Genomic DNA, 56,665 nt, shown 5'->3' on the forward strand with positions numbered 1-56,665 from the left:
CGCCGTGCTGGAGGCGATCAACGCCGGGCAATGCGACGTGGGTATCGTCAACACTTACTACTACGGTCGCCTGCACAAGCAGAAGCCGGACCTGGCGGTGAAGCTGTTCTGGCCGAACCAGGGCGACCGTGGCGTGCATGTGAACCTGTCGGGCATTGGCTTGACCAAACACGCGCCACACCCGGCGGCGGCCAAGGCCCTGGTGGAATGGATGACCACGCCCGAGGCGCAGAAGATTTTCGCCGACGTGAACCAGGAGTTCCCGGCCAACCCGGCGGTACCGCCGTCGGCCGAAGTGGCGACCTGGGGCAAGTTCGTGGCCGATACTTTGCCGGTGGAAGTGGCGGGCAAGCGTCAGGCCGAGGCGATCCGCTTGATGGATCGTGCCGGTTGGAACTGAGTTTTTAAATCGTTAAAGCTTTTTGTAGGAGCGAGCTTGCTCGCGAAAAACTCACAGGCACCGCGTTCATTCAGGAAGCGCGCGTTATCGTTGACGTTTTTCGCGAGCAAGCTCGCTCCTACAGACGGCCACCTCCCACACTGTTTTGTGTCTGCTGTCAGACAGTCCATTCCCAGGGAATTTGCTCTTGGCCCACCCCGCCCAACGCCGCTGGTACCTGCCGGTCTTCACCGTCGCCGCCCTAGTGCTGTTGCCGCTGAGCGTGCTGTCGCTGTCCTGGCAAAGCATCGATCAACAAATCTGGTCCCACCTGTGGGACACGCAGATGCCTCGCTTGCTGGGCAACACCTTGACCCTGGTACTCGGCGTCGGCGTTGGCGTGACCTTGCTGGGGGTGAGCCTGGCCTGGCTGACCAGCCTTTGCGAGTTCCCGGGGCGGCGCTGGCTGGATTGGGCGTTGATGCTGCCCTTTGCGATTCCGGCCTATGTGCTGGCCTTCGTGTTTGTAGGACTGCTGGACTTTGCAGGCCCGGTGCAGACCCTGCTGCGCGACTGGTTCGGTACAGGGTTGCGCTTGCCCCGCGTGCGCTCCACCAGCGGCGTGATCATCGTCCTGGTGCTGGTGTTCTACCCCTATGTCTATCTGCTGGCGCGTTCGGCATTCCTGGCCCAGGGCAAGGGCTTGATGGAAGCGGCACGGGTGCTGGGCCAGTCGCCGTGGCAGGCGTTCTGGCGCGTGGCGCTGCCCATGGCGCGGCCGGCGATTGGTGCCGGTGTCGCCTTGGCCCTGATGGAAACCCTGGCGGATTTTGGTGCGGTCTCGGTGTTCAATTTCGACACGTTCACCACCGCCATCTATAAAACCTGGTATGGCTTTTTCAGCCTGTCCAGCGCCGCCCAACTGGCCAGCCTGTTGTTGCTGGTGGTGATGCTGGTGCTGTATGGCGAGCGGCGCGCGCGGGGAGCGAGCCGACCCGGCAACGAGCGCCCGCGCAGCAAGGCGCTGTATCACCTGCGCGGGGTCAAGGCGGCCGCGGCCAGCGGTTGGTGTGGCCTGGTGTTCGCCTGCGCGTTTGTGATCCCGATGCTGCAACTGGTGGCCTGGTTCTGGCAGCGCGGCCGCTTCGATCTGGATGAGCGCTACACCGGCCTGATCGTGCATACGCTGTACCTGGGTGGGATCGCGGCGCTGGTGACTGTCAGCGTGGCGCTGATACTGGCGTTCGCCAACCGCCTGGCGCCGACGCGGGCGATCCGCTCCGGCATCAGCCTGGCGAATGTCGGTTATGCCTTGCCCGGGTCGGTGTTGGCGGTGTCGATCATGTTGGCCTTCAGCTATCTGGACCGCGAACTGGTGGTGCCGCTGTCGGGCTGGCTGGGCGGCGCGGGCAAGCCGTTGCTGCTGGGCAGCCTGTCGGCGCTGGTGCTGGCGTATCTGGTGCGATTCCTGGCGGTCGCCTACGGGCCTCTGGAAAACAGCCTGGCGCGTATTCGCCCATCGTTGCCCGAGGCCGCACGTAGCCTGGGCGTGAGTGGGCCCCAACTGTTTTGCAAGGTGTATCTGCCGCTGCTGCTGCCCGGCACCCTGAGCGCGGCGCTGCTGGTGTTTGTCGATGTGCTCAAGGAAATGCCCGCCACCTTGCTGATGCGCCCGTTTGGCTGGGACACCCTGGCGGTGCGCATCTTTGAAATGACCAGTGAAGGGGAATGGGCACGGGCCTCGCTGCCGGCGTTGACCCTGGTGCTGGTCGGATTGCTGCCGGTCATCGGGTTGATCCGACGCTCCGCACGACAAATCGGCTAGGTGCCAGTCCTACAGCTTGCGGCTACAATGCGCGGCATTCGGTGTGCTCCGTCTTTCGGATCGACCTGCTGTCTGTGGCTGCGGGCCTTGTCGTTCAAGGTGTTCGGCGCAAGTGGCAGCTCTGCGCACCTTCGCCAAGCCCGGAAGGAGAAACCCATGGGACAGCGTACGCCTCTGTATGACCTGCATCTCGCCCTCGGCGCGAAAATGGTCGATTTTGGCGGTTGGGATATGCCTTTGCATTACGGCTCGCAAGTCGAGGAGCACCATCAGGTGCGGCGCGACTGCGGGGTGTTCGATGTATCTCATATGACCGTGATCGATGTCAGCGGCCCCCAGGCCAAGGAATGGCTCCAGCACCTGCTGGCCAATGATGTCGATCGATTGCACGGCTGCGGCCGTGCGTTGTACAGCGCCATGCTCAACGAGCAGGGCGGGGTGGTGGACGACATGATCGTCTACCGTACCGAAGCCGGTTACCGACTGGTGGTCAACGCCGCCACCCGTGATCAGGACATGGCCTGGATGCAGGCGCAACTGGGCAGCTATCAGGTGCAGTTGCAGGAGCGTTCCGAGCTGGCCATGCTCGCCATTCAAGGTCCCCACGCGCGGCAGAAGATCGCCGAACTGGTGACCCAGTCCCGTGGCACCCTGATCCATCAGCTCAAACCTTTCGAAGGCCAGGCCGACGGCGACTGGTTTATCGCCCGCACCGGTTACACCGGCGAAGACGGTCTGGAAATTGTCCTGCCTGCGGACCAGGCGCCGGGTTTTTTCAACGACCTGGTGGGCGCCGGCATTTCCCCCATCGGCCTCGGCGCGCGCGATACCTTGCGCCTGGAGGCCGGCATGAACCTGTATGGCCAGGATATCCACCAGCAGGTGTCGCCCCTGGCTGCCAATATGGCCTGGAGCATCGCCTGGGAACCGGCAGGGCGCAATTTTATCGGCCGCGCCGCGCTGGAAGCGGAAAAAGCGGCCGGTGTGCAGTTCAAATTGGTCGGGCTGGTCCTGGAAGAACGTGGGGTTCTGCGTGCTCACCAGGTGGTTCGTATCGCCAATGTTGGCGAAGGGGAGATCACCAGTGGTAGTTTCTCTCCTACGCTTAGCAAATCCATTGCCCTGGCGCGTGTACCGACGGCGACCGCCGACCGGGCCGAAGTGGAAATCCGCGGCAAGTGGTACCCGGTTCGAGTGGTCAAGCCGACCTTCGTCCGCCATGGCAAAACCTTGATCTAACTATTTTCCGGCGGGCCACTGGCCGCTGACATTTCTTCTTGAGGACACAGACTATGAGCAATATCCCTGCCGACCTGCGTTTTGCCGAAAGTCATGAGTGGGCCCGTCTGGAAGCCGACGGCAGCGTGACCGTCGGGATCTCCGACCATGCCCAGGAAGCGTTGGGCGATGTGGTGTTTGTTGAGCTGGCTGAGGTTGGCGCCACATTTGAAGCACAGGGCCAGGCGGGTGTGGTTGAGTCGGTGAAGGCGGCTTCGGACATCTATGCCCCGGTTGCAGGCGAGGTGATTGCGGTCAACGAAGAGTTGAGCGGCAGTCCTGAGCTGTTGAACTCCGACCCTTACGGCGCCTGGATCTTCAAGCTCAAGCCAAGCAACGCGGCTGACCTGGACAAGCTGCTCGATGCTGCACGCTACGCAGCCGCCATCGGCGAGTAAACGCAGAACCCAATGTGGGAGGGGGCTTGCCCCCGATTGCGCCGGGTCAGCCATTGATGAGTCGGCTGACACTCCGCCATCGGGGGCAAGCCCCCTCCCACATTTATTTGCACCGGCCTTAAGTGATCAGTCCGCCTTTAATACCGCTTTGACCGCCGCCACGGCGCGCTCCACATCCGCCTCCGTCATCGCCGTGAACATCGGCAACGACACGATCAATCGCCCAACACGCTCCGCCACCGGGAACATCCCGTCCTTGAAGCCCTGTGCCCGATACAGGCTCAGCAGGTGGATGGGCGGGTAGTGATAGCCAATGCCGACGCCAAGGGCTTGCATCTGCTCCATAAACGTAGCGCGGGCGGGCAGACCATCCTGACGCTCCGGCAATACCAGTTGGAACAGGTGCCAGTTGCTGTTTTCGAAGTCCGCCGGCGGCAGTTGCGCGCCGTACTGCTGTTCGAAATCACTGCCGAAGCATTCGAAGTAGTGGCGTGCCAGGTTCTGGCGATGGGCGGTGATCTTCTCGATGTGGGCAAATTGCCCGAGGCCGATGGCGGCGGCGATATCGGTCATGTTGAACTTGCCGCCCAGCACGTCCACATCCAGGCCGTCGAAACCGCTGCGGGTCACACCTTGCAGGCGGTATTTCTCGGCCAGGCGGGCTTCTTCGGCGTTGTTCAGCACCAGGCAGCCGCCTTCGGATGAGGTGATGTTCTTGTTCGCCTGGAAGCTGAACGACACGAAGTCGCCGGTAGCGCCGATGCGTTCCCCGTCCCAGCTGGACCCCAGCGCCTGGGCGGCATCCTCGACGATGCGCAGCTTGTACTTGTTGGCCAGCGCATAGAGCATCGGCATATCCAGGGGCAAGCCGGCCAGGTAGACCGGGATGATCGCCTTGGTGCGTGGAGTGATCGCCGCTTCAACCTGAGCCAGATCGATGTTGCGGGTTACCGGGTCGATATCGGCAAAGACCGGGGTGGCGCCCACCTCGAGGATGACGTTGGCCGTGGCGACCCAGGAGATTGGCGTCGTGATGACTTCATCCCCAGGCCCGATGCCGGCGATGCGCAAGGCAATTTCCATGGTGCAGGTGCCGGAGTTGAAGGTGCGCACCGGGCGGCCGCCAAAGTATTCCGACAACTGCGCTTCGAATGCCTGCACCTTCGGCCCACTGGTGATCCAGCCGGAACGCAGGACATCGCCGACCGCCGAGATCGTGGCTTCGTCAATGGTAGGTTTGGAGAACGGCAGGAAGGGCTGTTGGCTCATGACGAAGAAGGCATCCGGTAGGCGATGAGTGATGGACGTGTGAGTCCTGCATGGTTGCACGGCTCGACTGAATATAGCCTGTCGCCCGTGAACGATTCGTCATGTTGCAGGCAAAAAAATGCCGCTTGAAAAAGCGGCATTTTTTACGCTGTAGTCGTTACTCGGTAACAGCGTTCTTCGCGAGGATGGCGTTGGCCAGTTCCATGTCCGTAGCCTGCAGGCCAGGGTTGTCGGCGCGCACTTTCTGCATGGCCGCTTCCAGGTACGGGCCGCGGATGCCGCCGTCGCTGGCGACGAAGCTGCCGGCGTCGTCCTGGGCCGCGACGACCATTTTGTGGTCCTTGAAGGTCAGGTAGGTCGAGCCGGTGGTGGCGCCCGACGAGATGACATTACGCCAGAAGCTGTCGGCCATGGCTGAGCCGACAGGGAGGGAGAGCACAGCGAGGGTTGCGACAGCATATTTAAGACGCATGATGGGTGACTCCGGTGGGTTATCTGTACGTTTTGATTGTAGTTAACCTTATCCAGTTCCATCACTGACTAAACAGTTTCAACCTTTAAAACCACGCCATCCTGCCCAATCACGCGGACTTGAGCGCCTACAGGGGCATCGGTACCGGTGACCATCCATACGCCATCGCCGACCTTGACCTTGCCCCTGCCGTCCACTATCGCCTGATGCACCACGAACGTGCGCCCGACCAGCTCTGAGCCGCGCTCGTTCAAGCCGGGCTGGTCGCTGGCCTTGGCGCTGCTGCGTTGGCGTCGCCACCAGTACACGGCCGTCAATATCGACAACAGGGCGAACAGCAGCAGTTGCCACTCAAGTCCAAGGGGCGGGACGATAAACTTGATCACGCCCACGGCCGCTGCGGCGATACCCATCCACAACAGGTAGCCTCCGGCACCGAACACCTCGAGAATCAACAACACGGTGCCCAGCGCCAACCAGTCCCAGAACGAAAGATGCTGCAGGAAATCCCACATGGTGGCGACCTCAGCCTTTCTTGTTGTCGAAGGTGGCTTTGACGATCTCGCCGATACCGCCCACGGCACCAATCACCTGGCTGGCTTCCAGCGGCATCAGGATGACTTTGCTGTTGTTGGCCGATGCCAGCTTGCCCAGGGCATCGATGTATTTCTGCGCGACGAAGTAGTTCACCGCCTGCACGTTGCCGGAGGCGATCGCTTCCGAGACCACCTGGGTCGCGCGGGCTTCAGCCTCGGCCTGACGTTCACGGGCTTCGGATTCGAGGAAGGCGGCCTGGCGGCTACCCTCTGCCTCGAGGATCTGCGCCTGTTTCTTGCCCTCGGCGGTAAGGATCGCCGAGGCTCGCAGGCCTTCGGCTTCGAGGATCTGCGCACGCTTGATCCGCTCGGCTTTCATTTGCCCGGACATGGCCGCCATGAGGTCGGCGGGCGGGCTGATGTCCTTGATTTCGATACGGGTGATCTTGATGCCCCACGGCGCCGTGGCTTCGTCGACGGTGCGCAGCAGCTTTTCGTTGATACCGTCGCGCTGGCTGAGCATGGCATCCAGCTCCATGGAGCCGAGCACCGTACGGATATTGGTTTGCAGCAGGTTGCGAATGGCATGTTCGAGGTTGTTCACCTCATACGCGGCCTGGGCAGTGTTGACCACCTGGAAGAAGCACACGGCGTCAATCTGCACGGTGGCGTTGTCGGCGGTAATCACTTCCTGGGGCGGGATATCCAGCACGCTTTCCATCACGTTGATCTTGCGGCCGATGCGGTCCATGACCGGGATGATGATGTTCAGGCCGGGCTTGAGGGTGTTGGTATAGCGGCCGAAACGTTCGACGGTCCACTGGTAGCCCTGGGGCACCACCTTGAAACCCATGAACAGGATGGCAATGGCCAATCCCACGAAAAGAAGCAGTACGGTTCCGATCTGCATTGCGATTCCCTATCTGATGATGTCAGTGACACGACGTTCGGTCGATTGTAACGGTGTCGTCACGGATAAGGACGGTTTCATTGCCCAATGCTCAAAGGATTTGTTTCTGAATCCCCAGGGGTAACCCTGAGGACCTCCGCCAGCGTCGTCAGCCCCGCCTTCACCTTTTGCATGCCGGCCATCCGCAGGCTGTGCATGCCTTGCCCGAGTGCGGCATGGCGCAAGGCCTGAACGTCGGCGCCGGGGGTGATCAGCGCCTTGAGGGTTTCATCAAGGACCATGATCTCGTAAAGCCCGGCCCTGCCCCGATAGCCACTGTCGCGGCACTCTCCACACCCGACCGCTGCGTAGACGTCGGCCACGGCGCGTTTGCAATGGGGGCACAGCACGCGCACCAGGCGCTGTGCCATGACGCCTATCAGTGTCGCCTTGATCAAATAATGAGCGATGCCCAACTCCTGCAAGCGGCTGATGGCGCTCGGCGCATCGTTGGTGTGCAGCGTTGACAGCACCAGATGCCCGGTCAGCGCTGCCTGGATCGCCATCTCGGCGGTCTCCTGGTCGCGAATCTCGCCGATCATGATGATGTCCGGGTCCTGGCGCAGCAACGCGCGGATACCGCTGGCGAAGGTCAGGTCGATGTTGTGCTGCACCTGCATCTGGTTGAATGCCGGCTCGACCATTTCGATGGGGTCCTCCACCGTGCACAGGTTGACCTCCCGGGTCGCCAGTTGCCTGAGGGTGCTGTAGAGCGTGCTGGTCTTGCCCGAGCCGGTGGGGCCGGTGACCAGAATGATGCCGTTGGCCTGTCGGGTCATGACCTGCCAGCGCTGCTGATCGTCGGCGGACAGCCCCAGTTGATCGAAATCCTTGAGTAGCACCTGGGGATCAAAAATGCGCATGACCAGCTTTTCGCCGAAGGCGGTGGGCAAGGTCGACAGGCGCAGTTCCACTTCAACGCCCGCCGTTTTCATGTTGATGCGCCCATCCTGGGGCTTGCGCTTCTGCGCCACATTCATACGCCCAAGGCTTTTCAGCCGGCTGACGACAGCGGTGGTGACCTGGGGCGGAAATTGGTAGACGTCATGCAACAGCCCGTCAATGCGAAAGCGCACACGCCCCTGTTCGCGGCAGGGCTCGATATGGATATCGCTGGCCCGTTGATCAAAGGCGTACTGCAACAGCCAGTCGACGATATTGACGATATGCGCGTCATCGGCATGCGGTTCGCTATCGCCGGCGCCCAGGCTGAGCCGTTCGACAGTACCGGGGGGCGCCATTTGCTGGTCGGCGCCGCTGACCGATTTGGCCAGACGGTAAAATTCATTGATACAGCGCTGGAGGGTTTGAGGGTTGGCCACCACGCGCTTGATCGAGCGTTTGAGTACCTGGGAAAGCCCGGCCTCCCAGCCGCTGACATGGGGCTGGGCGCTGGCAACCGTCACGCTGCGCGCATCCATGGCCACTGCAAGGATGGCGTGGCGCTGGGCGAAGGCGTGGGACATCAGCGGCACCACCGTCGCCACGTCGATCTTCAACGGGTCGATGCGTAGATAAGGCTGATCGACGTGTCGGGCCAGCCACTGCGTCAGTGTTTCCAGGCACGTTCCTTGTGCGGCGATCGTTTCCAGTGGGTGCCGGCCGCTGGCAGGCGCGGACGATAGCTGTCGCGCCGTCTCTGGCGTAATCAGTTGCTGCTCGATCAATGCAGGCAGCAACTGTTGCAGTTCCAGAGGGCGATCTTGCAGGACGGCGGACATGAGGGGTTCCTGGTTGGCGTCGGGGTGTAATCCCAGGCTAGCCAGCTTCTGAACATTCTCCCTGGGCGTGTATTGCAGGCTTTTGCCGAGAGGCTGCCACCACGGCGTGAGGCCGTGTGCTACCTGCCGGCCACAGCTCTACGGAACACACGCTGATCAGGTTTCGAAACTTTTCACCGATCACCTGGGCGCGATGCCAGCTCAGGCCGTCCATCACGATGTCGATATGCAGCAGGTCGTCTTGCCTGTTCACGATCACCTGGCTGGGCGTGAGAAATTGCAGCGCGAAGTAATTCAGCACCCGGCACAGCACGTCCGGTTCCGCCTCTGCGGTAATCCGATAATGGGCCTCGCACTGAAGGCTATCGACAGCCCACGCATCGGCGCGGGTGACAGGGTGGACGGTTTCGACGGCGTGCATGCTGACTCTCCAGATTCGACTGAAGAAATTTTTACATTCGCCTGGGGAGATTTCTTATCTAAGATGCGCATGAATCGCACAAAATTGAATCAGCTAATTCAAGATAAGCGCCATAGAAGGTATTTTTATGCACAGTGAGTTGGACGTGTATGACCGCCGTATCCTGGCCCTGCTGCAAGAGGACGCCTCGCTCTCCAGCGCGCAGATTGCCGAACAGGTCGGCCTGTCCCAGTCGCCCTGCTGGCGGCGCATCCAGCGGTTGAAGGAAGAAGGCGTGATTCGCGGCCAGGTGACGCTGCTGGACCGCAAGAAAATCGGCCTCAACACGCAGATCTTCGCCGAGGTCAAACTCAACGCCCACGGTCGGTCCAACTTCACCGAGTTTACCGAGGCAATTCGTGGCTTTCCGGAAGTGCTGGAGTGTTACGTGCTGATGGGGGCGGTGGATTTTTTATTGCGCATTGTTGCGTCGGACATCGAGGCGTACGAGCGGTTTTTCTTTGACAAGTTGTCGATGGTGCCGGGGATTCAGGAGGTCAATTCGATTGTGGCGTTGTCGGAGATCAAGTCCACCACCAGCCTGCCAGTATTGCGCTGACAGAGGCGGCCTCATCGGGGGCAAGCCCCCTCCCACATTGGAATGCATTTCCCTGTGGGAGGGGGCTTGCCCCCGATGGCGATATTACAAACGCAGCAAGGTCTTCCAGGCCCGGTTCTGATACACCGCAATCGCCTGGTGCATCCGCGCATCCAGCGACTCATCGGTAATCGGCTGGTTGGCCAGGTGCGCCAGCTTGTTCAGCTCGCCGTACAAGCGGTCCAGTTCCGGGATGTCCACCACGTGGCGCGCATGGTGCAGCCAGGCCTGGATGCGTTCGATGCGCGGCAATTGCTCGGCCAGGTCTTCGGGCTGCTGCTGGTAACGCGGCAGTTGCAGGGCAACGGCGTCATCGGCCAGCAGGCGCGGTAGCCAGTTGGTGATCTGCGCGGCGCCCTGACGGTTGCCACGCACGTTGCGCGCTTCGGTCCAGGTGCGGGCCAGCAGCCAGCGCGAGGTGTTCAGGGAGAACAGGCCCCAGCGCACATCCTGCAATTCTTCAACGAACTGCTCCGGTGCGGCTTTGCGAATGTCTTCGTCGTCGTCACCGGCCTGGACCAGCGGGCGCCAGTCTTCCAGCAACGCATCCAGGGCACTGCGCAGCTCACTGGTGGATTGACGCGGCGCGGCCTGGCCGAGGCTGCCGATCAGGGCGCGCAATTCGCCCAGGTTCTCGACCCAATCCTGCAGCAGACGCCAGTGGCCATTGAAGCGATATTGCTCGGCCAGGCGCTGGCTGCTGCCCAGCAGGTGCCACATGATTGCGGCGAAGGCATCGTCCAACGGCATTTCGGCGTGAATCTGCGGTGCCGGCAGGCTCAGTGAATAGCTGCTGGCGTCGTACAGGCGATAGCCACGTTCGGCCTTGCTGATGTCACACGGCATCAGCGCCAGGGTCGCTGCCAATTCGGCGGCCAGCTCCAGCAACGCTGCGGGCTCGCCTTCGCGCAGTTCCAGTTCCAGCTCGCAGATTTCTTCCTTCTGCTTGCCGACGACCACATGGCCCAGGTCCAGGGCGGCTTCGATCACCACCTTGGCCTTGCCGCGGCCCCAGGCGATTTCGGCGCGTTCACGCACGAAGTCGGTGGTAAAGATCGGCTTGAGGGTCTTTTTGTCCAGCTCGGCCAGTTGCTCGGGCCAGCACTCGCCGTCGAGCTTCTTCACGTCGAGCTTGGCTTTGGGCAGGTCCCAGTTGTATTCGTTGCGTTCCGACAAGCCGGCAACACTCTGGCCGCGGGTCTTGAGGGTCTGGATGATGTCGTCACCGTCCTTGCGCAGGCGCAGGGCCACCTTGGCCTGGGCCAGGTCGCGTTCGGGGGTGTCGAAGTACTGATTCATCAACTCACGGCGTTCCCAGCCACTTTTGTTGCGTTTTTTCAGTAGCGGGTGCTCACGCAGCGCGGCGAGTGTCTCGCGGCTGACGCGGAGCTTGATTTCGGTTTCTTTCTGCATGGCCGGAAAATCCAGGATCGGGAGCGCAGCCGGGGAAAAGTGTGGCTGCCAAGGTCGTGCAGTGTACAGGACTGAGCCCGGCAACGTGCCGCAACGGTTTATTGTGTCGTGCAGATGGCTCTATAGTGGGGCTCATCCGGGAAGTTGGAGAGCGCGCATGCCGTTACCGTCCATGAAAGAGCAGTTCGCCGCGTTGATTGCCGCGCCGTCGGTCAGTTGCACTCAAGCGTCGCTGGACCAGACCAACCGCCCGGTGATCGATCTGCTCGCCACCTGGCTGGGCGACCTGGGCTTTGCCATCGACATCCAGCACGTCAGCCCCGGCAAATTCAACCTGCTGGCCAGCTTTGGCAGCGGTCCTGGCGGCCTGGTGCTGGCCGGTCACAGCGACACGGTGCCCTACGACGCGGCATTGTGGAAAACCGATCCGCTCAAGCTGACGGAAGTCGACGGCCGCTGGGTAGGACTGGGCAGTTGCGACATGAAGGGCTTCTTTGCCCTGGTCATCGAAGCCGTGTTGCCGTTGCTCGATCAACCGTTCAAGCAACCGCTGCTGATCCTCGCCACGTGCGATGAGGAAAGCTCCATGTCCGGCGCTCGGGCATTGGCCGAAGCCGGACGCCCGCTGGGCCGCGCAGCGGTGATCGGCGAGCCGACCGGGCTCAAGCCGGTCCGCCTGCACAAAGGCGTGATGATGGAGCGCATCGACATTCTTGGCCAAAGCGGCCATTCATCGGACCCGAGCCTGGGCCACAGCGCCCTGGAAGCCATGCACGACGCCATCGGCGAACTGCGCGGCCTGCGCCTGGCCTGGCAACGCGAATACCGCAACCCGCAGTTCAGCGTGCCGCAGCCGACCATGAACTTTGGCTGTATCCATGGCGGCGACAACCCCAACCGCATCTGCGGCCAATGCTCCCTGGAATTCGACCTGCGGCCGTTGCCGGGCATGGACCCGCAGGTCCTGCGCGCCGCCATCCGGCAGAAGCTGCAACCCCTGGCCGAGCGTCATCAGGTCAAGATCGACTACGCGCCGCTGTTCCCCGAAGTGCCGCCGTTCGAACAGCCGGAAGACGCCGAACTGGTGCGGGTCGCAGAGCGTTTGACCGGTCATCGCGCCGAAGCGGTGGCGTTCGGCACCGAAGCGCCTTATCTTCAGCGCCTTGGTTGCGAAACCCTGGTGCTAGGCCCTGGCGATATCGCCTGTGCGCACCAGCCGGGCGAATACCTCGAAATGTCACGCTTGACGCCTACAGTGCGTCTATTGCGGGAACTGATCGAACATTACTGCCTGAAACCCGCATAAATTAACCCCTGCCTGTTCGTACATAGAAGGAGAGTGAGCGTGTCGCCAAGCCTGTTCCGACGATAACCATCAGCCCGCTGTGCGCTTTCACGATTGATCCCTTTTTGGCTGCTTTTTATTACAGGCCCAGGTGTTATGCCCGACTACGTTAATTGGCTTCGTCACGCTTCGCCCTACATCAACGCTCACCGCGACTGCACCTTTGTGGTCATGCTGCCCGGCGATGGTGTGGAACACCCGAATTTTGGCAATATCGTCCACGACCTGGTGTTGTTGCACAGCCTGGGTGTGCGACTGGTGCTGGTCCACGGCTCGCGTCCGCAAATCGAAGCCCGCCTTGAAGCGCGCGGCCTGGTTCCGGCTTATCACGACGGCTTGCGCATTACCGATGCGGCAACCCTGGAGTGCGTGATCGACGCGGTGGGGCACCTGCGTATCGCCATCGAAGCGCGTCTGTCCATGGACATGGCCTCATCGCCCATGCAGGGCTCGCGCCTGCGGGTGGCCAGCGGCAACCTGGTGACGGCGCGGCCAATCGGTGTGCTCGAAGGCGTGGACTATCACCACACCGGCGAAGTGCGCCGGGTCGACCGCAAAGGCATCGGCCGCCTGCTGGACGAGCGTTCCATCGTGCTGCTGTCGCCGCTGGGTTATTCGCCCACCGGTGAAATCTTCAACCTGGCCTGCGAAGACGTTGCCACCCGCGCCGCCATCGACCTGGGTGCCGACAAATTGCTGCTGTTCGGCGCCGATCTTGGTCTTATCGATGAAAATGGCCGCCTGGTGCGCGAGCTGCGACCGCAGCAAGTGCCGGCCCATCTGCAACGCCTGGGCAGCAACTACCAGGCCGAGCTGCTCGATGCCGCCGCCGAGGCTTGCCGTGGCGGAGTAGGGCGCAGCCATATTGTCAGCTATGTCGAAGACGGCGCTTTGCTCACCGAACTGTTCACCCGCGATGGCGGCGGTACGCTGGTCGCCCAGGAGCAATTCGAACTGGTGCGCGAAGCGGCGATCGAGGACGTCGGCGGTTTGCTCGACCTGATCAGCCCGCTGGAAGAGCAGGGCATCCTGGTGCGTCGCTCGCGCGAAGTGCTGGAGCGCGAGATCGAGCAGTTCAGCGTGGTCGAGCGCGAAGGGATGATCATCGCTTGCGCGGCGTTGTATCAGATTGCGGATTCGGATGCGGGTGAATTGGCGTGCCTGGCGGTGAATCCGGAATACCGCCATGGCGCGCGCGGCGATGTGTTGCTTGAGCGCATCCAGACCCGTGCCCGGGCCCAGGGCCTGAAGACCTTGTTCGTCCTCACCACCCGCACGGCCCACTGGTTCCGTGAACGCGGCTTTGTGCCGAGCAGCGTGGACCGCCTGCCGTCGGCGCGGGCATCGCTGTACAACTATCAGCGCAACTCGAAGATCTTCGAGAAGGCTTTGTAAACCAATACCTATCCAAATGTGGGAGGTGGCTTGCCCCTCCCACATTGGACCGCCTTTATCCCCAATGCCTGATGCCCCTTCAGAAGCGTTGACGTGTGCCGATAGCGTATTGGTAGAGGTCGTCAGCCGTTGACATCAAAAGAAACTAATACCGATACAAAAACTGTAACAAATTGACGGAATGATGTGCCTTTGGCCATGATGGCGTCGCCTTTTTGATCATCAGTGACGTATGCAATGGAACGTCAAGACTAATCGATCTAAAAAAGCATTAAAAAATACCCTTTAGGAATTAGCTTGTGGACGGGGTCGTCTATCCTGACCAGCCTGTTTCACGAATGCGCTTATTCCTGGATCGTATGAAAAAGAATGAAATAATTCTTTTTGGGTGTATGAAAAACTCATTACCCTGCAGGGACCAAATCAACTGCTATTAGACGAAGGTAGTAGACACACAAGGTTACGATTGACTTGGTGGTCACTATCCGGCGCTAATCGCGCATCTGTTGGATCAAGGGCGTCAGACCCGAGACCAAAGAAATACAAAAATTAGAAATGAGAGGAGCGGTACATGAAGAAGTCCACCTTGGCTGTGGCTGTAGCGTTGGGCGCAATCGCCCAGCAAGCAGGCGCTGCCGGTTTCATCGAAGACAGCAAGGCCACACTGGGTCTGCGTAACTTCTATATCAACACCGATAACCGCGAAGGCACGGCTAACCCGAGCAAGAACGAAGAATGGGGCCAAGGCTTCGATCTGCGTTTCATCTCCGGTTATACCCAAGGCACCGTTGGCTTCGGTCTTGACGCTATCGGCCTGTTGGGTGTTCGCCTGGATTCCGGCGGCGGCACCAACGGCGCGACCGCTACGTCCTACGGCGGCACCATCTTCCCGAGCAAGTCCAATGGCGAAGCCGTTGATAACTACTCGAGCCTGGGCCTGACTGCCAAAGCCAAGATTTCCCAGACTGAATTGAAGCTGGGTACCTTGCAGCCCAAGCTGCCGGTTATCGTGACCAACGATGGTCGTCTGCTGCCGCAGACCTTCCAGGGTGGCCAGATCACCTCCAGCGACATCAAGGACCTGACCCTGGTCGCCGGCCAGATCGAAAAAGCCAAGGGCCGTAACTCCAGCAACAACGAAAGCCTGTCCATCTCCGGCGCCAACAGCCGTGGCGTGAACTGGCGTTCGAGCAACAAGTTCTACTACGCCGGTGGCGACTACAAGATCACCAAGGATCTGACCGCCCAGTACTACTACGGCAACCTGGAAGATTTCTACAAGCAGCACTTCCTGGGCCTGACCCACAACTGGGCCATCGGTCCGGGCGTGTTGAAGTCTGACCTGCGTTATTTCAACAGCTCCGACGACGGTAACAACGGCAACCAGTCCGCCTACTTCTCCACAGGCAACTACGGTGGCGTCAACTCCGGTCGCGGCAAAGTCGACAACAACCTGTACAGCGGCCTGTTCCTGTACTCCGTTGCCGGTCACACCTTCGGTGGTGGTTACCAGGTCAGCAACGGCAGCAGCGACTTCCCTTGGCTGAACCAGGGTGACGGCTCGTCGGCCTACATCACGACCGACATGCAAATCCAGAAGTTCGCCCGTGCCGGCGAGCGCACCTGGCAAGCTCGCTACTCCTATGACTTCGCCAAAGTCGGCGTACCTGGCCTGACCGCCGGTGTGGTTTACCTCAAAGGTGACCATATCGACACCGTTGCCAGCAACCGTGCCGAGTTCACCGGCCAGTCCGAGTGGGAACGTGACATCACTGTTGCCTACGTCGTACCGGAAGGTCCGCTGAAAAACGTCGGCGTGGCATGGAAGAATGCTATGTGGCGCAGCGATATCGCCAACGCGCGTAACCAGGACGAAAACCGCTTGATCGTCAGCTACTCGATCCCGCTGTTGTAAGACTGTAAAACCTTGCCCGGCGCAATGCCGGGCAAGGTGTCTTGCTTTTCAAGTCGGGCTCAACCCCCGCAAGCCCTTCCTGAACCCTCTTTGTACAGCGTCTCAAGGCCTTCTCGAACCTTGAAGAAGATGGTGCTCTTCAGTGCTGATCACGTCCAATGAACAGATTTTTAATATTCCTTTATCGTCTAGATAAATCGATATTTATTCTTTTTAAAATTTCCCCTATGCATGCACAGTGGGCTCCATAAGCACTCATCAGGAGCCACACCATGAGCCTAAGACTGGGCGATATCGCCCCCGACTTCGAACAGGATTCCAGCGCCGGCAAGATTCGTTTCCACGAATGGCTGGGCGATAGCTGGGGTGTGCTGTTTTCCCACCCGGCGGACTTCACGCCGGTGTGCACCACGGAATTGGGCTTCACCGCCAAGCTCAAGGATGAATTCGCCCAGCGCGGCGTCAAGGCCATCGCGCTGTCGGTCGACCCGGTGGACTCGCACCACAAGTGGATCGAAGACATCAACGAAACCCAGGGCACCGTCGTCAATTTCCCGATCCTGGCCGATGCCGACCGCAAGGTGTCCGACCTCTACGACCTGATCCACCCCAACGCCAGCGACACCCTCACCGTGCGCTCCCTGTTCGTGATCGACCCGAACAAGAAGATCCGCCTGACCATCACCTACCCGGCCAGCACCGGCCGTAACTTCCATGAAATCCTGCGGGTGATCGACTCGCTGCAGTTGACCGACAACCATAAGGTCGCCACACCGGCCAACTGGCAGGACGGCGATGACGTGGTGATCGTACCGTCGCTCAAGGACGAGGAAGAGATCAAGCAACGCTTTCCCAAGGGCTACCGTGCAGTGAAGCCATACCTGCGCCTCACCCCTCAGCCCAACCGTTAACACAGCTCAAACCTGGAAACAGGGACCCATGTGGGAGGGGGGCTTGCCCCCGATAGCGGTGGATCAGGTAAAAATTTGGTAACTGACACACCGTAATCGGGGGCAAGCCCCCTCCCACATGTTGAGCGCATTTCAAGCAGGGGTTTTCAGGCCATTTCGATGGCCTTTTTTTTCGCGCGGCGATCTGTTTCCCGTATATGTTTTTATGGAATAAACAAATGAATAAATAAGATTTAAAGATATATGAATCTGCTGCTAAGGTCTGTTCCACCTTGGCGTCATCGCTGCACAGCGAACCGCCGACACTTGCGTAAGGAATTCCCTACATGCTGGTCGTAACACTTGGAGGCAGTCCCAGTCAGCGTTCCCGCTCCGGGGTTTTGCTGGAGAGAACCCGTCAATGGCTGCAGGACCAGGGCGTGGAAGTGGTGAGTTACCAGATCCGTGACTTCCCGGCCGAAGACCTGCTGCATGCGCGGTTCGACAGCCCCAAGGTCATCGACCTGTTGCAGCAGGTGGCGAATGCCGATGGCCTGGTGATCGCCACGCCGGTGTACAAGGCCTCGTTCTCCGGTGCGCTGAAGACGGTACTCGACTTGCTGCCCGAGCGGGCCCTGGCCCACAAGGTGGTGTTGCCGATGGCCACCGGCGGCAGCATCGCGCACATGCTGGCGGTGGATTACGCCCTCAAGCCGGTGTTGTCGGCGCTGAAGGCGCAGGAATTGCTCCACGGGATTTTTGCCGAAGACAGCCAGATCGCCTACGGCGAAGGCAGTGCCCAGGCGCAGTTGGTGCCGGTGCTTGAACAGCGTCTGCAGGAAGCCCTGGAGCAGTTTTACAGCGCCATGGCCCGCCGCCCGAAACCGCTGGACCCGCATGTACTGAATGAACGCTTGTTGAGTGCTCGCTGGAGCATTTGAGCCTTACCCCTACATCTGGAAACACTCACCTTACTCAGCCGCCAACGGCCAAGCAGGTGCAGCCAATACCCCACTCGCATATTTGGAGAGAGCGCCATGCGCACTGTCATTTTGCGTCGCGGTCTGGTCGCACTGTTTGCTGCGGCTGTGTCCTTCGGCGCCATCGTTCAAGCCCACGCCGCAGACACCCTGCGGATCGGTTATCAGAAGTACGGCACGCTGGTGCTGCTCAAGGCCAAGGGCTCGCTGGAAAAGCGCCTGGCTGCGCAGGGCGTGCAGGTGCAATGGACCGAGTTCCCTGGTGGCCCGCAACTGCTTGAGGGCCTGAATGTCGGCTCCATCGACTTTGGCGTCACCGGCGAAACCCCACCGGTGTTCGCCCAGGCCGCCGGTGCGGATCTGCTTTACGTGGCCTATGAGCCACCGGCGCCGACCAGTGAAGCGATCCTGGTGCCGAAAGACTCTACGATCAAGTCGGTGGCTGAGCTCAAGGGCAAAACCGTCGTCCTGAACAAAGGCTCCAACGTGCATTACCTGCTGGTGCGTGCCCTGCAAGACGCCGGCCTCAACTACACCGACGTGAAAACCGTATTCCTGCCGCCCGCCGATGCCCGCGCCGCCTTCGAGCGCGGCAGCGTGGACGCCTGGGTGATCTGGGACCCGTACCAGGCCGCCGCCGAGAAACAGCTGCAAGCGCGCACCCTGCGCGACGGCACCGGTATTGCCGACAACCACCAGTTCTACCTGGCCACCAAGCCTTACGCCGAACAGCATCCCGAGGTGATCAAGGCGCTGGTGGAAGAAGTGCGCGCCGTGGGCGAATGGTCCAAGGCCAACCCGCAGCAAGTGACTGACCAGGTCGCGCCGCTGCTCGGCCTGCCGGCTGATATCACCCTGACCTCGGTGAAACGCCAGGGCTACGGCGCACTGTTCCTGACGCCGGAAGTGGTCGCGGCCCAGCAGAAAATCGCCGACACCTTCTACCAGCTCAAATTGATTCCCAAGCCCTTGAGCATCAAGGACGTGATCTGGACCCCACCCGCCGCTGTTGCCAAAGCGCCGTAATCCGACTTCTTCAGGAGACAACTCCATGAGCCTCAATATTTTCTGGTTCCTGCCTACCCACGGTGACGGTCATTACCTCGGCACCGCCGAAGGCGCTCGCGCCGTCGATCACGGTTACCTGCAACAAGTGGCACAGGCCGCCGACCGCCTGGGCTTCGGCGGGGTGCTGATCCCGACCGGGCGCTCCTGCGAAGACTCCTGGCTGGTGGCGGCCTCGCTGATCCCCGTGACCCAGCGTCTGAAATTTCTTGTCGCGCTGCGCCCCGGGATCATTTCCCCGACGGTGGCCGCACGTCAGGCGGCGACCCTGGATCGCCTGTCCGGCGGCCGCGCACTGTTCAACCTGGTCACCGGCGGTGACCCGGAGGAGCTGGCCGGCGACGGCTTGTTCCTCAGTCACGAAGAGCGCTACCAGGCCTCGGTGGAATTCACCCGCATCTGGCGCCGCGTGCTTGAAGGCGAAACCGTGGATTACGACGGCGAGCACATCAGCGTCAAGGGCGCCAAATTGCTCTACCCGCCGGTCCAGCAGCCACGCCCGCCGCTGTATTTTGGCGGATCGTCCGAGGCGGCCCAGGACCTGGCGGCCGAACAAGTGGAAATGGTGCTGACCTGGGGCGAACCACCGGCAGCGGTGGCGGAAAAGATCGCGCAGGTGCGGGCCAAGGCCGACAAGCTGGGACGCACCCTGCGCTTCGGCATTCGCTTGCATGTGATCGTGCGTGAAACCAACGAGGAGGCCTGGAAAGCCGCCGATAAGCTGATCTCCCACTTGGACGACGACACCATCGCCCGCGCCCAGGCGTCCCTGGCGCGCTTCGACTCGGTGGGCCAGCAGCGCATGGCGGCCTTGCATGGCGGCAGCCGCGACAACCTGGAAGTCAGCCCCAACCTGTGGGCCGGTGTCGGCCTGGTGCGCGGCGGCGCGGGCACGGCGCTGGTGGGCGATGGCCCAACGGTTGCGGCGCGGGTCAAGGAATACGCGGACCTGGGCATCGACACCTTTATCTTCTCCGGTTATCCGCACCTGGAAGAGTCGTATCGGGTCGCCGAGTTGCTGTTCCCGCACCTGGATATCGAACGTCCCGAACTGCCGAAAGGCGCCGGCTATGTCAGCCCGTTCGGCGAGATGGTGGCCAACGACATCCTTCCCAAAGCTGCATCACAGAGCTGAGGGGCGCCATGAACCTTGAGAAACTCAGCCATCGCGTGGCGCCCTGGGTGCTGCCGATTCTATTGCTGGCGGTGTGGCAGTTGTCGGTGACGGCAGGGTGGTTGTCCACGCGTATTCTGCCGGCGCCCAGTGCGGTCATCGAGGCTGGCGTCAACCTGGTCCGCAGCGGCGAAATCTGGACGCACCTGGCTATCAGCGGCTGGCGCGCGGGCCTGGGCTTTGTGATCGGTGGCAGCATCGGCCTGGCCCTGGGCTTTATCACCGGCCTGTCGAAGTGGGGCGAACGGTTGCTCGACAGCTCGGTGCAGATGATCCGCAACGTGCCGCACCTGGCGCTGATTCCATTGGTGATCCTGTGGTTCGGGATTGACGAGACCGCGAAGATTTTCCTGGTAGCGCTGGGCACGTTGTTTCCGATCTACCTGAACACCTACCACGGCATCCGCAACGTCGACCCGGCACTGGTGGAAATGTCGCGCAGCTACGGTTTGTCCGGCTTCAGCCTGTTCTGGCAAGTGATCCTGCCGGGCGCGTTGCCGTCGATCCTGGTGGGCGTGCGCTTTGCCCTGGGCTTCATGTGGTTGACGTTGATCGTGGCGGAAACCATCTCGGCCAGTTCCGGCATCGGTTATCTGGCGATGAATGCCCGCGAATTCCTGCAAACCGACGTGGTGGTGCTGGCGATCGTGATGTACGCGATTCTCGGCAAGCTGGCCGACCTGGCGGCGCGTGGCCTGGAACGGGTATGGCTGCGCTGGCACCCGGCGTATCAAGTGAACAAGGGAGGTGCGGCATGACGGCTCAACAACCCCCGCGCCTGCTCAAGGGTATCCCCCTGGCGGTGCGCAAGTTGCGCAAGTCCTTTGGCGCTCGCGAAGTGCTCAAGGACATCGATCTGCATATTCCTGCCGGCCAGTTCGTGGCCGTGGTCGGCCGCAGCGGTTGCGGCAAGAGTACCTTGCTGCGTCTGCTGGCGGGCCTGGACAACGCCAGTGGCGGCGAACTGCTGGCGGGCTCTGCGCCGCTGCACGAGGCGATCGAAGACACGCGGCTGATGTTCCAGGAAGCGCGCCTGCTGCCGTGGAAAAAGATCATCGACAACGTCGGCCTGGGCCTCAAGGGCAACTGGCGTCCCAGGGCGTTGCAGGCGTTGGAGGCGGTGGGCCTGGCCGAGCGTGCCGATGAGTGGCCGGCGGCCTTGTCCGGTGGGCAGAAGCAGCGTGTCGCCCTGGCGCGCGCCTTGATTCACCAGCCGCGCTTGTTGCTGCTCGACGAACCGCTGGGCGCGCTGGATGCCCTGACCCGGATCGAGATGCAGCAACTGATCGAAAACCTCTGGCAAAAGCACGGCTTTACCGTGCTGCTGGTCACCCATGACGTCAGCGAAGCCGTGGCGATTGCCGACCGGGTGATCCTGATCGAAGACGGCGAAATCGGCCTCGACCTGAGCATCGACCTGCCACGCCCACGCGCCCGTGGCTCACATCGCCTGGCCGCGCTGGAGGCCGAAGTGCTCAACCGCGTGCTGTCGCTGCCCGGCTCACCGCCGGAACCCGAACCTGTTTCACCGCTGCCGACGCAATTGCGTTGGGCTCAATAACCTGTACAGGAAAACCATCATGACTATTAAAGCCATCAACGTGCGTAACCAATTCAAAGGCACCATCAAGGAAATCGTGGTGGGCGACGTGTTGTCGGAGATCGACGTGCAGACGGCCTCGGGCATTGTCACGTCTGTAATCACCACGCGCTCGGTGAAAGAGCTGGAGCTGGTGATTGGCAGCGAGGTGATTGCCTTTGTGAAATCGACAGAGGTGTCGATCGCAAAACTGTGATTGCTTCAGACCGCTATCGGGGGCAAGCCCCCTCCCACACTTTGAATGTATTCACAGATCTAAAGGTGGGAGGGGGCTTGCCCCCGATGGCGGCCTTGGGGCCGACCAGGATGTTGGATCAGACCGAGTGCATATCCGTTTCTGCGGTAACGGCTGCTAATGGTTCCGCTTTTACAGCGGCTCACTTTTGAAAAGCGCAAAAGTAAGCAAAACGCTCTTGCCCCACCACTCGGCACCTCGCCTGGGCTCGGCCAGCGTGGTTTAACGGGGCGCCTGGGATCAAAAGCAGATCAAGATCAAAAGCCAGATCAAGAGCGACTCGCTTCGCATCGTGGTTACGGTTGGGTGCTACGGAGGTGTGTAGATACCTATGCCCCCGATGACGCCGGCCCAGCCAACACAAGACTCAGCGCTTGGGCAAATACGCAGGCAGATAAAGCCCCACATACGCATCAAACACCCGCATCCCTTCCTGCGCCATGCGCGGCGTAATCTGCCCATGCTGATGCACCGAGCGCGCATACACGCGGTCGCTCAATTCAAGCGCCAGGGCGAACACATCCACATCGCTCGGTAGTGTCGGCACTTCAAAGTGGCGGTTGAATACCGCCAACATCAGATCGCCCAGTTCCAGGTCATGCTGACGATCCGCCTGGGTTAATTCAGTCAACCCATGCTGGGCCAGGATCAACTGGCGCGCGGCGGCGTCATGGCTGTAGATGGCGAGCATGCGCTGCTCGACGATGCAGGACAGGTCGCGCCAGGTCTTGAGCGAGTCGTGTTCGATGGGCGCCTGGATGGCCGCGCGAAAGGCGGCGTGCACATCGGCCGTCAACGCCTCCAGCAGTGCCGGCACGCTGGCGAAAAAGTGGTACACCGACGATGGCGGGATCTGCGCCCGTTCGGCCACGCTGTAGATCGACAAACCGGCCACGCCTTCGGCCGCCAGCAAGGCGCGGGCGGCGTCAAGGATCGCGTCGATCCGCGCTTGACTGCGGGCGCGGGGTTTGCGAGGGGCGGCGGTTGTCATGGAAGTCTCCTACAAGGCAGCGGGCATTGTATGAGCAGGAATCTTTGTTGTCTGCCAGACCGCCATCGGGGGCAAGCCCCCTCCCACAGTTAGATCTGTGAATACATTCAAGTGTGGGAGGGGGCTTGCCCCCGATGAGGCCGACTCGGACTCCCTGGATAACCCCATAAAAAAACGCCACAGACCCTCAAGCCTGTGGCGTTTCTTCAATACCGCAACCGCTTACACGGTATGCAGGTACCAGTTGTACTCAAGGTCGGAGATGGAGTGTTCGAACTCCTCCAGCTCGCTTTCCTTACAGGCGACGAAGATATCGATGTATTTGGGATCGATGTACTTGGCCATCACCTCGCTGTCGTCCAACTCGCGCAGGGCATCGCGCAGGTTGTTCGGCAGGCTCTGTTCGTTCTGCTCGTAGCTGTTGCCTTCCACGGGCGCGCCCGGTTCGATCTTGTTGGTCAGGCCGTGGTGCACGCCGGCCAATACCGAAGCCATCAGCAGGTAAGGGTTGGCATCGGCGCCGGCCACGCGGTGTTCGATGCGCACCGCATCGGACGAGCCGGTCGGTACGCGAATCGCCACGGTGCGGTTGTCCAGGCCCCAGCACGGCGAATTCGGCACGTAGAACTGTGCGCCGAAACGGCGGTAGGAGTTGACGTTGGGGCACAGGAACGCCATCTGGGCGGGCAGGGTCTCGAGCACACCGCCGATCGCGTGACGCAATGCGGCGTTCTGCTCGGGATCCTCGCTGGCAAAAATATTCTTGCCGTCCTTGTCCAGAATGGAGATGTGCACGTGCAAACCGTTGCCTGCCTGGCCTGGGTAAGGCTTGGCCATGAAGGTGGTGTCCATCTCATGGTCGTAGGCGATGTTCTTGATCAGGCGCTTGAGCAGTACCGCGTAGTCGCAGGCCTTGATCGGGTCGGCGACGTGGTGCAGGTTCACTTCGAACTGCGCCGGGGCGCTTTCCTTGACGATGGCATCGGCCGGGATGCCTTGCTCCTTGGCACCTTCCAGAATGTCCTGGAGGCAGTCGACGTATTCGTCGAGGTCGTCGATCAGGTAGACCTGTGTCGAATGCGGGCGTTTGCCGGAGATCGGCGAGCGCGGCGGTTGAGGGCGGCCGTTCACGTTCTCCTGGTCGATCAGGTAGAACTCAAGCTCGAAGGCGGCGCAGATGGTCAGGCCCATGTCGTCGAACTTGCTCACGACCTGGCGCAGTACTTCGCGAGGATCGGCGAAAAAAGGTTCACCTTCCAGTTCGTGCATGGTCATCAGCAGTTGCGCGGTAGGGCGCTTTTGCCAGGGCTCATTGCACAGGGTGTCGGGGATGGGATAACAGATTCGGTCAGCATCGCCGATGTCCAGGCCCAGGCCGGTGCTTTCCACCGTCGAGCCATTGATATCCAGGGCAAATAAAGAGGCAGGCAGGTTAATGCCCTTCTCGTAAACCTTGTGGAGGCTGGTGCGTTCGATGCGCTTGCCGCGCACCACACCATTCATATCCGCAATTAGAAGGTCTACGTACAGAACCTCAGGATGATCCTTAAGGAACGCGTTCGCTTCGTTAAGCTGAACGGCACGCGGGGGTACCGACATGATGCAACACCTTTGTTGTTAAAAATATCAATCATTGATCTTTTCTGGTTTCAGTCAACCCGAACGGCATGCCGAAGTCAAGCGAGGCCTTTTTTGCCCTAAAAAAGCGCCGTGGCGCCTTTTTTGGGGCTTTTTAGAGCGGTTTTTTGGGTTTCAGGGTCTTGGGACCAGCCGGCTTGAGCGGGCCGTGTTGTATTTTTTACGGGGGTGTTGTGTAAGAAAATGAACAAGGCTAAGCTCGATTCAAACCCATAACAGCAATAATATCGGGGTGCTTCATGTTTCACCTGCCACCATTGGGTGTCTATGCCTGCTTGAACCGGGCGTTGTCCGCAGTCCTTTCGTCCCGCGTCAATGCTCGCGCACCGGCTAATATTCTTGACGGCCGGTCCGGCCTCTTCTTTGCCATTTCATCCGCCACTGACAAGCCCTTGTCCACCTCGCCGATCAAAATTGCGCACAACTTTGGCGTGAGGAATGCAACGTTGCAGCAAATGGCAGGTAAGCTCCTACCCTGAATGAACACACGACGCGGATGCTGCGTCAACCAACGCCTGGCCTTTAACGGATGCCAGGAAACCCAGCCCAGAGGCATTTATGAGTAACAACCTCGACCAGCTCACCGATTGGTTGAAAGACCACAAGATCACAGAAGTCGAATGCATGATTGGCGACCTCACCGGCATCACCCGGGGCAAGATTTCGCCGACCAACAAGTTCATCGCCGAAAAAGGCATGCGCCTGCCCGAAAGCGTTCTGTTGCAGACCGTGACCGGCGACTATGTCGAAGACGACATCTATTACGAATTGCTCGACCCGGCCGACATCGACATGATCTGCCGCCCCGACCAGAACGCGGTATTCCTGGTGCCCTGGGCCATCGAGCCGACCGCCCAGGTGATCCACGACACCTACGACAAGCAAGGCAACCCGATCGAGCTGTCGCCGCGCAACGTACTCAAGAAAGTCCTCAAGCTCTACGCCGACCGTGGCTGGCAGCCTATCGTGGCGCCGGAGATGGAGTTCTACCTGACCAAGCGCTGCGAAGACCCGGACTTCCCGCTGCAACCGCCGATTGGCCGTTCCGGTCGCCCGGAGACGGGACGCCAGTCCTTCTCTATAGAAGCCGCCAACGAATTCGACCCGCTGTTCGAAGACGTCTATGACTGGTGCGAACTGCAGGAGCTGGACCTCGATACCTTGATCCACGAAGACGGCACCGCACAGATGGAAATCAACTTCCGTCACGGCGATGCGCTGTCCCTGGCTGACCAGATCCTGGTGTTCAAGCGCACCATGCGTGAAGCCGCGCTCAAGCACAACGTGGCCGCCACCTTCATGGCCAAGCCCATGACCGGCGAGCCCGGCAGCGCGATGCACCTGCACCAGAGCATCATCGACATCGCCACCGGCAAGAACGTGTTCTCCAACGAAGACGGGAGCATGAGCCAGTTGTTCCTCAACCATATTGGCGGCCTGCAGAAATTCATCCCCGAGTTGCTGCCTTTATTCGCCCCCAACGTGAATTCATTCCGCCGCTTCCTGCCCGACACCTCGGCGCCGGTGAACGTGGAATGGGGTGAAGAAAACCGCACCGTGGGCCTGCGCGTACCGGATGCCGGGCCGCAGAACCGCCGCGTGGAAAACCGCTTGCCGGGCGCCGACGCCAACCCGTACCTGGCCATTGCCGCCAGTTTGCTGTGTGGCTACATCGGCATGGTCGAAGGCCATAACCCGAGCGCACCCGTGGTGGGCCGTGGTTACGAGCGGCGCAACCTGCGCCTGCCGCTGACCATCGAGGATGCCCTGGAACGCATGGAAAACAGCAAGACCATCGAAAAATACCTGGGGCAGAAATTCATCACAGGCTACGTCGCGGTCAAGCGGGCCGAGCATGAAAACTTCAAGCGCGTGATCAGTTCGTGGGAGCGGGAATTCCTGCTCTTCGCCGTCTGATGCGCCGGGCGCGCCTTCACATGGCGCGCCCTTCACCGAAAATTCCAGGAGATCGGTATGTCCAGCAACAACCCGCAAACCCGTGAATGGCAAGCCTTGAGCAATGATCACCACCTCGCGCCGTTCAGCGACTTCAAGCAATTGAAAGAGAAAGGCCCAAGGATCATCACCAAAGCCCACGGCGTTTACCTGTGGGACAGCGAAGGCAACAAGATCCTCGACGGCATGGCCGGCCTGTGGTGCGTGGCGATCGGTTACGGTCGCGATGAACTGGCCGACGCCGCCGCCAAACAGATGAAAGAACTGCCGTACTACAACCTGTTCTTCCAGACTGCCCACCCGCCGGTACTCGAACTGGCCAAAGTCATTTCCGACGTCGCACCGGCCGGCATGAACCACGTGTTCTTCACCGGTTCCGGCTCCGAAGGCAACGACACCATGTTGCGCATGGTCCGCCACTACTGGGCGATCAAGGGCCAGCCGAACAAGAAAACCATCATCAGCCGCAAGAATGGCTACCACGGTTCTACCGTGGCCGGCGCCAGCCTGGGCGGCATGACCTATATGCATGAGCAGGGCGACCTGCCGATCCCGGGCATCACCCACATCGCCCAGCCGTACTGGTTTGGCGAAGGTGGCGACATGAGCCCTGAAGAATTCGGAATCTGGGCCGCCAACCAGCTGGAAGAGAAGATCCTGGAACTGGGCGTGGACAACGTCGGTGCCTTTATTGCCGAGCCGATCCAGGGCGCCGGTGGCGTGATCGTGCCGCCTGACAGCTACTGGCCGCGCATCAAGGAAATCCTCGCCAGGTACGACATCCTGTTTGTCGCCGACGAAGTCATCTGCGGCTTCGGCCGTACCGGGCAGTGGTTCGGCAGCGATTTCTACGACCTCACGCCACACATGATGACCATCGCCAAGGGCCTGACTTCAGGCTACGTTCCCATGGGCGGCCTGATCGTGCACGACGACGTGGTGGCCGTGCTCAACGAAGGCGGCGATTTCAACCACGGTTTCACCTACTCCGGGCATCCGGTGGCGGCGGCGGTGGCCTTGGAAAACATCCGCATCCTGCGCGATGAAAAAATCGTCAGCCGCGTGCATGAAGAAACGGCACCGTATTTGCAGAAACGTCTGCGGGAACTGGCCGACCATCCACTGGTGGGTGAAGTGCGCGGTGTGGGCATGCTCGGTGCGATCGAGCTGGTGCAGGACAAGGCCACGCGCAAGCGCTACGAAGGCAAGGGCGCCGGCATGATTTGCCGAACCTTCTGCTTCGAAAACGGCCTGATCATGCGCGCCGTGGGCGATACCATGATCATTTCGCCGCCGCTGGTGATCAGCAAGGCTGAAATCGACGAGCTGGTGACCAAGGCCCGCCAGTGCCTGGACCTGACGTTGGCGGCATTGCAGGACTGAGTAGATAAATGTGGGGGCCGGTTGAAAGGGGGCCCCCGAACTTGCCAGACTGTCGTCCTGTTTTGTTGCCCTTTGGCTGGGCCCGAAACATTTACTACGTGCGGCCCAAAAAGAAAAAATCGGAGCATCACCCAATGAAGGCATTAGGTTTGAAAAACGCTGGCAAGACCCTCCTCGCCTTGTCCCTGATGGGCGCAATGGCGGGCGCGGCCCAGGCGGACAATAAAGTCCTGCACGTCTACAACTGGTCCGACTACATCGCGCCGGACACCATCGCCAACTTCGAAAAGGAGTCGGGCATCAAGGTGGTGTACGACGTGTTCGACAGCAACGAGACCCTGGAAGCCAAGTTGCTGGCAGGCAAGTCCGGCTATGACATCGTCGTACCGTCGAACAACTTCCTGGCCAAGCAGATCAAGGCCGGCGTGTACCAGGAGCTGGACAAGTCCAAGCTGCCTGAGTACAGCAACCTGAACAAATCCCTGCTCAAGGCCGTGTCGGTCAGCGACCCGGACAACAAGCACGCGTTCCCGTACATGTGGGGCTCGATTGGTATCGGCTACAACCCGGAGAAGGTCAAGGCCGCGCTGGGCGTGGACAAGATCGAGTCGTGGGATGTGCTGATGAAGCCGGAAAACATCGCCAAGCTGAAAAGCTGCGGCGTGAGCTTCCTCGATTCGCCGACCGAAATGCTGCCGATTGCGCTGCATTACCTGGGCCTGCCGACCGACACCCAGAAGAAAGCCGACCTCAAGCAAGCCGAAGACCTGTTCCTGAAAATCCGTCCTTCGATTGGCTACTTCCACTCGTCCAAGTACATCTCGGACCTGGCCAACGGCAACATCTGTGTGGCCGTGGGTTACTCGGGTGACATCCAGCAGGCCAAGTCCCGCGCGGCTGAAGCCGGTGGCAAGGTCAAGGTGGCCTACGACATTCCGAAAGAAGGCGCCGGCAGTTTCTTCGACATGGTCGCCATCCCGAAAGATGCTGAAAACGTCGAAGCCGCCTACGCGTTCATGAACTACCTGCTCAAGCCGGAAGTGATGGCTTCGATCACCAACAGCGTGCGCTTCCCGAACGGTAACGAGAAAGCCACCGCACTGGTCGACAAAGACATCACCAGCGACCCGGGCATCTATCCACCCGCGGACGTGCAGGCCAAGCTTTACGCCATTGCCGACCTGCCGGCTGCAACCCAGCGTGAAATGACCCGCAGCTGGACCAAGATCAAATCGGGTAAGTAACGCAAAAAACCTGTAGGAGCGAGCTTGCTCGCGAAAAATTCAAGAGCGCTGCGGGGTGCCTGATGCCCCGCATGATCGTTGACGACCTTCGCGAGCAAGCTCGCTCCTACAGTTAAATGACAGAAAGTTTTTGCCGGATCGGTTTATCGAGGGTAAGTTGCGCGCCGGTTTGTTGCCGGGCAACAACTTCGGGCCCAACTATTTAAGAGGACCTCCACTTGCCAATTTCTTTATTTCGCAAAGCCTTGCTGGTGGGTGCAGGTATCACGCTGGCTGTCAGCGTGCAGGCCGCACCGACTGTGCATGTTTATAACTGGTCGGACTACATCGGCCCCGACACCCTGGCCAATTTCGAAAAGGCCACCGGTATCAAGCCCGTGTATGACGTGTTCGATTCCAACGAAACCCTGGAAGGCAAGCTGCTCGCCGGGCGTACCGGCTACGACGTGGTGGTGCCGTCCAACCACTTCCTGGGCAAGCAGATCAAGGCCGGGGCGTTCCAGAAGCTCGACAAGTCATTGCTGACCCACTACGCCAACCTCGACCCGGCGTTGCTCAAGCGCCTTGAGAAAAACGATCCGGGCAATGCGTACGCCGTGCCGTACCTGTGGGGCACCAATGGCATCGGCTACAACGTCGACAAAGTGAAGGAGGTGCTGGGCGTCGACAAGATCGACTCCTGGGCCGTGCTGTTCGAGCCGGAAAACATGAAGAAGCTCGCCAGCTGCGGTGTTTCATTCATGGATTCGGCGGATGAAATGCTGCCCGCAGTCCTCAACTACATGGGCCTGGACCCGAACAGCACCAACCCGGCCGACTACAAGAAGGCCGAGGAGAAGCTGCTCAAAGTCCGCCCCTACGTGACTTACTTCCATTCCTCCAAATACATCTCGGACCTGGCCAACGGCAATATCTGCGTGGCCGCCGGTTTTTCCGGCGATGTGTTCCAGGCCAGGGCACGTGCCGCCGAAGCGGGCAAAGGCGTGAACATCGCCTACGCGATTCCCAAGGAAGGCGGCAACCTGTGGTTTGACGTGCTGGCGATCCCCAAGGACGCCGCCAACGTCAAGGAAGCCCACGCGTTCATCAACTATTTGCTGCAACCTGAGGTGATCGCCCAGGTCAGTGATTACGTCGGTTACGCCAACCCCAACCCAGGGTCGGACTCACTGATGGAGCAATCGATACGCACCGACGCAGCGGTTTACCCACCGCAGGCGGTACTCGACCGGACATTCGTCAACGGCGAGCTGCCCCCGACCGTGCAGCGTTTAATGACCCGTAGCTGGACCAAGGTCAAGACGGGCAAGTAAGGCTCAAACTATCCAAGTTCGCTCACCTGGGGCGAACTGCAAATTTGTTGGGAGTTTCGTAAATGGCAGTTGCCTCCGGCGCCTATAAGAAAGCCCTCGAGGGCGACCAGACACCGAAGAAGGTGCTGGTCAAAATCGACCGGGTCACGAAGAAGTTCGACGAGACGATTGCCGTGGACGATGTGTCCCTGGAAATCAAGAAAGGCGAGATCTTCGCCTTGCTCGGCGGCTCGGGTTCGGGCAAGTCCACCCTGCTGCGCATGCTCGCAGGCTTCGAACGCCCGACTGAAGGTCGCATCTACCTTGATGGTGTGGACATCACCGACATGCCGCCCTATGAGCGGCCGATCAACATGATGTTCCAGTCCTACGCCTTGTTTCCGCACATGACCGTGGCGCAGAACATCGCCTTCGGCCTGCAACAGGACAAAATCCCCAAGGCCGAAGTGGATGCCCGCGTGGCCGAGATGCTCAAGCTGGTGCAGATGAGCCAGTACGCCAAGCGCAAGCCGCACCAGCTGTCCGGTGGCCAGCGCCAGCGTGTGGCATTGGCCCGCTCCCTGGCCAAGCGTCCGAAACTGCTGCTGCTCGATGAGCCAATGGGGGCGCTGGACAAGAAGCTGCGCTCGCAGATGCAACTGGAGCTGGTGGAGATCATCGAACGCGTCGGCGTGACCTGCGTGATGGTGACCCACGACCAGGAAGAGGCCATGACCATGGCCGAGCGTATCGCGATCATGCACCTGGGCTGGATCGCCCAGATCGGCAGCCCGATCGACATCTACGAAACACCTACCAGCCGCCTGGTGTGCGAGTTCATCGGCAACGTCAATATCTTCGACACCCAAGTGGTGGACGATGCCGAAGGCCACGCCGTGCTCAAGTGCCCGGACCTGGACCGCGACATTTACGTGGGCTACGGCATCGCCACCGCGGTGGAAGACAAGTCGGTGACCTACGCGATTCGCCCGGAAAAACTGCTGGTCACCACCCAAATGCCGACCTGCGAGCACAACTGGTCCAGCGGCAAGGTGCACGACATTGCCTACCTGGGCGGCCACTCGGTGTTCTACGTGGAACTGCCGAGCGGCAAGCTGGTGCAGTCCTTCGTCGCCAACGCCGAGCGCCGTGGCCAGCGCCCCACCTGGGGTGACCAGGTCTACGTATGGTGGGAAGACGACAGCGGCGTGGTACTGCGCTCATGAACATGAAGAAATTCAAGCGGCGCTTGGATCGCATAATCCCCAATGGCAAGCAGGTGGTCATCGGGATTCCCTTCCTCTGGCTGTTCCTGTTCTTCGCACTGCCGTTCTTCATCGTGTTGAAAATCAGCTTTGCCGAAGCCGATGTGGCGATCCCGCCCTACACCGAGATCTACACCTACGTTGAGCAGAAGCTGCAAGTGGTGCTGAACCTGGCCAACTACAGCTTGCTGGCGGGCGACGAGCTCTACATCGCCGCGTACCTGGGCTCGCTGAAGATGGCCTTTTTCAGCACGCTGCTGTGCCTGCTGATCGGCTACCCGATGGCCTACGCCATCGCCACCGCACGCAAGGAAATGCAAACCGTGCTGGTGTTGCTGATCATGATGCCGACCTGGACCGCGATCCTGATCCGCGTCTATGCGTGGATGGGCATCCTCAGCAACAACGGCTTGCTCAACGGTTTCCTGATGTCCATGGGGCTGATCAACGAACCGCTGCAGATCCTCAACACCAACATCGCGGTGTATATCGGCGTGGTCTATTCGTACCTGCCGTTCATGATCCTGCCGCTGTACGCCAACCTGGTCAAACACGACCAGAGCCTGCTGGAAGCGGCTTCGGACCTGGGTTCAAGCACCTTCAACAGCTTCTGGAAAATCACCGTGCCGCTGTCCAAGAACGGCATCATCGCCGGGTGCATGCTGGTGTTTATCCCGGTGGTGGGCGAGTTTGTGATTCCTGAACTGCTCGGCGGCCCGGAAACCCTGATGATCGGTAAAGTGCTGTGGCAGGAATTCTTCAACAACCGTGACTGGCCGGTGGCGTCCGCCCTGGCGGTGGTGATGCTGGCGATCCTGATCGTGCCGATCATCCTTTTCAACCGCAGCCAGGCCAAAGAGCTGGAGGGCAAGATATGAAGCGCTTTCGTTTCTCCAGCTTCATGCTGGTCGTGGGGTTGCTGTTCATCTACCTGCCGATGCTGATCCTGGTGATCTACTCGTTCAACGAGTCCAAGCTGGTGACGGTGTGGGGTGGCTGGTCGATCAAGTGGTACGTGGGCCTGCTGGACAACACCCAGTTGATGGGCTCGGTGGCGCGTTCCCTGGAAATCGCCTGCTACACGGCGGTGGCGGCCGTCGCACTGGGGACGCTGGCGGCGTTCGTGCTGACGCGCATCAGCCAGTTCAAGGGCCGCACGCTGTTCGGCGGCCTGGTCACGGCGCCGCTGGTGATGCCGGAAGTGATTACCGGCCTGTCGCTGTTGCTGCTGTTCGTGGCCATGGCGCAGATGATCGGTTGGCCTCAGGAGCGTGGCATCGTCACCATCTGGATCGCCCACACGACATTCTGCGCGGCGTATGTGGCGGTGGTGGTGTCGGCGCGCCTGCGTGAGCTGGACCTGTCGATCGAAGAAGCCGCGATGGACCTGGGCGCACGGCCGTGGAAGGTGTTCTTCCTGATCACCATCCCGATGATCGCGCCATCGCTGGCGGCGGGCGGCATGATGTCGTTCGCACTGTCCCTGGACGACCTGGTACTGGCCAGCTTCGTGTCGGGGCCGGGTTCGACCACCTTGCCGATGGAAGTGTTCTCGGCGGTGCGCCTTGGGGTTAAACCCGAGATCAACGCGGTGGCGAGCCTGATTCTGTTGGCGGTGTCGTTGGTGACCTTCCTGGTGTGGTTCTTCAGCCGTCGGGCCGAAGAGCATCGCAAGAAGGCCATCCAGCAAGCCATCGAGGAAGCGGCAGCTGATGGCTGGCAGCAACCGGACAAGCGCCGCGCTCCAACCCCGGTCTAACTGCCGGCGCGATCCACTGTAGGAGCGAGCTTGCTCGCGAAGAACGTCAACGATGACGCTGGGTACCTGACACCCAGCGGCGCTCTCAGGTTTTTCGCGAGCAAGCTCGCTCCTACAGTGGGGCTTGGCTATGCAGCCCATGGCGACGTGCGAATCACCTGCACAAAATTCATCGGCTTGAACCCCGGCTCCTGATCCACCAGTACATCCGTCTTCACGTTGCCAAACGTGGTCTGCGGGCGATGGCGCAGGCCGTCGGCGAACGCGCAGATAATGCATTCCTTGAACCCCTCACCGCGTGGATGCGCATGCACCACCGCTTCGCGCTGCACGGTGCTGAATGCGGCGTAGTCCATGCCCAGCACGTCCATCTCCACCCCTGCGGTGACCAGCGCCACGGTAGGGCGCAGATGCTGCGGCACGCCCGGCGTGGTGTGCAGGGCGATGGACAGCCACACCTGTTCGATATCGTCGTCGCTCAGACCATACGGCTTGAGAAAGGCGGCCGCTGCGTTGGCGCCGTCCACTTCAAAGCGCTCATTGTCGCTGCGATGGCCTTCCACCAGGCCGAGGTCGTGGAACATCGCACCGACGTACAGCAACTCCGGGTTGTAGGCCAGTTGCTTGCGCTCACCGCTCAAGGCGCCGAACAGGAACACCCGGCGCGAGTGGTGGTAGAGCAGGTCCGACTCGATGTCGCGGATGTATTCGGTGGTGGCCCTGGCCAGGGCGCTGTCGGGGATTTTGATACCGGCGATGGTGGTGCTCATGGTGGCTCTCCTCTGGAAAGCTCCAGTCTCGTTGCGCGTGCGCGATGGAGCCATCACAACGATGGAGCGTTCTCGGCCAATGTGCCACCACATCGTGCCAAGGCAAAATCGGCTAGGGTAAGGCCTGCGACAATCCAAGTGTGGGAGGGGCTTGCCCCCGATGAGGGAGTGCCAGTCGGCATCTGATGAACTGACCCACCGCTATCGGGGGCAAGCCCCCTCCCACAGGGGATTTGTGTTTATCCAGTTGGAAAAAGGTGTGCCTTCATGAGCAAAACCGTCGCCATCCTGATCTTCCCCGGCGTCCAGTCACTGGATGTGACCGGGCCGATGGATGTGTTCTGCGAGGCCAACCGCTTCCTGGCGCCCGAAGCGCATTACCGCCTGGAAGTCATTGGCCTCGGCCACGGCACGATGGCGTGCTCGAACGGTTTGTCCTTGCAGGCGCACAAGCACTACAGCGAAGCCCTGCAAGCCTACGACCTGCTGCTGGTCGCCGGTGGTCCGCAGTTGCCCTTTGAAGATTTCGGCCCCCGCTTTGATGACTGGCTGCGCGGCGCCGCTGCCAGGGCACAGCGCTTCGGCTCGATCTGCAACGGCGCTTTCATGCTGGCCCGCGCCGGCCTGCTGGACGGTAAAACCGTCACCACCCATTGGGGTGACGCCGCCGACCTGGCCCGGTTGTGCCCCTCGGCCCAGGTCGAGGCCGATCATTTGTATGTGCAGGACGGCAATCTCTACACCTCGGCCGGGGTCACGGCGGGGATCGACCTGTCGCTGTACCTGCTGGCCCAGGACCATGGCCCGGAAGTCGCATTGAGCGTGGCCAAGCGCCTGGTCGTGTTTACCCAGCGTTCGGGCGGCCAGTCGCAGTTCAGCCCGTTCCTCACGCCCCATGCCGAAGCCACCTCGGCGGTGGCGCTGGTGCAGTTGTACGTGCTGGCGAACCTGACCGGGGATTTGAGCATTGCCGACCTGGCCAGGGCGGCCAATATGAGCGCGCGCAATTTCTCCCGGGTGTTCGCCCGTGAAGCGCGGATCACGCCGGCGGAATTTGTCGAGAGGGCACGCGTGGACGCGGCGCGGGTGATGCTCGAAAGCACTCACGCGCCGCTGAAGACCGTGGCCTATCAATGCGGGTTTCGCGATGCCCAGCACATGCGCAGTGTGTTCAACCGCCGGCTGGGCGTGACGCCGCAGCAGTTCAGGCTCAACTTTGCCGTACATGTGGGAGGGGGCTTGCCCCCGATGGCGGAGTGTCAGCCAAAGATTAGCTGACTGATCCACTGCTATCGGGGGCAAGCCCCCTCCCACATTTGATTGCATTTCAGGCTGGTTAAGGTGACCACCTCACCCCCTCCCATATTTTGACCCAGTGATACTCGGTTATCTGGCAGGCAACAGTTTCAAGGTGCCACGGGTATTCGCCGTGATTTCCTCTTCACTGAAATGCGCCTGCTCGTACCCGCCTTCGATATAGGTTTGTGCCTGGTCGCTGTAGTGCGCATCAAACGGCACGCCGCTTTGCCCCACCGGGTTGATGGTCAGGGCATGGGCCGCGTCGGCGAAGTCGATCAGGCGGCGGGTCGAAGGGCCGTAGGTCACCGGCCAGGGTGCCGGGCCGATCATGGCGGTCTGGTTGTTCGGCACTTCGTGGCTGCCCGGTGCCGCGAAGGGACCGACGTTGAAGAGTTTGTCCAATGGCTTTTGCATGCCCAGCGGGTGGCCGTGGGTCAGGGTGTGCGCTTTGCCCCACTGCCACTGGGACGGGTCATCGCCGAAGGTGGCTTTCAGATGCGCCAGGCTGTTGTCCCAGGCCCGCTTGACGGTGTCGGCCCGCGTGCCATTCCACCAGGGCGAATCCGCGGTGGCGGCCAGGCGTGGCAGGGCGGCGTCGATCACGCGGGTGCCGAGCAGCGTCTTGAACAGGGCGTCGCCCAGTTTCGGGTGGAAGGTTGCATCGGCCAGGTTGAACAGCAACTGGTTGAACAGGGTGGCACTGGTCGAGTCCAGTGGGTAGTCGCCTGTCCAGCTTGCCAGTTGCTCCACCAGCTTCAACTGCGCCGGGTCTGTGACCACCTCGCGCAACACCGGCAACAACGGCGCCAGTAGTCGCGGGCCAAAGGCGGTGGTGGTGCCCAGTTGCAGGGCCTGGCTATTGTTCACATCCCACTTCACTTGGTTGTCGCTCAACTGCGCAGTCAACTGCTGGCCACGGTCGGCCAGGTTGTAATAGCCGGGGATTTCCATGCCGCTGGGCGATGCCGGCTGGGCATTGGCGGAGACCACATAGCCGCGCGCCGGATTTTCCTCCTGGGGGTTGGCGCTGAACGGGTAGAAGCCCAATTTATCGGCCTGGGCGGTACTGCCGTCGAGGATGAACCCCGGGTTGACGCCGGCCGGGCGTATCGGCAACTGCGCCGCCGCCCACCAGCCGATATCGCCCTTGGCATTGGCCCACACGATATTCAGGCCCGGCGCCGATACCTTGGCCGCCGCTGCGCGTGCCTTGGCCAGGGTGTCGGCGCGGTTGAGCTGGTAGAAGCCTTCGAGGATCGGGTTCTCTGTGTCGAGGAACGCCCACCACATGGCAATCGGCGTGGCACCGGCCTGTTCACCGAGCACGTCATTGACGATCGGGCCGTGGGGCGAGCGGCGCAGGACGAGCGTGACCGGGGCCTGACCCTTGACCTGGATTTGCTGTTCGCTGCTGCTCATGTCCACCCACTCGCCGTGGTACCAGACCTGATTGGGGTTGGCCGGGTTGACCTTCTCGGCGATCAGGTCGAGGTCGTCGTTCTGGAACATGGTCAGGCTCCAGCCGAAATCCAGGTTGTGGCCCAGGAACGCCACCGGCACCAGCGCGTTGTGATAGCCATACAACTCAAAGCCGGGCGCCGACAGCTGCGCCTCGTACCACACCGACGGCACCGAAAAGCGAATATGCGGATCGCCGGCCAATAACGGTTTGCCGCTTTTGGTACGGTTGCCGCTGATGGCCCATGCGTTGCTGCCTTCCAGTTGCGGCAAGCCGTTGTCGGCCAGGGCCTGCTCGCTCAGGCGGGCGAGGGCGCCGAGGGTATTCCAATCGGCGGTCGCCAGGTTGAGTGCACCTTTGGGTTGCCAGTCCAGGTCGAACACCTTGAGGTAGTCGCTGCCCAACTGGTCGCGCACGTAAGTCAGCACCGGTTCGGTACGAAAGGCTGCGGCGAAGCTGTAGGCCATATACCCGGCGACACTGATGGAGTCCTCGGCGGTGAAGGGCCGCCTGGGAATGCCCAGTACGTCGAACTCCATCGGGCTGGCGTGGCTGGCCTGGTATTGATTGATCCCGTCCAGATAGGCTTGCAGGGCCTTCCAGGCGTCCGAGTCAGGGTTCATGTGCTCGACGTAGCTCAGGGCACGCTCGCGAATGCGCAGGCTGCGAAACAGCTTGTCGGTCTCCAGCAGCTTGGGACCCAGCACTTCGGCCAGTTCGCCACGGGCCAGGCGGCGCATGATCTCCATCTGGAACAACCGGTCCTGGGCATGCACATAGCCCAGCGCGCGGTACAGGTCGGCTTCGTTCTCGGCGCGGATATGCGGCACGCCACGGTCGTCGTAGCGCACGGTGACCGAGCCTTGCAGGTGCGCCAGCGTGACCGTGCCCTGGCGGCCGGGTTGCTTGCTGTAGACATACCCGCCGGCGCCGAGGGCAACCAGCACAACCAGCACCACGAGAGCCAGCAAGACACGCTTCATCGACTTTCCTTACCCAGAATGGACAGACTACGGTTGCTCAGGCCACGAACAATAGCAGCCCACCGCCAGGGTGTGCGTGGCGTTGATTTCGCGCCCGGCTTGCAGGGCCTTGAGGATCGGCTCGATAAAGCTGTTGCCGGCATTGCAGGTCAACCCTTCACTGTACGGGCCGAAATACGCGAGCTTGCCCGTACGGTCCCAAATGCCCACGGCCGGGCTGGCCGGTACCTGGTCGGCGCCGGGCAGGGCTTCGAGGGTTTTCATTCGGCGCAGGTTGTCCGGCAGGGCGCCGTGGCTGCCGGCTTTTTGCAGGGCATAGAACTCGACGCCTTGCGGCGCGTAGTGCTCGATCAGCTCACCCAGGTGTTGCTGGTTACCGACGTTGCACGGGCAGGCCGGGTCCCAGAAGTGCACCAGGCGAATCGGGCCAGGGCCGCTGAGCGCGGCGGGCAGTTGCAGCGCATCCCCGGAAAACACCGCCGTATGCTCGCTGAAGGCGCGCAGGTAACGGCCCTGGAACCAGTCATACGCGGCCCACAGCACGCCGGCGCAGATAATCAGCACTAGGCTGGTGAACAAGGCAGTGCGGTAGGGCTGTCGCATTCAGAGGTATCCTCGCGGGTCGCGTAGCTTGCCATGCTTGTCCTGACAGATGAATATCGCAGCTCGATATTCATCTTCACCGTCAGTCTGGAAGCCTTTATGCCCGTCACCTTTGACCCTGATCATCTGCGCGAAAGCTTGCGGCCCCTGGTGGAAGCGCAGCCGCTGTCAGCCGAGGCGCGGGTATACCAGCGGTTCTACGGGTTGGACCTGCCGGCCCGCAAGGCCGTGAGCCGCCTGGGGCGTATGGAGGTGGCCGGGTTCGAGGTGGTTGCGCAAGTGTGGTGGCCTTCGACGCCGGTGGCAACGATGTTCATGTTTCACGGCTTCTACGACCACATGGGACTGTATCGCCATGCCGTGGACTGGGCGCTGGAGCAGGGCTTTGTGGTGATCGCCTGCGACCTGCCGGGCCATGGCTTGTCCAGCGGCATACGGGCCAGCATCGATGATTTTGCGGTGTACCAGCACGTGGTGCAGGCCTTGTTCGCCGAAGCCGCGGCGTTGCAACTGCCGCAACCCTGGCACCTGTTCGGGCAAAGCACCGGTGGCGCAATCGTGATTGACCACCTGCTCAACCACGGCGACGAAAGCCCGGCCCAGGGCAAGACGTTTCTACTCTCGCCCCTGGTACGTCCGCGAGCCTGGGGTTGGTCGCAGCTCAGCTATTACCTGCTGCGCCCGTTCGTCAAAGGCATCGCGCGACGTTTCAGCGATAACTCCAACGACCCGGCATTCAGGCCTTTTCTCGAAGCCGACCCGTTGCAGCCGCGCCAACTGCCCACCGCCTGGGTGGGCGCCCTGGCATGCTGGATCAAACGCATCGAAGCCGCACCCCGCAGCGCTCGGCGGCCAGTGATCGTGCAGGGCGAGGAGGATATGACGGTGGATTGGCAGCACAACTTGCAGGTGCTGCGCAGTAAGTTCGATCAGCCCGAGGTGTTGATGCTCAAGCGCGGCCGGCATCATTTGGCCAATGAGATCCCCGAGATTCGCGAGGAGTACTTCCGATACTTGACGAACCACCTGACCTGACACAATCCAAATGTGGGAGGGGGCAAGCCCCCTCCCACATTTTATTACTGCGCCAGGCTTGAGGTGCTCTGGCCGACAGCCAATCCCGCACGGATGGCCGCCAGCGCCGCCTGGTAATACGCCTTCCCCTCCGGCGATTCGGCAAACGTCGCGAACTCTTCCAGCTCCGGATCGGACAAGTCCCGATAGACGTACAGCAGCGTGTTATTCAGATCCTTGTCGATCTGCTGCATCAAGCGCTCACGCTGCCCATTCAACATGCCCTGGGCCTGACCGCCGCCCAGCAGGCCGGGGATCATCTGGCTCAAGCTGTCCGCCGCCACGCCGGCAATCGCCAGGCTGACTTCGGCGCCCGCTTCACGCGCGGGCAGGGCCTGGGCCAGGTGGCCGATGATCAGGCTGCGGGTGGCGTCGGCCTGGATTTTCGGCAGGCCCTGGGCGTTTTTCGCCAATTGGTCGCGACGCGTGGCGAGCAGCTCGGCGGCGACAATCTTGCGGCCCAGGGGCGATTGGAAAAACGCGAGGGCCGGTTTCGGGTCCGCCAGGTGCTTGCGCAATTGCGCTTCGGCACGCTGGTCCATGGCCTGGGCCGCGAAGCGTTTGCTGCTGTTGTCCACCAGCGCCTGGTACACCGCCGGCGGCAGGCTGTTGCGGTAGCGCTGCTGTGCGGCTGTGAGGGCGTCGTTGAAGTGCGCACGTTGTTCGGCCCAGCCGGCGACTTTGTACAACTGGTCATGGCCGTCTGCCCAGGCGGGTAAAACGCAGAACATCAGCAAGGAAAAAAACAAACGACGCATAAGGACTCCTGTCAGTCGGCCACTATTGTCCGTGTCGGGCGTAGGATTTGTCGAGAAGTCCTATCAGTCACCTGACTAAAGTGTATTCGGGCGCTCGACGGCGCTGTCGGATTCACAGGCGTATGGATACTATGCGCGCCATGCAAACACCCCTCGATCACCCGCTGCTGCAACGCATTGTCGACGACCTGGCCGAAAAAGGCTGGTCGCAGCAGAACGCCTTCCTGCCCCAGGCTCTGACCCTGGAGCTGGCGGCCGAGTGCCGTAAACGTGCGGCCGAAGGTGAGCTTGCCCCGGCGGCCGTGGGGCGCGGGCCGGCCCAGGAAATTCGCGAGGGGATTCGCGGCGATCATATCCAATGGCTGGAAGAGGGCGACGCCGCCGTCTGCGACACCTACATGGCCGTGATGGACAGCCTGCGCCTGGCGATGAACCGTGGCCTGTTCCTCGGCCTGGAAGACTTCGAAAGCCACTTCGCGATGTACCCGCCCGGGGCGTTCTACCTCAAGCACCTGGACCGCTTTCGCGACGATGACCGGCGCATGGTCTCGGCGGTGATCTATTTGAATGACGCCTGGCTGCCCGAACACGGCGGTCAGTTGCGCATGTACCTCAAGGGCGGCATCGAACATGACGTGGTGCCCGCCGGCGGCAGCCTGGTGGTGTTCCTGTCGGGCGAGGTGCCCCACGAAGTCCTGCCCGCCACGCGCGAACGCCTGTCCCTGACCGGCTGGTTTCGTCGGCGGGGCAACGAGCCGTTCTGAGCAGGCAAAAGGTTCTGACCCATCCCTCAAGTCTTGCCTGGAACACAATGTGGGAGGGGGCTTGCCCCCGATAGCGGTGGGTCAGTCAGCTGATTTGTGGCTGACACTCCGCCATCGGGGGCAAGCCCCCTCCCACCTGGGTTATTGCGTATTCCCGTCGAGCCATTTCTGCGACAGCGCCTTCAAGCGGCCATCTGCCCTTACTCGCTCCAACGCCCCGTCCAGGCTGCTCTTGAACGCAGGGTTGCCCTTCTGAAACGGAATCGCCAGTTCAGGTTTGTCGTTATACGCGGCGCTGAAATCGAAACGATCCTTCAGCTCGGCAGTCATAGCGATATGGTTGATTGCCACATCGTATTTGCCGGTCGCCACGCCGTTCAGCAGGTCGGCATCATCGGTGGTGATAAACGAGGAGCGAACGTCCATTTCCTTGGCCAGTTGCTCGCCCAGCTCCACTTCAAAGCCGGTGAGTTTGTCGCCCTCCTTGAAATTGAAGGGCGGGGTATTGGCTTCGAGGGCGATGCGCAGTTCACCGCGGTCGTTGACGTCGTCGATCAGCTCGGCGTGAGCCCAGGGGCTCAGAAGGGGAAGCAACAGTAACAGGCCAGGCGAGAAGCGCATGGTCACTCCTAAGGAATTCGGATGTACGAGGCGCTGTTCAGCATCGTTTTGCTATGGTGTTGAGTGCCTTGGACAGCAATTTGCCGCGAAGTTGTCATAACCCTACAGATTTCACAGAAAAACTGGAGAAGCGAATGAAAGCCCTTTTGTCCCGTGCAACCCTGGCCAGCCTGTTGCTGGGCGCTTCGATGTTGGCGACCGCCGCTGACGGCATCCCGCGTAGCGCTCCACCTGAAGGTGCCAAGGTGTTTATCGTTTCGCCGAAAGACGGCGCCACCGTCGATAAAACCTTTACCGTGAAATTCGGCATGGAAGGCCTGAAACTGGCACCGGCCACCGATCAGACGCCCGGCACCGGCCATCACCACCTTCTGATCGACCAGAAAGAACTGCCGGATGCAAAACTGCCGATCCCGGCCACCGACACCGTGATCCATTACGGCAAGGCCCAGACCGAGACCGAGCTGACCCTGACCCCCGGCAAGCACACCTTGCAACTGGTGGCCGGCGACAAGCTGCACATGCAGTTCAACCCGACGGTTGCCTCGAAAGTCATCACGGTTAACGTCAAGTAAGCGTTGTCCAGGCGAAAAAAAGGGAGACCCGCCGGGTCTCCCTTTTTTGTGCAGCGCTTAAAGCGTTAGAACAACACGCGGCTACGAATCGTGCCGTTGATGTGCTGCAGCTTCTCTTGCGCCAGGTCCGAGTACTCGGCGTCGACGTCGATTACCACGTAGCCGACCTTCTCGTTGGTCTGCAGGAACTGACCGGAGATGTTGATGCCGTTTTCCGCGAAGACCTTGTTGATCTCCATCATCACACCCGGAATGTTCTGGTGGATGTGCAGCAGACGGTGCTTGCCAGGGTGAGCCGGCAGGGCCACTTCCGGGAAGTTGACCGACGATACCGAGGTACCGTTGTCGCTGTACTTGACCAGCTTTTCCGAGACTTCCAGGCCGATGTTGGCCTGGGCTTCAGCGGTGGAGCCGCCGATATGCGGGGTCAGGATCACGTTGTCCAGGCCGCGCAGCGGGCTTTCGAAGATGTCATCGTTGGAGCGTGGCTCCACCGGGAACACGTCGATGGCGGCGCCGATCAGGTGCTTGTCCTTGATCGCGTCGGCCAGGGCGTCCAGCTCGACCACCGTGCCGCGTGCGGCGTTGATCAGGATCCCGCCTTTCTTGATCGCACGGATTTCCTTCTCGCCGATCATCCACTGGGTCTCGGCGGTTTCCGGAACGTGCAGGGTGACGATGTCGGACATGCCCAGCAGCTCGGTCAGGCTCGACACTTGCGTGGCGTTGCCCAGCGGCAGCTTGGTCAGGGTGTCGTAGAAGAACACCTGCATCCCTAAGCCTTCAGCCAGTACCGACAGCTGTGTGCCGATCGAACCGTAACCGACGATCCCCAGCTTCTTGCCGCGAATTTCGAAGGAATTGGCCGCGCTCTTGATCCAGCCGCCACGGTGGCAGGAAGCGTTCTTCTCGGGGATACCGCGCAGCAGCAGGATGGCCTCGGCCAGCACCAGCTCCGCAACGGAACGGGTGTTGGAGTAGGGGGCGTTGAACACCGCGATACCGCGCTCGCGCGCCGCGTTGAGGTCGACCTGGTTGGTGCCGATGCAGAAACAGCCGACGGCCACGAGTTTCTTGGCGTGGTCGAAGATCTCTTCGGTCAGCTGAGTGCGGGAGCGAATGCCGATAAAGTGCGCGTCGGCGATCTTTTCCTTGAGCTGGGCTTCCGGCAGAGAACTGGTGATGTACTCAATGCTGGTGTACCCGGCGGCTTTCAGAACGTCGACAGCCGATGGGTGGACGCCTTCCAGAAGAAGGAACTTGATCTTGCTCTTATCGAGAGAAGTCTTGCTCATCTGCGTAAACCTGTATCCCGGAGAAAAATGGCAGGGAATCGAGCAGCGCAAGCTGACCCGGACGGCAGGAAAGCCGTCACCGCAGAAACGCCCTTGGGCTCTGTCCTGCGGGGGCGGTATGCTAGCATACGCGCCCCGCTAAACACCTATTCCTGCGACGTGAAGCGTTCTCAGGATGACCATGAATTGTTCGAGAGTTCTGTCGATGACCCATCCTGCCCTGATTGATGAGCTGAAGACCCTGGTTGAGCCCGGCAAAGTGCTGACCGACGCCGACTCCCTGGAGGCTTACGGCAAGGATTGGACCAAGCACTTCGCGCCCGCGCCATGCGCCATCGTGTTCCCCAAGACCACCGAGCAGGTGCAGGCCATCGTCCGTTGGGCCAACACCCACAAGGTGGCGCTGGTGCCGTCCGGCGGGCGCACCGGCCTGTCGGCGGCGGCCGTTGCGGCCAATGGCGAAGTGGTGGTGTCGTTCGACTACATGAACCAGATTCTCGACGTGAACCTCACCGACCGCACCGCCAAGTGCCAGCCGGGCGTGGTCACCAAGCAGCTGCAGAACGTCGCTGAAGAAAACGGCCTGTACTACCCGGTGGATTTCGCATCGTCCGGTTCCAGCCAGATTGGTGGCAATATCGGCACCAATGCCGGCGGGATCAAGGTGATTCGCTACGGCATGACCCGCAACTGGGTGGCCGGGATGAAAGTGGTCACCGGCAAGGGCGATGTGCTGGAACTGAACCGCGACCTGATCAAGAACGCCACCGGTTACGACATGCGCCAGCTGTTCATCGGCGCCGAAGGCACCCTGGGCTTTGTGGTGGAAGCCACCATGCGCCTGGACCGTGCACCGAAAAACCTCACGGCCATGGTGCTGGGCACCATCGACTTCGACTCGATCATGCCGGTGCTGCATGCCTTCCAGGGCAAGCTCGACCTGACCGCGTTCGAATTCTTTTCCGACAAGGCCCTGGCCAAGGTCCTCGGCCGTGGCGATGTGCCGGCGCCGTTCGAAACCGAATGCCCGTTCTACGCACTGCTGGAATTCGAAGCCACCACCGAAGAAGTCGCCAATCACGCCCTGGAAACCTTTGAGCATTGCGTCGAACAGGGCTGGGTGCTGGACGGCGTGATGAGCCAGAGCGAAACCCAGCTGCATAACCTGTGGAAACTGCGCGAGTACATCTCCGAGACGATTTCCCACTGGACGCCGTACAAAAACGATATCTCGGTCACCGTTTCCAAAGTGCCGGCGTTCCTTAGCGAAATTGACGCAATTGTCGGCGAACATTACCCGGATTTCGAAATCGTGTGGTTCGGTCACATTGGCGACGGTAACCTGCACCTGAACATCCTCAAGCCGGAAAACCTGAGCAAGGATGAGTTCTTCGCCAAGTGCGCCACCGTGAACAAGTGGGTGTTCGAGACCGTCGCCAAGTACAACGGCTCGATCTCCGCCGAACACGGCGTGGGCATGACCAAGCGCGATTACCTGACCTACAGCCGTTCGCCGGTTGAAATCGAATACATGAAAGCAGTGAAAGCCGTGTTCGACCCCAACGGGATCATGAACCCTGGCAAGATCTTCGCTGTTTAACCGCCCCTGAAGGAGTCGTTTCATGAGCTACCAGCACAAGTACGTCGACGGCACCAACATCCACTTCCCCATGGGTAAAGTGGTGTGCATCGGGCGTAACTACGCCGAGCACGCCAAGGAACTGGACAACCCGGTACCCACCGAGCCGCTGCTGTTCATCAAGCCGGGCAGTTGCGTGGTGCCGCTCGAAGGCGGTTTCGCCATTCCAACCGAGCGCGGTTCGGTGCATTACGAAGCGGAGATCGCCGTGCTGATCGGCAAGCCGTTGTCGAACAAGCCAAGCCGCGAAGAAGTGCTCGATGCCATCTCCGGCTTCGCTCCGGCCCTGGACCTGACCCTGCGTGACAAACAGGCGGAGCTCAAGGCCAAGGGCCTGCCGTGGGAGATCGCCAAGTCGTTCGACGGCGCTGCGGTGATCGCGCCTTTCGTGGTGAGCAGCACCTTCGCCGACGTGACCGATATCGGCATTCGCCTGACCATCAATGGCGAAGTGCGCCAGAACGGCAACAGCGCGCAGATGCTCAACCCGATCGTGCCGATGATCCAGCACATGGCCGGCTGCTTCTCGCTGCAGGCCGGTGACGTGATCCTGACCGGCACACCGGCGGGCGTCGGGCCGCTGAATGTCGGTGACAAGCTGGTGCTGGAGTTGTCGGGCGTGAACCGCTTCGAAAGCGTGGTGCGCTGATTATCTGCATATATGCTGTAAAAAATGTGGGAGGGGGCTTGCCCCCGATTGCAGTGTGTCAGCCAGCAAATCTGTGGCTGACACTCCGCTATCGGGGGCAAGCCCCCTCCCACATTTGATTGTGTACATCTGCCAAAACCGGTGTTTTTGCATTTTTTTCACACGTCACCCGGATAATCCCGATCCTGTGCTATTCCCTACCGCTGACTTTCCGGAAAAAAGCGCCCCATGGCCGTGCCTCTGCCCACTTCCAAACCTACGCTTCGCTCGCGCCTGACCATGCGCTGGTATTCCTGGGTGTTCCTGGCCGGCGCGATCCTGTATGGCATCGCCTGGGCCATGCACTGGGACGATCGGGGTGTGCTGTGGGTGCTGGAGGGTTTTGAAAGCCCGGCCGAACGCCGGGAAAGTGTGTGGCTGCCGGACTATCGCGTGGTCATCGACGCCAAGCTGTTGCCCGGTATGGAGAAGGATGAGGCTTCGGACCTGTCCTACAACCCCCAGACAAAAACCCTGTTTTCCGTGATGGGCAAGAACCCGTTCCTGGTGGAGCTGAGCCTGCAAGGCGATGTGCTGCGCAAGATGCCGCTCAATGGCTGGAACAACCCGGAAGGCGTGACGGTGATGGAAAACGGCCTGATGGCCGTGGTCGATGAGCGCCAGCACAGCCTGACCCTGATCAAGGTCGATGCAGGCACCACGGCGTTGAACAAGGCCGATTTTCCCAGTTATGACCTCGGCCCGTCCAAGGACCAGAACAAAGCCTTCGAAGCCATTACCTGGGACAAGCGCAACCAGCAGCTCGTGCTGGGCGAAGAGCGCCCACCGGCGCTGTTCACCTGGAAAAGCGATGGCAGCCAGACCCTGGCAGGCGACAAGCAAAAACTGGCCAGCACCGAGCTTGATATGCGCAACCTCTCGGCGCTGGCCGTCGACCCGCGTACCGGGCATCTGCTGGTGCTGTCGGCCGACTCCCACCTGTTGCTGGAGCTGGACGAGAAGGGTGAGCAAGTCAGCTTCATGACCTTGCTGGGCGGTTTCAACGGCCTGAAGGACACCATCCCGCGTGCCGAAGGCGTGACCATGGACGAGAGCGGTACGCTGTATATCGTCAGCGAGCCGAATCTGTTTTATCGTTTTGAGAAACAGAAATAACGCCCGTTTACGTCAGGGAATTCTCCATGAGCGGCATTCGACAGGCATCCCGGCGCGTTTAAGTTTAAATTCAGGCGACCTTGATATCTATTCGCCAGTTTTTTCACTGAGCCCGCCCCGATGCGTCGACTTGCCCGCCCCAAACCCGCTTTAGTCATCCTGATTCTGATTGCCCTGGTTGCCGCCGGGGTCGTTGCGCAGCAGTTTCGTCTGTTCGAACGTGCCTGGTTCAACTGGCGGGTGTGGCATCAGCCCGCCGATGAACGCAGCATAGGCCTGGCCGATTACCGCGTGTCCCTGGAGGGCCAGGTGATCGAGGGGCTCGACGACGATGTGTCGGCCCTCACCTACGACCCCGTGCGCAAAAGCCTGTTTACCGTCACCAATAAAAACGCCGAGTTGGTCGAGCTGTCCCTGCAGGGCAAGATCCTGCGGCGGATTCCCCTGGTGGGCTTTGGCGATGCCGAGGCGGTGGAGTTCATCAGCGACAACATCTATGTGATCAGCGACGAGCGCCAGCAACGGCTGATCAAAGTGCATGTGGATGACGACACCCAGTTTCTCGATGCCGCCGATGCGGAGCAAATGACCCTGGGCGTACACATTGGCAGCAACAAGGGCTTTGAGGGCCTGGCCTATGACTCGGTGGGCAAGCGCCTGTTTGTCGCCAAGGAACGCGACCCGATGGTGATTTACGAGGTCCACGGTTTTCCCCACTTCAAAGCGGAAAAAACCTACTCGGTGCACGTGATCAACAACCCCAAGCGCGATGCCGGGCTGTTTGTGCGCGACCTGTCGAGCCTGCAATACGACGAGCGCAGCGGCCATTTGCTGGCGCTGTCGGATGAGTCATTACTGGTGCTGGAGCTGGACATCGACGGTCGCCCGCTGAGCAGTCTGTCGCTGCTCAACGGGCGCCACGGCCTGAAAAAGCGTGTGCCCCAGGCCGAAGGTATCGCCATGGACGACGAGGGCACGCTGTATCTGGTCAGTGAGCCGAACCTGTTCTACGTGTTCAAAAAGCCCTGATCAGAACATCCACTGCACGCTGTGTTACATAAACCCAGCGTGGAGCCCATACCAAATGTGGGAGGGGGCTTGCCCCCGATTGCAGTGTGTCAGTCAGCCTATCGGGTACTGATATACCGCTATCGGGGGCAAGCCCCCTCCCACATTGGAACTGCGGTGTTCTCAAGCTGTGAGGGTTTTTACGCCTTCCGGGGTGCCCAGCAGCAGCACATCCGCCGGGCGTGCGGCGAACAGGCCGTTGGTGACCACGCCGACGATGGCGTTGATCTGCGTCTCCAGCTCCACCGGGTGGGTGATCTGCATGTTGAACACATCGAGGATGATGTTGCCGTTATCGGTCAGCACGCCTTCGCGGTACACCGGGTCGCCGCCCAGTTTCACCAGCTCGCGGGCCACGTGGCTGCGGGCCATCGGGATGACTTCCACCGGCAGCGGGAAAGCACCGAGTACCGGCACCAGCTTGCTGGCGTCGGCGATGCAAATGAAGGTCTTGGCCACGGCCGCGACGATCTTCTCGCGGGTCAGGGCTGCGCCGCCGCCCTTGATCAGGTTCAGGTGTTCATCGCTTTCGTCCGCGCCGTCGATGTAGAACTCCAGGTCGCTCACGGTGTTGAGCTCGTACACCGGAATGCCATGGCCTTTAAGGCGTGCGGCGGTCGCTTCGGAGCTGGCCACGGCGCCATCGAACGCACCTTTGTGCTGGGCCAGCGCATCGATAAAGCAGTTGGCAGTGGAGCCGGTGCCGACACCGACGACGCTCTTGTCGTCGAGTTTGGGAAGGATTAAATCGACGGCGGCCTGGGCCACTGCCTGTTTGAGTTGATCCTGGGTCATGCGGGCTCCGGAGCGGGCGGGGAGTTATCGAGGGCGGCGAGTATACCCCAACAAACCTTGGGATTCGTGTGGTCTCCCGGCCAAAAGCCGGGTTAGACTCCGTGGTCCTGCCCAACCCCCGAAGTAGATGCCTGCCGATGCTTGAACACTACGTCAAAAAGATCCTCACCTCGCGCGTTTACGACGTTGCCGTAGAAACACCCTTGCAGACTGCCCGCCAGCTTTCCGAGCGGCTGGGCAATCAGATTTGGCTCAAGCGCGAAGACTTGCAGCCGGTGTTCTCGTTCAAGATTCGCGGCGCCTACAACAAACTGACCCAGCTCAGTGCCGAAGAGCGCGCACGCGGCGTGGTCACCGCCTCGGCGGGCAACCATGCCCAGGGCCTGGCCCTGGCGGCCAAGGTGCTGGGGGTCAAGGCGACAATCGTGATGCCCAAGACCACGCCGGAAATCAAGGTCGAAGGCGTGCGCTCCCGTGGCGGCAAAGTGGTACTGCACGGCGATTCCTTCCCGGAGGCGCTGGCCTATTCGCTCAAGCTGGTCGATGAAAAAGGCTACGTCTACATTCACCCCTACGATGATCCGCACACCATTGCCGGGCAGGGCACGGTGGCGATGGAAATCCTGCGCCAGCACCCCGGGCCGCTGGATGCGATCTTCGTACCGGTGGGCGGCGGCGGGCTGATCGCCGGTATCGCGGCGTACGTGAAATACCTGCGTCCGGAGATCAGGATCATCGGCGTCGAGCCGGACGACTCCAACTGCCTGCAAGCGGCGATGGCCGCCGGTGAGCGCGTGGTGTTGCCGACCGTGGGCATCTTCGCCGATGGCGTGGCGGTGGCGCAGATCGGCCAGCACACCTTCGACATCTGCAAAGACTATGTGGATGAAGTGATCACCGTCAGCACCGATGAAATCTGTGCGGCGATCAAGGACATCTACGACGACACCCGCTCCATCACCGAGCCGGCCGGTGCGTTGGGCGTGGCCGGGATCAAGAAGTACGTCGAGACCCGCGGCGTCAGCGGCCAGACCTTCGTCGCCATCGATTCGGGCGCCAACGTCAACTTCGACCGCCTGCGCCATGTAGCCGAACGTGCCGAACTGGGTGAAGGCCGCGAAGCCATCATTGCCGTGACCATTCCCGAGAAGCCGGGCAGCTTCAAGGCGTTCTGCGAGGCGGTGGGCAAGCGCCAGATTACCGAATTCAACTACCGCTATCACACCGGCAGCGAGGCCCACATTTTCGTCGGTGTGCAGACCCACCCGGAAAACGATCCGCGCAGTGCGTTGATCGCAAGCCTCACGGACCAGGGTTTCCCGGTGCTGGACCTGACCGAAAACGAATTGGCCAAGCTGCATATCCGCCATATGGTGGGTGGTCACGCGGCCAAGGTCAGCGACGAGCTGGTGTTTCGTTTTGAGTTCCCCGAACGGCCGGGGGCGTTGTTCAACTTTCTTAACAAACTGGGCGGGCGCTGGAATATCTCGATGTTCCACTATCGCAACCACGGCGCGGCCGATGGCCGTGTGGTCGCCGGCCTGCAAGTGCCGGCGGACGAGCGCCACCTGGTGCCGGCGGCCCTGGCGGAAATCGGCTACCCGTACTGGGATGAAAGCGAAAACCCGGCCTACCAGTTGTTCCTCGGTTGAGCGACTAAACTGACTGAGCGGCCTTCAAGGAATCGAGACTATGGAAACGCTGACCACCCTCAAGGTTATCCACATTGCCGCCACCGTGTTGCTGCTGCTCAGCGGCCTCGGCCTGGCGGTACTGGCCTGGCGCAAGCGCAGCGCCGGGCCGGCGGTGACTGTGCAACGGCCGTGGGCATTTGTGTGGCTGCTGATGGGCATTTGCCTGCTCAGCATGCCGTTCACCGGCTGGTGGCTGGTGCACCTGACCGGCTGGCCGCTGGGGCAAACCTGGATTCTGGGCTCCAGCATTCTCTACACCGTGGCGGCGCTGGCGTGGTTCTGGCTGGTGGCGCGGCTTAATCGCTTGCGTAGAGGCGAGGGCGGTAGCTTGAATTTCACTCTGGTGCTGGCGGTGGTCAGCCTGGTGGGGTTTGTGGCGATTGCCGGACTTATGGGGGCCAAGCCTGTGTAGGAGCGAGCTTGCTCGCGAAGAACGTCAACGATGACGCGGGTATCCTGGATGCACGCGGCGCTCTCAGGTTTTTCGCGAGCAAGCTCGCTCCTACAGGGTTGGGGGGTCAGCTGCGCAGCGTAATCACCGGCCAGCCGCGCCGTTCAGCTTCAGCACGAAGACTGGGGTCCGGATCCACCGCCACCGCATGCGTCACCTGCTCCAGTAACGGCAAGTCATTCATCGAGTCGCTATAGAAGTAGCTGTCCTCCAGGCTATACCCGGTCTCCTCCAGCCAACGATTCAAGCGCGTCACCTTGCCTTCGCGAAAGCACGGCACGTCGGTGCTGCGTCCGGTGTAGCGACCATTTTCCATCTCGCATTCGGTGGCAATCAGGGTTTCAACGCCCAGGCGTGCGGCAATCGGCGCGGTGACGAAACGGTTGGTGGCGGTGATGATCACCAGCTTGTCGCCGGCGGCGCGGTGTTTGGCCAGCAGTTCCACGGCCTTGGGCAACAGGATCGGCTCGATGCAGTCGCGCATATAGTCGTTGTGCCATTCGTCCAACTGAGCCATCTCGGTGCGGCCGAGAATTTCCAGGCAGAAGTTCAGGTAAGCGGCGTTGTCCAGCGTGCCGGCCAGGTAGTCCTGATAGAACGCGTCGTTGCGGGCCTTGTAGGCCACCGCATCGAGAATCCCGCGTTCACACAGGTAATCGCCCCAGGCGTGGTCGCTGTCACCGCCGATCAGGGTGTTGTCCAAGTCGAATAAAGCCAGGCGCATTGCAGTTACTCGCTGAAAAGTCTGTAAAAAGGCGTCCAGAATACGGTCTTTTCACAAGAGTGCACATAAGGTAAGAAGCCTCGTTGCCGCTGGAGGAAGCTTTGTGGAACAATGCGACGATATGCGTTTGCGAGGTTGTTGCCGTGATCGACCCCGATGGTTTCCGTCCTAATGTCGGGATTATTCTCACGAATGATGCCGGACAGGTGCTATGGGCTCGCCGAATCAACCAAGATGCCTGGCAGTTTCCTCAAGGTGGGATCAACCCCGACGAAACCCCTGAAGACGCCTTGTACCGTGAGTTGAACGAAGAAGTCGGCCTTGAGCGCGAAGATGTGCAAATTCTGGCCTGTACCCGTGGCTGGTTGCGCTATCGTTTGCCGCAACGCCTGGTGCGTACCCACAGCCAACCGCTGTGTATCGGCCAGAAGCAGAAATGGTTTCTCCTGCGCCTGATCTCCAATGAGCAGCGGGTGCGGATGGATTTGACCGGTAAACCGGAGTTCGACGGCTGGCGCTGGGTCAGTTATTGGTACCCGCTGGGCCAGGTGGTGACATTCAAGCGCGAGGTTTATCGTCGCGCTCTCAAAGAGCTTGCCCCGCGCCTTTTATCGCGCGACTGACGACGGAGTTCGACCCCGAGCCATGCTCAATACGCTGCGCAAGATCGTCCAGGAAGTTAACTCCGCCAAGGATCTCAAGGCGGCGTTGGGGATTATTGTGTTGCGCGTCAAGGAAGCCATGGGCAGCCAGGTCTGCTCGGTTTACCTGCTGGACCCCGAGACCAACCGTTTTGTGCTGATGGCCACGGAGGGCTTGAACAAGCGCTCCATCGGCAAAGTCAGCATGGCGCCCAATGAAGGTCTGGTGGGCCTGGTGGGGACGCGTGAAGAACCCCTGAACCTTGAAAATGCGGCCGATCACCCGCGTTATCGCTACTTTGCCGAAACCGGCGAAGAACGCTACGCCTCGTTCCTCGGCGCACCGATCATTCACCACCGCCGCGTCGTCGGCGTGCTGGTCATCCAACAGAAAGAACGCCGTCAGTTCGACGAAGGTGAAGAAGCCTTCCTGGTGACCATGAGCGCGCAGCTCGCCGGGGTTATCGCCCACGCCGAGGCCACCGGCTCGATTCGCGGCCTGGGGCGCCAGGGCAAGGGCATCCAGGAAGCCAAGTTCGTCGGCGTGCCGGGTTCGCCGGGTGCCGCCGTGGGTACCGCTGTGGTCATGCTGCCACCGGCCGACCTCGATGTGGTGCCGGACAAGACCGTCGATGACATCGACGCTGAGATCAAACTGTTCAAGACCGCCCTGGAAGGCGTGCGCGCCGACATGCGCAACCTGTCGACCAAGCTGGCGACCCAGTTGCGCCCCGAAGAGCGTGCGCTGTTCGATGTCTACCAGATGATGCTGGACGACGCGTCCCTGGGTAACGAAGTCAAGACCGTGATCAAGACCGGCCAGTGGGCCCAGGGCGCACTGCGCCAGGTGGTCACCGATCACGTCAACCGTTTCGAAATGATGGACGACGCCTACCTGCGCGAACGTGCCTCGGATGTACGGGACCTGGGTCGCCGTCTGCTCGCCTACCTGCAGGAAGACCGCACCACCAACCTGGTCTACCCCGACAACACCATCCTGATCAGCGAAGAACTGACCGCCACCATGCTCGGCGAAGTGCCTGAGGGCAAACTGGTGGGCCTGGTATCGGTATTGGGTTCGGGCAACTCCCACGTGGCGATCCTGGCCCGTGCCATGGGCATCCCGACGGTGATGGGCCTGGTGGACCTGCCGTATTCCAAAGTGGATGGTATCGACATGATCGTCGATGGCCATCGCGGCGAAGTCTTCACCAACCCCAGCGAATTGCTGCGCAAGCAATACGCCGAGGTGGTCGAGGAAGAGAAACAGCTGGCGCTGGGCCTGGACTCATTGCGCGAACTGCCGTGCGTGACCATCGACGGCCACCGTGTGCCGCTGCTGGTCAACACCGGTCTGCTGGCCGATGTGGCCCGTGCGCAACAGCGCGGCGCGGAAGGGGTAGGGCTGTACCGCACCGAAGTGCCGTTCATGATCAACCAGCGTTTCCCAAGTGAGAAGGAGCAGCTGGCGATTTATCGCGAGCAACTGCAAGCCTTCCATCCGTTGCCGGTGACCATGCGCAGCCTGGATATCGGCGGCGACAAGTCACTGTCGTATTTCCCGATCAAGGAAGACAACCCCTTCCTCGGTTGGCGCGGTATTCGCGTCACCCTCGACCACCCTGAAATTTTCCTGGTGCAGACCCGCGCCATGCTCAAGGCCAGCGAAGGCCTGAACAACCTGCGTATCCTGCTGCCGATGATCTCCGGCACCCACGAGCTGGAAGAAGCCCTGCACCTGATCCACCGCGCCTGGGGCGAAGTGCGCGACGAAGGCGCCGACGTGCCGATGCCGCCGATTGGCGTGATGATCGAAATTCCGGCGGCGGTGTATCAGGCCAAGGAGCTGGCGCGGCAGGTGGACTTCCTGTCGGTGGGCTCCAACGACCTGACCCAGTACCTGTTGGCCGTGGACCGCAACAACCCACGGGTCGCCGACCTTTACGACTACCTGCACCCGGCGGTGCTGCAAGCGCTGCAACATGTCGTGCGCGACGCCCATGCCGAAGGCAAGCCGGTGAGTATCTGCGGGGAAATGGCCGGCGACCCGGCGGCGGCGGTGCTGTTGATGGCGATGGGCTTTGACAGCCTGTCGATGAACGCCACCAACTTGCCGAAAGTGAAGTGGATGCTGCGCCAGGTTGAATTGAGCATGGCCAAGGATTTGCTGGCCGAGCTGATGACCATCGACAACCCGCAGGTTATCCACAGCTCATTGCAATTGGCGCTGAAGAATCTGGGGCTGACGCGGATGATCAATCCGGCTTCTGCCAAGACTCTCTAGAGACATGCGCTGATCAAAAATGTGGGAGGGGGCTTGCCCCCGATAGCAGTGTGTCAGTCAGAGTATCTGGTACTGATACACCGCAATCGGGGGCAAGCCCCCTCCCACATTTGATTTTTGGTGTGGTTAAAGATTGAGTTCGACTTCACCCAGCCTGCCACCTTGCGGCCCGAAACTGCGCTCCACCATCCGCCGCGTGCCATCGGCATTCACAATCAACGTCGTGCTCGCCCGTGTTCCGTAACTGGGGCTGGCGATAAACACACTCGACAACAGGCTCTCCGTCGCCAGGCCGACGCCGGTATCCGGCAGCTCGGCGAACGGTGCGGTCTGCGGGTCGCTCAAGATCTCCAGCAACGCCTGTGGCTGCGGATCGTCGAGGATGTCTGCGAGTGCGGCCCTGGCCTTGAGCAACTTCGGCCAGGGCGTATTCAGCCCGGCATTGGACAAACCGTACACGCCGGCCTTCAATCGCGTCGGCGTGGTCTCGTTGGCGTTGTAATGCCACAGTTGGTCCGGTGTGCCCACCAGCAGGTTGAACCCGGCGTATTCAATCGAGCGGCCATTAACATCGGCCAGATAATCGTCAATCGACAGCGAACCACTGAGAAAACGCGCCACCAGTTCGCCACGGGATTTGCGTGACGGTGGCTGGTGCGGGTCGCGGATATTGGTCAACGCGGCAAAGCGCCCGTCGGCGTTAACCCCCAGCCAGGTGCCGCCCGCTTCCTGGTCGCGACCGGCATAGACCTGGGGCAAATCCGGCCATTGCGCCAGCGGCAGGCTGGGCCGGGCGTAGAACTCATCGCGGTTGGCCGCGACGATCAGCGGCTGGGCATGGTCCGGCCGCCAGGCAAAGACAATCAGGCACATCGGGCGATCCCTTGTGTGTTTTTCCTCACTCTACCCACACAATCGCAGGCGTTCCATCGCAACGAAGTTGGGCCGCGCACCTTCCATCCGTTAACATGCCGGGCCGTTGGGTGTGTATGTGAACTTCTTAATTTGATCTCGCAGCTGTAACGCAGGCTTAATCGCGCATCGGCATGGTCCGATGCGTCATGACTAAATGTTTAACGAGGAGTCGCAATGCTGCCTTACCCGCAGATCGATCCGGTGGCCCTGGCCATCGGTCCGCTGAAAATCCACTGGTACGGGTTGATGTACCTGATCGGCATCGGCGGTGCCTGGCTGCTGGCTTCCCGGCGCCTGAACCGTTTCGACCCGACCTGGACCAAGGAGAAGCTCTCCGACATGGTGTTCTGGATGTCGATGGGGGTAATCGTCGGCGGACGCCTGGGGTATGTGCTGTTTTACGATTTGTCGGCGTATATCGCCAACCCGACGCTGATCTTCGAAGTGTGGAAGGGCGGCATGGCGTTCCATGGCGGCTTCGTCGGCGTGATGATCGCCGCCTGGTGGTTCGGCCGGCGCAACGGCAAGTCGTTCTTCCAGTTGATGGACTTCGTCGCACCGTTGGTGCCCATCGGCCTGGGCGCCGGGCGCATCGGTAACTTCATCAACGCCGAGCTGTGGGGCAAGCCCACCGACGTGCCGTGGGCCATGGTGTTCCCGCCGTTCAGCGACCCGGCGCAACTGCCGCGCCATCCGTCGCAGCTGTACCAATTCGCCCTGGAAGGTGTGGCACTGTTCCTCATCCTCTACCTCTTTTCGCGTAAACCACGCCCAACCATGGCGGTTTCCGGGATGTTCGCGCTGTTCTACGGGATCTTCCGCTTTATCGTCGAGTTCGTGCGGGTGCCGGATGCGCAGTTGGGCTACCTGGCGTGGGGCTGGCTGACCATGGGCCAGGTCCTCAGTATTCCGATGATCCTGGCGGGCCTGGGCCTGTTGTGGTGGGCATACAACCGTCCGCAACCGCTGAAGAACGCCGCGCTTTAAATTCGAATGCCAGGACCAGGAGGTCCTGGCTTCAACG

Annotated in this window: 53 protein-coding genes and 1 pseudogene (1 of these 54 cut by a window edge); 36 read left to right on the forward strand and 18 right to left on the reverse strand. The window is 61.0% G+C overall.

Annotated elements, in window-relative coordinates:
- The 4 genes from BFQ00_RS16855 to gcvH all read left to right on the forward strand — a co-directional run.
- On the forward strand, positions 1-400 hold the final stretch of the coding sequence (locus tag BFQ00_RS16855) for an extracellular solute-binding protein (RefSeq protein WP_065934164.1). Its footprint begins 605 nt before the window's first position; only the last 400 of its 1,005 coding nucleotides appear in the window; the start codon falls outside the window, past its left edge; it ends in the stop codon at positions 398-400.
- A gap of 187 nt (positions 401-587) precedes the next feature.
- Positions 588-2,204: an ABC transporter permease gene (locus BFQ00_RS16860; protein WP_065934165.1), complete on the forward strand. Its 1,617-nt coding sequence runs from the start codon at positions 588-590 to the stop codon at positions 2,202-2,204.
- Positions 2,205-2,360: 156 nt separating this feature from the next.
- The gene (gene gcvT, locus BFQ00_RS16865) at positions 2,361-3,443 is read left to right on the forward strand and encodes a glycine cleavage system aminomethyltransferase GcvT (RefSeq protein WP_065934166.1); all 1,083 of its coding nucleotides are present in this window, start codon (positions 2,361-2,363) and stop codon (positions 3,441-3,443) included.
- A 53-nt stretch (positions 3,444-3,496) separates the two neighbouring features.
- Entirely contained in the window at positions 3,497-3,880 is a 384-nt protein-coding gene (gcvH, locus tag BFQ00_RS16870; protein ID WP_065934167.1) for a glycine cleavage system protein GcvH, read from the forward strand.
- Between the two features lie 126 nt (positions 3,881-4,006).
- Here the strand turns inward: gcvH and BFQ00_RS16875 are convergent, their stop codons facing one another.
- The 6 genes from BFQ00_RS16875 to BFQ00_RS16900 form a co-directional block, all read right to left on the reverse strand.
- Positions 4,007-5,149, reverse strand: a complete 1,143-nt coding sequence (locus BFQ00_RS16875) for a DegT/DnrJ/EryC1/StrS family aminotransferase (protein WP_065934168.1) — start codon at positions 5,147-5,149, stop codon at positions 4,007-4,009.
- A 157-nt stretch (positions 5,150-5,306) separates the two neighbouring features.
- The gene (locus BFQ00_RS16880) at positions 5,307-5,621 is read right to left on the reverse strand and encodes a DUF2388 domain-containing protein (RefSeq protein WP_057723397.1); all 315 of its coding nucleotides are present in this window, start codon (positions 5,619-5,621) and stop codon (positions 5,307-5,309) included.
- 68 nt (positions 5,622-5,689) lie between these two features.
- On the reverse strand, positions 5,690-6,136 hold the full coding sequence (locus BFQ00_RS16885) for an NfeD family protein (RefSeq protein WP_065887032.1): 447 nt from the start codon (positions 6,134-6,136) through the stop codon (positions 5,690-5,692).
- Between the two features lie 10 nt (positions 6,137-6,146).
- Complete coding sequence (locus tag BFQ00_RS16890; protein WP_003176797.1) at positions 6,147-7,067, reverse strand: SPFH domain-containing protein; 921 nt, start codon at positions 7,065-7,067, stop codon at positions 6,147-6,149.
- Positions 7,068-7,144: 77 nt separating this feature from the next.
- Complete coding sequence (locus tag BFQ00_RS16895) at positions 7,145-8,827, reverse strand: GspE/PulE family protein (protein ID WP_065934169.1); 1,683 nt, start codon at positions 8,825-8,827, stop codon at positions 7,145-7,147.
- Between the two features lie 37 nt (positions 8,828-8,864).
- On the reverse strand, positions 8,865-9,248 hold the full coding sequence (locus BFQ00_RS16900; RefSeq protein WP_065934170.1) for a hypothetical protein: 384 nt from the start codon (positions 9,246-9,248) through the stop codon (positions 8,865-8,867).
- Between the two features lie 127 nt (positions 9,249-9,375).
- Here BFQ00_RS16900 and BFQ00_RS16905 point away from each other — a divergent pair, with 127 nt between their 5' ends.
- Positions 9,376-9,846, forward strand: a complete 471-nt coding sequence (locus BFQ00_RS16905) for an Lrp/AsnC family transcriptional regulator (protein WP_043046970.1) — start codon at positions 9,376-9,378, stop codon at positions 9,844-9,846.
- Positions 9,847-9,930: 84 nt separating this feature from the next.
- On the opposite strand, the gene BFQ00_RS16910 is transcribed toward BFQ00_RS16905, so the two are convergent.
- Positions 9,931-11,298, reverse strand: coding sequence for a CYTH domain-containing protein (locus BFQ00_RS16910; protein WP_065887036.1), 1,368 nt, complete (start codon positions 11,296-11,298; stop codon positions 9,931-9,933).
- A gap of 157 nt (positions 11,299-11,455) precedes the next feature.
- On the opposite strand from BFQ00_RS16910, the gene argE reads away from it, so the two are divergent.
- The 10 genes from argE to BFQ00_RS16960 all read left to right on the forward strand — a co-directional run bounded on the left by argE (position 11,456) and on the right by BFQ00_RS16960 (position 21,858).
- Positions 11,456-12,604, forward strand: coding sequence for an acetylornithine deacetylase (gene argE, locus BFQ00_RS16915; protein WP_065897674.1), 1,149 nt, complete (start codon positions 11,456-11,458; stop codon positions 12,602-12,604).
- Positions 12,605-12,739: 135 nt separating this feature from the next.
- Entirely contained in the window at positions 12,740-14,038 is a 1,299-nt protein-coding gene (gene argA, locus BFQ00_RS16920) for an amino-acid N-acetyltransferase (protein WP_065893887.1), read from the forward strand.
- Positions 14,039-14,609: 571 nt separating this feature from the next.
- The gene (locus tag BFQ00_RS16925) at positions 14,610-15,953 is read left to right on the forward strand and encodes an OprD family porin (protein ID WP_065934171.1); all 1,344 of its coding nucleotides are present in this window, start codon (positions 14,610-14,612) and stop codon (positions 15,951-15,953) included.
- A 272-nt stretch (positions 15,954-16,225) separates the two neighbouring features.
- Complete coding sequence (locus BFQ00_RS16930) at positions 16,226-16,864, forward strand: peroxiredoxin (RefSeq protein WP_065934172.1); 639 nt, start codon at positions 16,226-16,228, stop codon at positions 16,862-16,864.
- A gap of 326 nt (positions 16,865-17,190) precedes the next feature.
- On the forward strand, positions 17,191-17,784 hold the full coding sequence (gene ssuE / locus BFQ00_RS16935; RefSeq protein ID WP_065934173.1) for an NADPH-dependent FMN reductase: 594 nt from the start codon (positions 17,191-17,193) through the stop codon (positions 17,782-17,784).
- A gap of 96 nt (positions 17,785-17,880) precedes the next feature.
- A complete protein-coding gene (locus BFQ00_RS16940) occupies positions 17,881-18,849 on the forward strand; it encodes a sulfonate ABC transporter substrate-binding protein (RefSeq protein ID WP_065887041.1) in 969 nt (322 codons plus the stop codon).
- 25 nt (positions 18,850-18,874) lie between these two features.
- On the forward strand, positions 18,875-20,023 hold the full coding sequence (ssuD, locus tag BFQ00_RS16945; RefSeq protein WP_065887042.1) for an FMNH2-dependent alkanesulfonate monooxygenase: 1,149 nt from the start codon (positions 18,875-18,877) through the stop codon (positions 20,021-20,023).
- An 8-nt stretch (positions 20,024-20,031) separates the two neighbouring features.
- On the forward strand, positions 20,032-20,820 hold the full coding sequence (gene ssuC, locus BFQ00_RS16950) for an aliphatic sulfonate ABC transporter permease SsuC (RefSeq protein ID WP_065893886.1): 789 nt from the start codon (positions 20,032-20,034) through the stop codon (positions 20,818-20,820).
- Complete coding sequence (gene ssuB, locus BFQ00_RS16955; protein ID WP_065887044.1) at positions 20,817-21,623, forward strand: aliphatic sulfonates ABC transporter ATP-binding protein; 807 nt, start codon at positions 20,817-20,819, stop codon at positions 21,621-21,623. The genes ssuC and ssuB overlap by 4 nt, the downstream gene beginning before the upstream one ends.
- Positions 21,624-21,642: 19 nt before the next feature.
- On the forward strand, positions 21,643-21,858 hold the full coding sequence (locus tag BFQ00_RS16960; protein WP_003176783.1) for a TOBE domain-containing protein: 216 nt from the start codon (positions 21,643-21,645) through the stop codon (positions 21,856-21,858).
- Positions 21,859-22,264: 406 nt separating this feature from the next.
- Here BFQ00_RS16960 and BFQ00_RS16965 read toward each other — a convergent pair whose 3' ends face one another.
- Together BFQ00_RS16965 and BFQ00_RS16970 are read right to left on the reverse strand one after the other, a co-directional pair.
- Positions 22,265-22,888, reverse strand: coding sequence for a TetR/AcrR family transcriptional regulator (locus BFQ00_RS16965; protein ID WP_065934174.1), 624 nt, complete (start codon positions 22,886-22,888; stop codon positions 22,265-22,267).
- 222 nt (positions 22,889-23,110) lie between these two features.
- Entirely contained in the window at positions 23,111-24,487 is a 1,377-nt protein-coding gene (locus tag BFQ00_RS16970) for a glutamine synthetase family protein (protein ID WP_003176781.1), read from the reverse strand.
- A gap of 597 nt (positions 24,488-25,084) precedes the next feature.
- Here BFQ00_RS16970 and BFQ00_RS16975 point away from each other — a divergent pair.
- The 8 genes and pseudogenes from BFQ00_RS16975 to BFQ00_RS30090 form a co-directional block, all read left to right on the forward strand.
- Positions 25,085-26,443: a glutamine synthetase family protein gene (locus BFQ00_RS16975; RefSeq protein WP_057723413.1), complete on the forward strand. Its 1,359-nt coding sequence runs from the start codon at positions 25,085-25,087 to the stop codon at positions 26,441-26,443.
- A 57-nt stretch (positions 26,444-26,500) separates the two neighbouring features.
- Positions 26,501-27,865, forward strand: coding sequence for an aspartate aminotransferase family protein (locus BFQ00_RS16980; protein ID WP_065934175.1), 1,365 nt, complete (start codon positions 26,501-26,503; stop codon positions 27,863-27,865).
- A 149-nt stretch (positions 27,866-28,014) separates the two neighbouring features.
- Positions 28,015-29,109, forward strand: a complete 1,095-nt coding sequence (locus BFQ00_RS16985) for a polyamine ABC transporter substrate-binding protein (protein WP_065934330.1) — start codon at positions 28,015-28,017, stop codon at positions 29,107-29,109.
- Positions 29,110-29,327: 218 nt separating this feature from the next.
- Complete coding sequence (locus BFQ00_RS16990) at positions 29,328-30,422, forward strand: polyamine ABC transporter substrate-binding protein (RefSeq protein ID WP_065934176.1); 1,095 nt, start codon at positions 29,328-29,330, stop codon at positions 30,420-30,422.
- A gap of 62 nt (positions 30,423-30,484) precedes the next feature.
- A complete protein-coding gene (locus tag BFQ00_RS16995; protein WP_065893882.1) occupies positions 30,485-31,627 on the forward strand; it encodes an ABC transporter ATP-binding protein in 1,143 nt (380 codons plus the stop codon).
- Positions 31,624-32,544 carry an ABC transporter permease subunit gene (locus BFQ00_RS17000; RefSeq protein ID WP_065887049.1) on the forward strand — a complete coding sequence of 307 codons (921 nt, stop codon included), beginning with the start codon at positions 31,624-31,626 and terminating at the stop codon, positions 32,542-32,544. The genes BFQ00_RS16995 and BFQ00_RS17000 overlap by 4 nt, the downstream gene beginning before the upstream one ends.
- Positions 32,541-33,425, forward strand: coding sequence for an ABC transporter permease subunit (locus tag BFQ00_RS17005; RefSeq protein WP_065934177.1), 885 nt, complete (start codon positions 32,541-32,543; stop codon positions 33,423-33,425). Before BFQ00_RS17000 ends, BFQ00_RS17005 begins: the two co-directional genes overlap by 4 nt.
- A gap of 30 nt (positions 33,426-33,455) precedes the next feature.
- Positions 33,456-33,545 (forward strand): annotated as a pseudogene (locus BFQ00_RS30090) (outer membrane lipoprotein carrier protein LolA); the annotation flags it as partial.
- A gap of 8 nt (positions 33,546-33,553) precedes the next feature.
- Here BFQ00_RS30090 and BFQ00_RS17010 read toward each other — a convergent pair.
- Complete coding sequence (locus BFQ00_RS17010; RefSeq protein ID WP_065934178.1) at positions 33,554-34,195, reverse strand: HD domain-containing protein; 642 nt, start codon at positions 34,193-34,195, stop codon at positions 33,554-33,556.
- A gap of 267 nt (positions 34,196-34,462) precedes the next feature.
- Between BFQ00_RS17010 and BFQ00_RS17015 the strand changes: the two genes are divergently transcribed.
- Positions 34,463-35,473 (forward strand): GlxA family transcriptional regulator, encoded by a 1,011-nt coding sequence (locus tag BFQ00_RS17015; protein WP_065934179.1) that lies wholly within the window; start codon positions 34,463-34,465, stop codon positions 35,471-35,473.
- 108 nt (positions 35,474-35,581) lie between these two features.
- Here the strand turns inward: BFQ00_RS17015 and BFQ00_RS17020 are convergent, their stop codons facing one another.
- Both BFQ00_RS17020 and BFQ00_RS17025 read right to left on the reverse strand, forming a co-directional pair.
- Entirely contained in the window at positions 35,582-37,936 is a 2,355-nt protein-coding gene (locus tag BFQ00_RS17020) for a penicillin acylase family protein (protein ID WP_065934180.1), read from the reverse strand.
- Between the two features lie 27 nt (positions 37,937-37,963).
- Positions 37,964-38,539: a DUF6436 domain-containing protein gene (locus tag BFQ00_RS17025; RefSeq protein ID WP_065893878.1), complete on the reverse strand. Its 576-nt coding sequence runs from the start codon at positions 38,537-38,539 to the stop codon at positions 37,964-37,966.
- A 99-nt stretch (positions 38,540-38,638) separates the two neighbouring features.
- Here BFQ00_RS17025 and BFQ00_RS17030 point away from each other — a divergent pair, with 99 nt between their 5' ends.
- Positions 38,639-39,574: an alpha/beta hydrolase gene (locus tag BFQ00_RS17030; RefSeq protein WP_170827570.1), complete on the forward strand. Its 936-nt coding sequence runs from the start codon at positions 38,639-38,641 to the stop codon at positions 39,572-39,574.
- Positions 39,575-39,618: 44 nt separating this feature from the next.
- Here BFQ00_RS17030 and BFQ00_RS17035 read toward each other — a convergent pair whose 3' ends face one another.
- Positions 39,619-40,371: a DUF2059 domain-containing protein gene (locus tag BFQ00_RS17035; protein ID WP_065893877.1), complete on the reverse strand. Its 753-nt coding sequence runs from the start codon at positions 40,369-40,371 to the stop codon at positions 39,619-39,621.
- A gap of 131 nt (positions 40,372-40,502) precedes the next feature.
- Between BFQ00_RS17035 and BFQ00_RS17040 the strand changes: the two genes are divergently transcribed.
- Positions 40,503-41,135, forward strand: coding sequence for a 2OG-Fe(II) oxygenase (locus BFQ00_RS17040; RefSeq protein WP_065893876.1), 633 nt, complete (start codon positions 40,503-40,505; stop codon positions 41,133-41,135).
- 141 nt (positions 41,136-41,276) lie between these two features.
- Here the strand turns inward: BFQ00_RS17040 and BFQ00_RS17045 are convergent, their stop codons facing one another.
- The gene (locus BFQ00_RS17045; protein WP_065934182.1) at positions 41,277-41,756 is read right to left on the reverse strand and encodes a transporter substrate-binding domain-containing protein; all 480 of its coding nucleotides are present in this window, start codon (positions 41,754-41,756) and stop codon (positions 41,277-41,279) included.
- A 134-nt stretch (positions 41,757-41,890) separates the two neighbouring features.
- Here BFQ00_RS17045 and BFQ00_RS17050 point away from each other — a divergent pair, with 134 nt between their 5' ends.
- Positions 41,891-42,331 (forward strand): DUF4399 domain-containing protein, encoded by a 441-nt coding sequence (locus tag BFQ00_RS17050; RefSeq protein ID WP_065887058.1) that lies wholly within the window; start codon positions 41,891-41,893, stop codon positions 42,329-42,331.
- A gap of 65 nt (positions 42,332-42,396) precedes the next feature.
- On the opposite strand, the gene serA is transcribed toward BFQ00_RS17050, so the two are convergent.
- On the reverse strand, positions 42,397-43,626 hold the full coding sequence (serA, locus tag BFQ00_RS17055) for a phosphoglycerate dehydrogenase (RefSeq protein ID WP_003176761.1): 1,230 nt from the start codon (positions 43,624-43,626) through the stop codon (positions 42,397-42,399).
- Between the two features lie 205 nt (positions 43,627-43,831).
- Between serA and BFQ00_RS17060 the strand changes: the two genes are divergently transcribed.
- From BFQ00_RS17060 to BFQ00_RS17075, 4 genes are all read left to right on the forward strand, one after another.
- Complete coding sequence (locus BFQ00_RS17060) at positions 43,832-45,226, forward strand: FAD-binding oxidoreductase (protein WP_065934183.1); 1,395 nt, start codon at positions 43,832-43,834, stop codon at positions 45,224-45,226.
- 22 nt (positions 45,227-45,248) lie between these two features.
- Positions 45,249-45,914, forward strand: coding sequence for a fumarylacetoacetate hydrolase family protein (locus tag BFQ00_RS17065; RefSeq protein WP_065887060.1), 666 nt, complete (start codon positions 45,249-45,251; stop codon positions 45,912-45,914).
- Between the two features lie 228 nt (positions 45,915-46,142).
- On the forward strand, positions 46,143-47,069 hold the full coding sequence (locus tag BFQ00_RS17070; protein WP_065887061.1) for an SdiA-regulated domain-containing protein: 927 nt from the start codon (positions 46,143-46,145) through the stop codon (positions 47,067-47,069).
- Between the two features lie 120 nt (positions 47,070-47,189).
- Positions 47,190-48,098 carry an SdiA-regulated domain-containing protein gene (locus tag BFQ00_RS17075; RefSeq protein WP_065934184.1) on the forward strand — a complete coding sequence of 303 codons (909 nt, stop codon included), beginning with the start codon at positions 47,190-47,192 and terminating at the stop codon, positions 48,096-48,098.
- A gap of 162 nt (positions 48,099-48,260) precedes the next feature.
- On the opposite strand, the gene rpiA is transcribed toward BFQ00_RS17075, so the two are convergent.
- Entirely contained in the window at positions 48,261-48,932 is a 672-nt protein-coding gene (gene rpiA / locus BFQ00_RS17080) for a ribose-5-phosphate isomerase RpiA (protein ID WP_065887063.1), read from the reverse strand.
- A gap of 137 nt (positions 48,933-49,069) precedes the next feature.
- Between rpiA and ilvA the strand changes: the two genes are divergently transcribed.
- Both ilvA and BFQ00_RS17090 read left to right on the forward strand, forming a co-directional pair.
- Positions 49,070-50,584 carry a threonine ammonia-lyase, biosynthetic gene (gene ilvA / locus BFQ00_RS17085; RefSeq protein ID WP_065934185.1) on the forward strand — a complete coding sequence of 505 codons (1,515 nt, stop codon included), beginning with the start codon at positions 49,070-49,072 and terminating at the stop codon, positions 50,582-50,584.
- 40 nt (positions 50,585-50,624) lie between these two features.
- Complete coding sequence (locus BFQ00_RS17090) at positions 50,625-51,038, forward strand: DUF2269 family protein (protein ID WP_065934186.1); 414 nt, start codon at positions 50,625-50,627, stop codon at positions 51,036-51,038.
- Between the two features lie 106 nt (positions 51,039-51,144).
- Here the strand turns inward: BFQ00_RS17090 and BFQ00_RS17095 are convergent, their stop codons facing one another.
- On the reverse strand, positions 51,145-51,801 hold the full coding sequence (locus BFQ00_RS17095; RefSeq protein ID WP_065934187.1) for a histidinol-phosphatase: 657 nt from the start codon (positions 51,799-51,801) through the stop codon (positions 51,145-51,147).
- A gap of 143 nt (positions 51,802-51,944) precedes the next feature.
- Between BFQ00_RS17095 and BFQ00_RS17100 the strand changes: the two genes are divergently transcribed.
- Together BFQ00_RS17100 and ptsP are read left to right on the forward strand one after the other, a co-directional pair.
- Positions 51,945-52,424 carry an RNA pyrophosphohydrolase gene (locus BFQ00_RS17100; protein ID WP_053128161.1) on the forward strand — a complete coding sequence of 160 codons (480 nt, stop codon included), beginning with the start codon at positions 51,945-51,947 and terminating at the stop codon, positions 52,422-52,424.
- Positions 52,425-52,446: 22 nt separating this feature from the next.
- Entirely contained in the window at positions 52,447-54,726 is a 2,280-nt protein-coding gene (gene ptsP, locus BFQ00_RS17105) for a phosphoenolpyruvate--protein phosphotransferase (protein WP_065887067.1), read from the forward strand.
- A 126-nt stretch (positions 54,727-54,852) separates the two neighbouring features.
- Here ptsP and BFQ00_RS17110 read toward each other — a convergent pair whose 3' ends face one another.
- Entirely contained in the window at positions 54,853-55,599 is a 747-nt protein-coding gene (locus BFQ00_RS17110) for an NRDE family protein (RefSeq protein ID WP_065934188.1), read from the reverse strand.
- A gap of 216 nt (positions 55,600-55,815) precedes the next feature.
- Here BFQ00_RS17110 and lgt point away from each other — a divergent pair, with 216 nt between their 5' ends.
- Positions 55,816-56,628 (forward strand): prolipoprotein diacylglyceryl transferase, encoded by an 813-nt coding sequence (lgt, locus tag BFQ00_RS17115; protein ID WP_065887069.1) that lies wholly within the window; start codon positions 55,816-55,818, stop codon positions 56,626-56,628.
- The last annotated feature ends 37 nt before the right edge of the window (positions 56,629-56,665 follow it).

This window comes from Pseudomonas sp. 28 E 9, assembly GCF_900004785.1.
Lineage (GTDB): Bacteria > Pseudomonadota > Gammaproteobacteria > Pseudomonadales > Pseudomonadaceae > Aquipseudomonas > Aquipseudomonas orientalis_A.

Coding starts and splice junctions, on each gene's coding strand:
- gcvT (WP_065934166.1), top strand. CDS start 2,361: ATGGGACAGCGTACGCCTCTGTATGACCTGCATCTCGCCCTCGGCGCG.
- gcvH (WP_065934167.1), top strand. CDS start 3,497: ATGAGCAATATCCCTGCCGACCTGCGTTTTGCCGAAAGTCATGAGTGG.
- BFQ00_RS16875 (WP_065934168.1), bottom strand. CDS start 5,149: ATGAGCCAACAGCCCTTCCTGCCGTTCTCCAAACCTACCATTGACGAA.
- BFQ00_RS16880 (WP_057723397.1), bottom strand. CDS start 5,621: ATGCGTCTTAAATATGCTGTCGCAACCCTCGCTGTGCTCTCCCTCCCT.
- BFQ00_RS16885 (WP_065887032.1), bottom strand. CDS start 6,136: ATGTGGGATTTCCTGCAGCATCTTTCGTTCTGGGACTGGTTGGCGCTG.
- BFQ00_RS16890 (WP_003176797.1), bottom strand. CDS start 7,067: ATGCAGATCGGAACCGTACTGCTTCTTTTCGTGGGATTGGCCATTGCC.
- BFQ00_RS16895 (WP_065934169.1), bottom strand. CDS start 8,827: ATGTCCGCCGTCCTGCAAGATCGCCCTCTGGAACTGCAACAGTTGCTG.
- BFQ00_RS16900 (WP_065934170.1), bottom strand. CDS start 9,248: ATGCACGCCGTCGAAACCGTCCACCCTGTCACCCGCGCCGATGCGTGG.
- BFQ00_RS16905 (WP_043046970.1), top strand. CDS start 9,376: ATGCACAGTGAGTTGGACGTGTATGACCGCCGTATCCTGGCCCTGCTG.
- BFQ00_RS16910 (WP_065887036.1), bottom strand. CDS start 11,298: ATGCAGAAAGAAACCGAAATCAAGCTCCGCGTCAGCCGCGAGACACTC.
- argE (WP_065897674.1), top strand. CDS start 11,456: ATGCCGTTACCGTCCATGAAAGAGCAGTTCGCCGCGTTGATTGCCGCG.
- argA (WP_065893887.1), top strand. CDS start 12,740: ATGCCCGACTACGTTAATTGGCTTCGTCACGCTTCGCCCTACATCAAC.
- BFQ00_RS16925 (WP_065934171.1), top strand. CDS start 14,610: ATGAAGAAGTCCACCTTGGCTGTGGCTGTAGCGTTGGGCGCAATCGCC.
- BFQ00_RS16930 (WP_065934172.1), top strand. CDS start 16,226: ATGAGCCTAAGACTGGGCGATATCGCCCCCGACTTCGAACAGGATTCC.
- ssuE (WP_065934173.1), top strand. CDS start 17,191: ATGCTGGTCGTAACACTTGGAGGCAGTCCCAGTCAGCGTTCCCGCTCC.
- BFQ00_RS16940 (WP_065887041.1), top strand. CDS start 17,881: ATGCGCACTGTCATTTTGCGTCGCGGTCTGGTCGCACTGTTTGCTGCG.
- ssuD (WP_065887042.1), top strand. CDS start 18,875: ATGAGCCTCAATATTTTCTGGTTCCTGCCTACCCACGGTGACGGTCAT.
- ssuC (WP_065893886.1), top strand. CDS start 20,032: ATGAACCTTGAGAAACTCAGCCATCGCGTGGCGCCCTGGGTGCTGCCG.
- ssuB (WP_065887044.1), top strand. CDS start 20,817: ATGACGGCTCAACAACCCCCGCGCCTGCTCAAGGGTATCCCCCTGGCG.
- BFQ00_RS16960 (WP_003176783.1), top strand. CDS start 21,643: ATGACTATTAAAGCCATCAACGTGCGTAACCAATTCAAAGGCACCATC.
- BFQ00_RS16965 (WP_065934174.1), bottom strand. CDS start 22,888: ATGACAACCGCCGCCCCTCGCAAACCCCGCGCCCGCAGTCAAGCGCGG.
- BFQ00_RS16970 (WP_003176781.1), bottom strand. CDS start 24,487: ATGTCGGTACCCCCGCGTGCCGTTCAGCTTAACGAAGCGAACGCGTTC.
- BFQ00_RS16975 (WP_057723413.1), top strand. CDS start 25,085: ATGAGTAACAACCTCGACCAGCTCACCGATTGGTTGAAAGACCACAAG.
- BFQ00_RS16980 (WP_065934175.1), top strand. CDS start 26,501: ATGTCCAGCAACAACCCGCAAACCCGTGAATGGCAAGCCTTGAGCAAT.
- BFQ00_RS16995 (WP_065893882.1), top strand. CDS start 30,485: ATGGCAGTTGCCTCCGGCGCCTATAAGAAAGCCCTCGAGGGCGACCAG.
- BFQ00_RS17000 (WP_065887049.1), top strand. CDS start 31,624: ATGAACATGAAGAAATTCAAGCGGCGCTTGGATCGCATAATCCCCAAT.
- BFQ00_RS17005 (WP_065934177.1), top strand. CDS start 32,541: ATGAAGCGCTTTCGTTTCTCCAGCTTCATGCTGGTCGTGGGGTTGCTG.
- BFQ00_RS17010 (WP_065934178.1), bottom strand. CDS start 34,195: ATGAGCACCACCATCGCCGGTATCAAAATCCCCGACAGCGCCCTGGCC.
- BFQ00_RS17015 (WP_065934179.1), top strand. CDS start 34,463: ATGAGCAAAACCGTCGCCATCCTGATCTTCCCCGGCGTCCAGTCACTG.
- BFQ00_RS17020 (WP_065934180.1), bottom strand. CDS start 37,936: ATGAAGCGTGTCTTGCTGGCTCTCGTGGTGCTGGTTGTGCTGGTTGCC.
- BFQ00_RS17025 (WP_065893878.1), bottom strand. CDS start 38,539: ATGCGACAGCCCTACCGCACTGCCTTGTTCACCAGCCTAGTGCTGATT.
- BFQ00_RS17030 (WP_170827570.1), top strand. CDS start 38,639: ATGCCCGTCACCTTTGACCCTGATCATCTGCGCGAAAGCTTGCGGCCC.
- BFQ00_RS17035 (WP_065893877.1), bottom strand. CDS start 40,371: ATGCGTCGTTTGTTTTTTTCCTTGCTGATGTTCTGCGTTTTACCCGCC.
- BFQ00_RS17040 (WP_065893876.1), top strand. CDS start 40,503: ATGCGCGCCATGCAAACACCCCTCGATCACCCGCTGCTGCAACGCATT.
- BFQ00_RS17045 (WP_065934182.1), bottom strand. CDS start 41,756: ATGCGCTTCTCGCCTGGCCTGTTACTGTTGCTTCCCCTTCTGAGCCCC.
- BFQ00_RS17050 (WP_065887058.1), top strand. CDS start 41,891: ATGAAAGCCCTTTTGTCCCGTGCAACCCTGGCCAGCCTGTTGCTGGGC.
- serA (WP_003176761.1), bottom strand. CDS start 43,626: ATGAGCAAGACTTCTCTCGATAAGAGCAAGATCAAGTTCCTTCTTCTG.
- BFQ00_RS17060 (WP_065934183.1), top strand. CDS start 43,832: ATGACCCATCCTGCCCTGATTGATGAGCTGAAGACCCTGGTTGAGCCC.
- BFQ00_RS17065 (WP_065887060.1), top strand. CDS start 45,249: ATGAGCTACCAGCACAAGTACGTCGACGGCACCAACATCCACTTCCCC.
- BFQ00_RS17070 (WP_065887061.1), top strand. CDS start 46,143: ATGGCCGTGCCTCTGCCCACTTCCAAACCTACGCTTCGCTCGCGCCTG.
- BFQ00_RS17075 (WP_065934184.1), top strand. CDS start 47,190: ATGCGTCGACTTGCCCGCCCCAAACCCGCTTTAGTCATCCTGATTCTG.
- rpiA (WP_065887063.1), bottom strand. CDS start 48,932: ATGACCCAGGATCAACTCAAACAGGCAGTGGCCCAGGCCGCCGTCGAT.
- ilvA (WP_065934185.1), top strand. CDS start 49,070: ATGCTTGAACACTACGTCAAAAAGATCCTCACCTCGCGCGTTTACGAC.
- BFQ00_RS17090 (WP_065934186.1), top strand. CDS start 50,625: ATGGAAACGCTGACCACCCTCAAGGTTATCCACATTGCCGCCACCGTG.
- BFQ00_RS17095 (WP_065934187.1), bottom strand. CDS start 51,801: ATGCGCCTGGCTTTATTCGACTTGGACAACACCCTGATCGGCGGTGAC.
- ptsP (WP_065887067.1), top strand. CDS start 52,447: ATGCTCAATACGCTGCGCAAGATCGTCCAGGAAGTTAACTCCGCCAAG.
- BFQ00_RS17110 (WP_065934188.1), bottom strand. CDS start 55,599: ATGTGCCTGATTGTCTTTGCCTGGCGGCCGGACCATGCCCAGCCGCTG.
- lgt (WP_065887069.1), top strand. CDS start 55,816: ATGCTGCCTTACCCGCAGATCGATCCGGTGGCCCTGGCCATCGGTCCG.